The 55,952-nt window shown below is 40.2% G+C and carries 49 protein-coding genes, 3 tRNA genes and 1 pseudogene; 26 read left to right on the top strand and 27 right to left on the bottom strand.

The genetic code is table 11. The annotated features are described in order from the left end of the window. Positions 1-309 (top strand): annotated as a pseudogene (locus tag J500_RS13270) (IS5/IS1182 family transposase); the annotation flags it as partial. Between the two features lie 56 nt (positions 310-365). Here the strand turns inward: J500_RS13270 and glpD are convergent. Next, positions 366-1,886, bottom strand: a complete 1,521-nt coding sequence (gene glpD, locus J500_RS13265; protein ID WP_004990192.1) for a glycerol-3-phosphate dehydrogenase — start codon at positions 1,884-1,886, stop codon at positions 366-368. Positions 1,887-2,127: 241 nt separating this feature from the next. On the opposite strand from glpD, the gene J500_RS13260 reads away from it, so the two are divergent. Continuing rightward, complete coding sequence (locus J500_RS13260; RefSeq protein WP_004990195.1) at positions 2,128-2,556, top strand: hypothetical protein; 429 nt, start codon at positions 2,128-2,130, stop codon at positions 2,554-2,556. A gap of 41 nt (positions 2,557-2,597) precedes the next feature. Here the strand turns inward: J500_RS13260 and J500_RS13255 are convergent, their stop codons facing one another. Beyond that, on the bottom strand, positions 2,598-3,266 hold the full coding sequence (locus J500_RS13255; RefSeq protein ID WP_004990198.1) for a class I SAM-dependent methyltransferase: 669 nt from the start codon (positions 3,264-3,266) through the stop codon (positions 2,598-2,600). 1 nt (position 3,267) lies between these two features. After that, a complete protein-coding gene (gene folD / locus J500_RS13250) occupies positions 3,268-4,116 on the bottom strand; it encodes a bifunctional methylenetetrahydrofolate dehydrogenase/methenyltetrahydrofolate cyclohydrolase FolD (protein WP_004990201.1) in 849 nt (282 codons plus the stop codon). A gap of 153 nt (positions 4,117-4,269) precedes the next feature. On the opposite strand from folD, the gene J500_RS13245 reads away from it, so the two are divergent. Both J500_RS13245 and J500_RS13240 read left to right on the top strand, forming a co-directional pair. Continuing rightward, a tRNA-Cys gene (locus J500_RS13245) sits at positions 4,270-4,343 on the top strand. A 13-nt stretch (positions 4,344-4,356) separates the two neighbouring features. After that, a tRNA-Leu gene (locus J500_RS13240) sits at positions 4,357-4,442 on the top strand. 73 nt (positions 4,443-4,515) lie between these two features. Here J500_RS13240 and J500_RS13235 read toward each other — a convergent pair. Beyond that, positions 4,516-4,761, bottom strand: coding sequence for a hypothetical protein (locus J500_RS13235; protein ID WP_010588743.1), 246 nt, complete (start codon positions 4,759-4,761; stop codon positions 4,516-4,518). Between the two features lie 105 nt (positions 4,762-4,866). Between J500_RS13235 and J500_RS13230 the strand changes: the two genes are divergently transcribed. Both J500_RS13230 and J500_RS13225 read left to right on the top strand, forming a co-directional pair. Then, on the top strand, positions 4,867-6,030 hold the full coding sequence (locus J500_RS13230; protein WP_004996602.1) for a glycerate kinase: 1,164 nt from the start codon (positions 4,867-4,869) through the stop codon (positions 6,028-6,030). A gap of 73 nt (positions 6,031-6,103) precedes the next feature. Beyond that, a tRNA-Leu gene (locus J500_RS13225) sits at positions 6,104-6,189 on the top strand. Between the two features lie 472 nt (positions 6,190-6,661). Here J500_RS13225 and J500_RS13220 read toward each other — a convergent pair. From J500_RS13220 to rlmE, 5 genes are all read right to left on the bottom strand, one after another. Then, positions 6,662-6,976: a DUF5713 family protein gene (locus J500_RS13220; protein ID WP_004990204.1), complete on the bottom strand. Its 315-nt coding sequence runs from the start codon at positions 6,974-6,976 to the stop codon at positions 6,662-6,664. 72 nt (positions 6,977-7,048) lie between these two features. Beyond that, positions 7,049-7,243, bottom strand: a complete 195-nt coding sequence (locus tag J500_RS13215; protein WP_010588745.1) for a hypothetical protein — start codon at positions 7,241-7,243, stop codon at positions 7,049-7,051. Between the two features lie 126 nt (positions 7,244-7,369). Further along, the gene (gene folP, locus J500_RS13210; protein ID WP_004990207.1) at positions 7,370-8,221 is read right to left on the bottom strand and encodes a dihydropteroate synthase; all 852 of its coding nucleotides are present in this window, start codon (positions 8,219-8,221) and stop codon (positions 7,370-7,372) included. Between the two features lie 131 nt (positions 8,222-8,352). Then, positions 8,353-10,248, bottom strand: coding sequence for an ATP-dependent zinc metalloprotease FtsH (gene ftsH / locus J500_RS13205; protein ID WP_034699969.1), 1,896 nt, complete (start codon positions 10,246-10,248; stop codon positions 8,353-8,355). Positions 10,249-10,382: 134 nt separating this feature from the next. Next, a complete protein-coding gene (gene rlmE / locus J500_RS13200) occupies positions 10,383-11,033 on the bottom strand; it encodes a 23S rRNA (uridine(2552)-2'-O)-methyltransferase RlmE (RefSeq protein WP_004990210.1) in 651 nt (216 codons plus the stop codon). Positions 11,034-11,252: 219 nt separating this feature from the next. On the opposite strand from rlmE, the gene yhbY reads away from it, so the two are divergent. Both yhbY and J500_RS13190 read left to right on the top strand, forming a co-directional pair. Next, entirely contained in the window at positions 11,253-11,576 is a 324-nt protein-coding gene (yhbY, locus tag J500_RS13195) for a ribosome assembly RNA-binding protein YhbY (RefSeq protein WP_004990213.1), read from the top strand. A 13-nt stretch (positions 11,577-11,589) separates the two neighbouring features. Continuing rightward, entirely contained in the window at positions 11,590-12,126 is a 537-nt protein-coding gene (locus tag J500_RS13190; RefSeq protein WP_004990215.1) for a DOMON-like domain-containing protein, read from the top strand. 62 nt (positions 12,127-12,188) lie between these two features. On the opposite strand, the gene J500_RS13185 is transcribed toward J500_RS13190, so the two are convergent. Further along, positions 12,189-12,614, bottom strand: a complete 426-nt coding sequence (locus J500_RS13185) for a hypothetical protein (RefSeq protein ID WP_004990217.1) — start codon at positions 12,612-12,614, stop codon at positions 12,189-12,191. Positions 12,615-12,935: 321 nt separating this feature from the next. Here J500_RS13185 and carA point away from each other — a divergent pair, with 321 nt between their 5' ends. The 4 genes from carA to J500_RS13165 all read left to right on the top strand — a co-directional run bounded on the left by carA (position 12,936) and on the right by J500_RS13165 (position 18,521). Continuing rightward, entirely contained in the window at positions 12,936-14,075 is a 1,140-nt protein-coding gene (gene carA, locus J500_RS13180; protein WP_034699966.1) for a glutamine-hydrolyzing carbamoyl-phosphate synthase small subunit, read from the top strand. A gap of 14 nt (positions 14,076-14,089) precedes the next feature. Then, complete coding sequence (carB, locus tag J500_RS13175) at positions 14,090-17,323, top strand: carbamoyl-phosphate synthase large subunit (RefSeq protein WP_004996597.1); 3,234 nt, start codon at positions 14,090-14,092, stop codon at positions 17,321-17,323. Between the two features lie 89 nt (positions 17,324-17,412). Next, entirely contained in the window at positions 17,413-17,889 is a 477-nt protein-coding gene (greA, locus tag J500_RS13170; RefSeq protein ID WP_004990223.1) for a transcription elongation factor GreA, read from the top strand. A 194-nt stretch (positions 17,890-18,083) separates the two neighbouring features. After that, positions 18,084-18,521: a universal stress protein gene (locus J500_RS13165; RefSeq protein WP_004996590.1), complete on the top strand. Its 438-nt coding sequence runs from the start codon at positions 18,084-18,086 to the stop codon at positions 18,519-18,521. Between the two features lie 17 nt (positions 18,522-18,538). Here J500_RS13165 and J500_RS13160 read toward each other — a convergent pair whose 3' ends face one another. Continuing rightward, positions 18,539-18,847 (bottom strand): MGMT family protein, encoded by a 309-nt coding sequence (locus J500_RS13160; RefSeq protein WP_004996589.1) that lies wholly within the window; start codon positions 18,845-18,847, stop codon positions 18,539-18,541. Positions 18,848-19,098: 251 nt separating this feature from the next. On the opposite strand from J500_RS13160, the gene J500_RS13155 reads away from it, so the two are divergent. After that, positions 19,099-19,542, top strand: a complete 444-nt coding sequence (locus tag J500_RS13155) for a universal stress protein (protein WP_004990231.1) — start codon at positions 19,099-19,101, stop codon at positions 19,540-19,542. A gap of 61 nt (positions 19,543-19,603) precedes the next feature. Here J500_RS13155 and ppk1 read toward each other — a convergent pair whose 3' ends face one another. Next, positions 19,604-21,697, bottom strand: coding sequence for a polyphosphate kinase 1 (gene ppk1 / locus J500_RS13150; protein WP_004990233.1), 2,094 nt, complete (start codon positions 21,695-21,697; stop codon positions 19,604-19,606). Between the two features lie 138 nt (positions 21,698-21,835). Beyond that, positions 21,836-22,510: a monofunctional biosynthetic peptidoglycan transglycosylase gene (gene mtgA, locus J500_RS13145; RefSeq protein ID WP_004990234.1), complete on the bottom strand. Its 675-nt coding sequence runs from the start codon at positions 22,508-22,510 to the stop codon at positions 21,836-21,838. A gap of 80 nt (positions 22,511-22,590) precedes the next feature. Between mtgA and J500_RS13140 the strand changes: the two genes are divergently transcribed. Continuing rightward, a complete protein-coding gene (locus tag J500_RS13140; protein ID WP_004996587.1) occupies positions 22,591-23,421 on the top strand; it encodes a rhomboid family intramembrane serine protease in 831 nt (276 codons plus the stop codon). A gap of 32 nt (positions 23,422-23,453) precedes the next feature. Here the strand turns inward: J500_RS13140 and J500_RS13135 are convergent, their stop codons facing one another. Both J500_RS13135 and J500_RS13130 read right to left on the bottom strand, forming a co-directional pair. Beyond that, a complete protein-coding gene (locus J500_RS13135; protein ID WP_004990237.1) occupies positions 23,454-25,919 on the bottom strand; it encodes an ABC transporter permease in 2,466 nt (821 codons plus the stop codon). Beyond that, entirely contained in the window at positions 25,916-26,653 is a 738-nt protein-coding gene (locus tag J500_RS13130) for an ABC transporter ATP-binding protein (RefSeq protein ID WP_004996585.1), read from the bottom strand. The genes J500_RS13135 and J500_RS13130 overlap by 4 nt, the downstream gene beginning before the upstream one ends. Before the next feature lie 93 nt (positions 26,654-26,746). Between J500_RS13130 and J500_RS13125 the strand changes: the two genes are divergently transcribed. Next, entirely contained in the window at positions 26,747-27,334 is a 588-nt protein-coding gene (locus J500_RS13125; protein WP_004996583.1) for an arylesterase, read from the top strand. Between the two features lie 35 nt (positions 27,335-27,369). Here the strand turns inward: J500_RS13125 and J500_RS13120 are convergent, their stop codons facing one another. Beyond that, complete coding sequence (locus J500_RS13120) at positions 27,370-27,984, bottom strand: carbonic anhydrase (RefSeq protein WP_010588747.1); 615 nt, start codon at positions 27,982-27,984, stop codon at positions 27,370-27,372. A 320-nt stretch (positions 27,985-28,304) separates the two neighbouring features. Here J500_RS13120 and J500_RS13115 point away from each other — a divergent pair, with 320 nt between their 5' ends. Then, positions 28,305-29,354: an alpha/beta fold hydrolase gene (locus J500_RS13115; RefSeq protein ID WP_004996580.1), complete on the top strand. Its 1,050-nt coding sequence runs from the start codon at positions 28,305-28,307 to the stop codon at positions 29,352-29,354. A gap of 178 nt (positions 29,355-29,532) precedes the next feature. After that, positions 29,533-30,528 carry a hypothetical protein gene (locus J500_RS13110; protein ID WP_004996578.1) on the top strand — a complete coding sequence of 332 codons (996 nt, stop codon included), beginning with the start codon at positions 29,533-29,535 and terminating at the stop codon, positions 30,526-30,528. A gap of 67 nt (positions 30,529-30,595) precedes the next feature. Here the strand turns inward: J500_RS13110 and J500_RS13105 are convergent, their stop codons facing one another. The 3 genes from J500_RS13105 to nfuA form a co-directional block, all read right to left on the bottom strand. After that, positions 30,596-32,665 carry a TonB-dependent receptor domain-containing protein gene (locus J500_RS13105; RefSeq protein ID WP_004996575.1) on the bottom strand — a complete coding sequence of 690 codons (2,070 nt, stop codon included), beginning with the start codon at positions 32,663-32,665 and terminating at the stop codon, positions 30,596-30,598. A 203-nt stretch (positions 32,666-32,868) separates the two neighbouring features. Beyond that, a complete protein-coding gene (locus tag J500_RS13100; protein ID WP_004996574.1) occupies positions 32,869-35,073 on the bottom strand; it encodes a TonB-dependent siderophore receptor in 2,205 nt (734 codons plus the stop codon). Positions 35,074-35,260: 187 nt separating this feature from the next. Beyond that, positions 35,261-35,899 (bottom strand): Fe-S biogenesis protein NfuA, encoded by a 639-nt coding sequence (gene nfuA / locus J500_RS13095; protein WP_004996571.1) that lies wholly within the window; start codon positions 35,897-35,899, stop codon positions 35,261-35,263. A 161-nt stretch (positions 35,900-36,060) separates the two neighbouring features. Between nfuA and J500_RS13090 the strand changes: the two genes are divergently transcribed. From J500_RS13090 to J500_RS13070, 5 genes are all read left to right on the top strand, one after another. Then, positions 36,061-36,678 carry a rhomboid family intramembrane serine protease gene (locus J500_RS13090; RefSeq protein ID WP_034699962.1) on the top strand — a complete coding sequence of 206 codons (618 nt, stop codon included), beginning with the start codon at positions 36,061-36,063 and terminating at the stop codon, positions 36,676-36,678. Between the two features lie 186 nt (positions 36,679-36,864). Continuing rightward, positions 36,865-38,547 (top strand): arylsulfatase, encoded by a 1,683-nt coding sequence (locus J500_RS13085; protein WP_034699974.1) that lies wholly within the window; start codon positions 36,865-36,867, stop codon positions 38,545-38,547. Further along, positions 38,544-39,542, top strand: coding sequence for an SUMF1/EgtB/PvdO family nonheme iron enzyme (locus tag J500_RS13080; protein ID WP_004996564.1), 999 nt, complete (start codon positions 38,544-38,546; stop codon positions 39,540-39,542). The genes J500_RS13085 and J500_RS13080 overlap by 4 nt, the downstream gene beginning before the upstream one ends. A 149-nt stretch (positions 39,543-39,691) precedes the next feature. Beyond that, a complete protein-coding gene (locus J500_RS13075; RefSeq protein WP_004996562.1) occupies positions 39,692-41,224 on the top strand; it encodes a hypothetical protein in 1,533 nt (510 codons plus the stop codon). A 142-nt stretch (positions 41,225-41,366) separates the two neighbouring features. Continuing rightward, on the top strand, positions 41,367-41,735 hold the full coding sequence (locus J500_RS13070; RefSeq protein ID WP_004996560.1) for a DUF1090 family protein: 369 nt from the start codon (positions 41,367-41,369) through the stop codon (positions 41,733-41,735). Between the two features lie 73 nt (positions 41,736-41,808). Here the strand turns inward: J500_RS13070 and J500_RS13065 are convergent, their stop codons facing one another. Both J500_RS13065 and J500_RS13060 read right to left on the bottom strand, forming a co-directional pair. Continuing rightward, positions 41,809-43,146 (bottom strand): D-serine ammonia-lyase, encoded by a 1,338-nt coding sequence (locus J500_RS13065; protein WP_034699972.1) that lies wholly within the window; start codon positions 43,144-43,146, stop codon positions 41,809-41,811. Positions 43,147-43,294: 148 nt separating this feature from the next. Further along, positions 43,295-44,926, bottom strand: a complete 1,632-nt coding sequence (locus tag J500_RS13060) for an inorganic phosphate transporter (RefSeq protein ID WP_004996551.1) — start codon at positions 44,924-44,926, stop codon at positions 43,295-43,297. 437 nt (positions 44,927-45,363) lie between these two features. On the opposite strand from J500_RS13060, the gene metH reads away from it, so the two are divergent. Together metH and J500_RS13050 are read left to right on the top strand one after the other, a co-directional pair. Continuing rightward, positions 45,364-49,053: a methionine synthase gene (metH, locus tag J500_RS13055; protein WP_004996549.1), complete on the top strand. Its 3,690-nt coding sequence runs from the start codon at positions 45,364-45,366 to the stop codon at positions 49,051-49,053. Positions 49,054-49,067: 14 nt separating this feature from the next. Then, positions 49,068-50,009 (top strand): DUF5655 domain-containing protein, encoded by a 942-nt coding sequence (locus J500_RS13050; RefSeq protein ID WP_004996547.1) that lies wholly within the window; start codon positions 49,068-49,070, stop codon positions 50,007-50,009. Between the two features lie 12 nt (positions 50,010-50,021). On the opposite strand, the gene J500_RS13045 is transcribed toward J500_RS13050, so the two are convergent. From J500_RS13045 to J500_RS13035, 3 genes are all read right to left on the bottom strand, one after another. Continuing rightward, positions 50,022-50,594: a hypothetical protein gene (locus tag J500_RS13045; RefSeq protein ID WP_004996546.1), complete on the bottom strand. Its 573-nt coding sequence runs from the start codon at positions 50,592-50,594 to the stop codon at positions 50,022-50,024. Between the two features lie 68 nt (positions 50,595-50,662). Beyond that, positions 50,663-50,956, bottom strand: coding sequence for a cold shock domain-containing protein (locus J500_RS13040; protein WP_004996544.1), 294 nt, complete (start codon positions 50,954-50,956; stop codon positions 50,663-50,665). Positions 50,957-51,120: 164 nt separating this feature from the next. Then, the gene (locus tag J500_RS13035; RefSeq protein WP_004996541.1) at positions 51,121-52,344 is read right to left on the bottom strand and encodes an MFS transporter; all 1,224 of its coding nucleotides are present in this window, start codon (positions 52,342-52,344) and stop codon (positions 51,121-51,123) included. Between the two features lie 105 nt (positions 52,345-52,449). Between J500_RS13035 and J500_RS13030 the strand changes: the two genes are divergently transcribed. Then, complete coding sequence (locus J500_RS13030; protein ID WP_004996540.1) at positions 52,450-53,238, top strand: AraC family transcriptional regulator; 789 nt, start codon at positions 52,450-52,452, stop codon at positions 53,236-53,238. Here the strand turns inward: J500_RS13030 and J500_RS13025 are convergent. The 3 genes from J500_RS13025 to J500_RS13015 form a co-directional block, all read right to left on the bottom strand. Beyond that, a complete protein-coding gene (locus tag J500_RS13025) occupies positions 53,235-54,518 on the bottom strand; it encodes a glutaminase (RefSeq protein WP_004996536.1) in 1,284 nt (427 codons plus the stop codon). The two genes, J500_RS13030 and J500_RS13025, sit on opposite strands and share 4 nt — an antisense overlap. Positions 54,519-54,738: 220 nt before the next feature. Continuing rightward, entirely contained in the window at positions 54,739-55,221 is a 483-nt protein-coding gene (def, locus tag J500_RS13020) for a peptide deformylase (protein ID WP_004990282.1), read from the bottom strand. A gap of 155 nt (positions 55,222-55,376) precedes the next feature. After that, the gene (locus tag J500_RS13015; RefSeq protein WP_228130682.1) at positions 55,377-55,670 is read right to left on the bottom strand and encodes an HAD family hydrolase; all 294 of its coding nucleotides are present in this window, start codon (positions 55,668-55,670) and stop codon (positions 55,377-55,379) included. Positions 55,671-55,685: 15 nt separating this feature from the next. Here J500_RS13015 and J500_RS13010 point away from each other — a divergent pair. After that, positions 55,686-55,952, top strand: a 267-nt coding sequence (locus tag J500_RS13010) for an IS5/IS1182 family transposase (RefSeq protein WP_034699148.1), incomplete at its 3' end; no start/stop codon positions are given.

Genomic DNA, 55,952 nt, shown 5'->3' with positions numbered 1-55,952 from the left:
TTGAAACGGCAAGCAAATGTAATTATCCCTCCTCGTTCCAATGCTGCTTTATGGGCAGAAAATGAAATTGGTAAAGCAAGAAATCATGCAGTACAAGGCTGTTGGGACAAGGGTCAAAAGCAGTGGAAACGAGATATTGGTTATCATCGACGATCCCGAATAGAGGCTAAAATGTTTGCCTTGAAACGACTTGGACAAGGTGTATCTAGTCGATGCTTTAATCGTCAGGTGGTTGACTTGCAAATAAGAGTCGATATTTTGAATAAATTTACTCAACTTGGTACAGCTAAAACGGTGGCTGTTGCATAAATATCTGAAGATTAGAACAACTCTACCTTTCGTCTATTTGTGCAACAAAGCCGATATTAAGCAATCTTGCTGTGCTGATGACCTAGAACGCTTTGAAGATAATCATCCAATAATGTCATATCAGCTTTACCAAATTTTAATCCCAGTTTACTACGCCGCCATAGAATATCATCTACTGATTGTGCCCATTCCACTTTAGTCAGGTAATCGACTTCAAGTTGATAGAGCCCGTGCCCAAAATATATGCCAAAGTCCTCTAAAGTATAGACTTCTCTGAGCAACTGCCATACACGAGTGCCATAACTACTCGCCCAACGTGTCGCAATTTCGATTGGAATATGTTTAATTCTGAGCTGAATCCCTCGAATTAATCCATCTAAACTTTTAAAATACTCCCCTCCTGGTAATGGCTCATATTCAGTCCACGCAGTCTGTAACTCAGGGAAAAAAGGGGTTAATTCATCCAGTGCAGATTCAGCAAGTTTTCGATAAGTGGTTAACTTACCCCCAAATACCGATAGCAACGGCACCGTCTCATTCAGCATCGTCATTGCCAAAGTATAATCTCGGGTCACTGCTGAGGGTTGATCTGACTCATCATCACATAAGGGTCGAACCCCAGAATAAGTTTCGATAATATCTGCTTGAGTAATCGTGCGTTCAAAGTGCAAGTTTACCACTGTCAATAAATATTCAATTTCATCCTGTGTGATTGCGACCTGCTGCAAGTCTCCCTGATAAATCCGATCCGTCGTTCCGATCAATGTATATTCATCTAAATAAGGAATGGTAAATACGATACGTCGATCTTCATTTTGTAAAATATAGGCATAGTCTCCCTCATAAAGTTTGGGAATAATCAAATGACTACCCTGAATGTGGCGAATTTTATAAGGAGAATCCAGTTTAAGCGTATCTTTTAGAAAACGTTCAACCCACGGCCCCGCTGCATTGACCAAGGCTTTTGCACGAATTTGATACTGTGTTTGTTGCTGCTTCAAAGTTAATAACCATGTACCATCAATTACTTCTGCGGCAACACACTCAGTTCGAGTTACCAGTTCTGCCCCTTTTTCTCTAGCTTGCATCGCATTTAAAATCACTAAGCGCGCATCATCTACTGCACAATCTGAATATTCAAAGCCCAATACAATATCCTGTTTTAAAGGACTTCGTTGATCCAAGACCAAACGCTTAGATGCAGGTAATTTTTCTCGTTTTCCCAAATAATCATATAGAAATAAGCCAGAACGGATCAACCATGCTGATCGTAAATGTGGACGATGTGGCAAGACAAAACGTAAAGGACGGATAATATGCGGAGCTTTCGCCATAAGAACTTCGCGTTCAGCAAGTGCTTCACGCACCAGACGAAATTCAAAATGCTCTAAATAGCGCAAACCACCATGAATCAATTTACTACTGGCAGATGAGGTATGACTCGCAAAGTCATCTTTTTCACAAAGAAAAACGGAGAGTCCCCGTCCAGCAGCATCATTGGCGATCCCTACCCCATTAATACCACCACCGATCACCGCAATATCATAAAGAGGAAGATCATTAAAATGAGATAACATGTGTGATTCCCCCTTTTTATTATTATCAATCTTTAATCAAGATCATTTGAAATTAGCAAATTTAAACACAAAGTGAAAGCTTTCCCCGCCATATACGGTACGTATTTTATTTGCCAAGCTGAATGGTTTTAAAGTTAATACAATTTTATGGTTTGTTTAGGTCCGTAAATGCTTAAAATATAAAAAATACATCTGCATATTTTCAACTACTGACTTAAATACGATTAGAAGGAACAACCTCATGAAAAAAAGCTTATTATTTTTAATTACAGGGAGTGTCATTGTATTAACTGCGTGTCAGAGTACCCCACGTCAATACAACGGCAACACAGGCTATCAGGTTGAAAATAAAACGGCATCTTCTGCAACACTGGCTTATACACTTGCTGGACGCTCTAACCAACAACTTGATGAACGAAAATTACAACGCGCCTGCCAACAAGTTTTAGGCACCACACAAACTTATAAATTATCTATTTTAAGTATTAATGAAATCGCCAATCCTGCGGCAAATCAATCAAGTCAGGATGGATTACAAGTCGGCAACTCACGTATGTCTGTGGGATTAATGGACTCTCCTAGTCTCAACAACAGTGAAGGCTATGCGACACGTCAAGCGTTAGACACTAAACCCAGCACACTTAAAGTTGTACGCTATACCTGCTCATAAGCTTTACTTAATCGCCTCCAAATAAAAAAAACGCTGTAATCTTACAGCGTTTTATAAAAACTCACGTTGCGAAACTCTTTTGCTTCATCCAGATCAGGCCATGTTGTGGCACTACGTTCATCAATCTTCATATATTGAGGATGACTAAAATTTTTGACCCGGCTGTCTGCCACCCACACTTCTGGGGCAAATTTTAAAAATTCATCTAAAAAGAAACGATTAGATTGATCATATAGCACATCGGCAGCAAGTAACACATCCACTTGTTCTGCCTTGTATAAATCATCCAGATATTCAAGCTCAACATCATTAAGCAATGCATTCTCACGACAGGCAGCCAAACTTACTTGGTCGATATCACAACAAATGACTCGCTTAGCCCCTGCCATTTTCGCTGCAATAGCGACAACACCAGAACCTGCACCAAAGTCTAAAACCACTTTATCTTTGACATGCTGTGGCTCTGCCAGCAACCACTGCGCCATCGCCAATCCAGAAGCCCAACAAAAAATCCAGTAAGGTGTGTCATTCCAAATCCGTCGAATCACTTCATCATCCAAACGATCGGATGGAAAGACAGGTGGAATTAACCAAAGTGAAATTGGCGTTTCTGGTAATTGCTGTGGTGATAATTCACACTGAGGAATCACGTGATGAAGCGCCTCAAGCAAATGTTGAGGCGCTTTTGAACACTGAAATGTAGAGTTCATATTAAACTAAAGCTTTTTCAGCCGCTTCAACAGTTTGACGAATCAAAGTCGTAATCGTCATTGGCCCAACACCACCTGGTACAGGCGTATAAGCCGATGCAATATCTTCAATTCCTTGTAATTGGATATCACCTACACCGCCGCCATCACGCGGATGAAAACCCGCATCGACCACGACTGCATCTTGTTTAATCCAGTCTTTTTGGATGAGTTCTGCTTTACCCACAGCACCCACAATAATATCTGCTTGTTTTACGAATTCAGCTAAATTCTGTGTACGTGAATGGCAAATCGTCACAGTCGCATTCGCTTCAAGTAACATCGCCGCCATTGGCTTGCCTAAAATCGCAGAGCGCCCAACCACAACCGCATGTTTACCCGCAATTTCAATGTTGTTTTCTTTTAAAATCGTCATGATCCCAGCAGGTGTAGCTGAACCATAAGCCGCTTCGCCCATGGCCATACGACCATAACCCAAACAAGTCACGCCATCGACATCTTTATTCAAAGAAATCGCATCAAAACAGGCACGCTCATCAATTTGAGCAGGTACTGGATGTTGTAACAAAATCCCGTGTACATCTGGATTGGCATTTAATTTTTCGATTTCAGCCAGAAGTTGCTCAGTGGTGGTTTCCTGTGGCAATTCAATTTTAACTGAATCCATGCCTACACGTTTACAGGCATTACCTTTCATACGTACATAGGTTGCAGATGCACCATCATCTCCGACCAAAATGGTAGCCAAAATTGGGGTACGACCTGATTTTGCTTTTAACGCTTCTACACGTGTAAGCAAGTCAGCTTCAATTTGTTTTGCCAATGCACGACCATCAAGAACCAATGCCACAGCACATCTCCAAAGTAGATATGAATTCGATTTTGCAAATGATACATGATAATTGAGTCAATTTTATTTTAGATGTTGTTTTTCTGTGCATATTCGCTGAAATCACTATTGTTTTTTTTCTGAAGCTTGCTAATATGTGCATCACCAAATGATGGCGGGGTGGCAGAGTGGTCATGCAGCGGACTGCAACTCCGTGTACGCCGGTTCGATTCCGACCTCCGCCTCCAAATTTGGTAAAAAGCCCGGGTGGTGAAATAGGTAGACACAGGGGATTTAAAATCCCCCGCCCACAAAGCGTGCCGGTTCGAGTCCGGCCCCGGGCACCATTTTAAATCAGTTAAAATGGTGCCAATAAAGAATCCAGCATAAGCTGGTTTTTTTATGTCTAAATGATCCTTTTTACCAATATTTAAACCAAAGCCATAATCTATTCAAACACCGACTCGCAGTATCAGGTGCAAAAAACCCCATCAATGTACACGTCAAACTGATGACTAAAATAATCGTTGAAGAACTAAAGCCTGTATCTAAGTATTTCGCCATAGATAGTGCAATCAGAAACCCGAAAACCAAACCTAATAATCCATAACATCCTGCGAATACAAATCGATCCGTCAAAGTCCACTGCTCCATTCTTTTTTTCATTATTATCACCCAATTAAAATATTTCGTATTGTTTTAAAGCGATGTTATCTTAAATAGCATTTGATTTTAAATTAACAATTTACTCCAGAAAAGCTGCCGTCATCTATGCCTAAAACTTTTGTACTCGCCCCAGATTCGTTTAAAGAAAGTATGACTGCACTTGAAGCTTGTCAAGCGATGCAAAGTGGGCTGCAAAAGGTATTTCCTGATGCTTATTTTATTTTGTACCCTATGGCAGACGGTGGTGAAGGTACAGTCGATACCATAATTAATGCTCAGCATGGACAAAAAATTGATATTGAAGTGATGGGGCCTTTACTTTCACAGCGAATCTCAACTTATTTTGGCTTAATCAATCAAGGCAAAACAGCAATCATTGAGATGGCAAAAGCCAACGGTATTCACCTTCTCTCTTCCGAACAGCGTGACCCTTTACTTACCTCAACTTATGGAACGGGTGAAATGATTCGCTTAGCACTGGATCACGGTGTTTCTCAAATCATTATAGGTTTAGGTGGAAGTGTGACCAATGACGCAGGCATGGGAATGGCGACTGCTTTAGGAGTTAAATTTCTAGACCAAGAGAAACAACCCGTTAGGTTAGGTGGTGGTTATCTCAATGACATTCAGTTCATAGATATTTCTGAAATAGATCAACGCCTGAATAACGTTGAAATTATCATTGCTAGCGACGTGAATAACCCTCTATTAGGACCAAATGGTGCAAGTCATGTATTCGGCCCACAGAAAGGTGCAAGTCCTGAAATAGTTATACAACTTGAATCAAACCTCACTCACTTTGCCAATTTAATTGAAAAGCAGCTCAATATAACAGTTCAAGATATTGCAGGTTCTGGTGCAGCGGGTGGATTAGCTGCTGGGCTTTTGGTGTTTACACAAGCCAAAATCCAGTCTGGCGTAGAAACAGTGATTAATCTGTTAGATATGCAACACACCATACAACAGGCCGATTATGTGTTTACAGGCGAAGGAGGAATTGATTTTCAAACCAAATTTGGAAAAACGCCCATCGGAGTAGCACGTCTTGCGCACACATATGATAAACCCGTTTTTGTTTGTGCAGGCTATATGGGTGAAGGAATCGAAAGTCTGTATGAGGAAGGCATTACTGCAATATTCGGAATACTTGATCAAAGCAGTGATCTCAAAACAGCACTGCAAAATGGCCCCAAAAATCTAAGTCGATGCTGCGAAAATATTGCCAGATTAATTCGCAGCATTGACGCAAGCACATTTAAAAACGAGTAGTTGATTGAAAAAACTACAAATAATTTCAGATATTCTTGCCAATATTGGGCAGTTCATCTATCATTGCCGACATGCCCGGGTGGTGAAATAGGTAGACACAGGGGATTTAAAATCCCCCGCCCACAAAGCGTGCCGGTTCGAGTCCGGCCCCGGGCACCATTTTAAACTGTTGAAATGGTGTAAAATAAAATTTCCAGCATAATGCTGGTTTTTTTATATCTAGTAAGATAATAATCTGATGAAAAAAACTGAACTGTTACCTATTATATTTAGTATCAGCATTAAACATGACGCCCCGTCATGCTCAAGATATTTTTCGAACCAGTAAAAATAAAAAAAAACAGAAGCTCTATTTAAAAAATCGCGCAGTGGCGGCAAATGAATATCTTATTCAAAGTAAAAAAGTTGAAGTAATAAAATAACTCGAAAAGTTCAAGCAAAATTATTCTCAATTTTGGCTACGTCTTTTAGCAACCGCTAAATATAATCATTCACAATTAAAATTAAACGTTGAAGACATTACAGATGTACATCCGAATCAAAGTTGCGACATAAACCAAATGTTGCTAGATTTATTCTTAGCCGATTCCCACACAAGCCAACAGAAATAACCTCAGACTTACAAGAGAAATTACCACTCTCTACTCGCGACCAATTCCTCTAAATCAATCTCAAGGTATCCCGCATCCTGCACCACCATCATCATAGCTTCAGCGATATAATCCGTGGCAGTATCATCAAGGCTTGAATCCAAATCTTCAAAATCAGCTTTCATTTCATTGATTTTCAGTAAAGTTGAATCTGCTAATTGATAAATTTCAGATTCAGTTTTAGGATTAGCTTGAATTTTTCTTGAAAAATCAATTAGGTCTTGCTTTATTTCAGCCACCAAGATTTGAGGATAATAACCATCATCAAACATAGGGAGAAGTAGATCATTTAACATGGATAAAGGCTTAACAACATTAAAAATTCGGTGATGCTTATAACATACCTTCAAATTAAATTCGACTAGTCACTAATCCCAGAGTTCAAAATTTAGTCGATGTTCTTCAAAAATCAACCAACCTGCAAGCAACAATAAGATCGCCATAAAGGCAAATAAGGTATTTGCAGTAAAAATTGCAACAAATAAAAAAAGGATGTCTAAAAGGATAGAAGCAATAAACACCACAAAAATGAATGGATGAAGCTGCATGATCACTTTACTCATCGATAACAACCAATTTATAAATTAACATGCGCTTCACTTTCAGCCTTATCTTCACATACCCAAAACTTCATCTTCTCAAACAATTCAGCAATTGAAGGATCTTTAGGCAAAATAAGATTGACGCTTTTAAGCTTGATTCATTGCCTGCCAAATTCGAATTGCATCCACAGTTGCCTTAACATCGTGTGCGCGCACCAGTGAAGCCCCCTGCTGGATACTCAACAAATGCGCTGCCACACTACCCACCGCACGTTGTTGCGCATCAGCACCGCCCAATGCCTCGCCGATAAAACGTTTACGTGATAATGCCGATAAAATCGGATAACCCAATTCATTCAACTTCCAAAACTCTTGCAAGAGCTTTAAATTTTGTTGCGCATTTTTAGCAAATCCAAATCCCGGATCAATCATAATATTTTCTGCTTTCACACCCGCAGCCAATGCTTCATCAATCCGAATCTTCAACTCATCGATGACGTCTCGTGTTACATCGCCATATTGAGCCAACTGATTCATGGTCGTTGGCTCACCGCGCATATGCATGACAATCACGGGAACGTTCAGCTCAGCAGCAGTCTCTAGCGCTTGAGGGCGAGTTAATGCTCGAACATCATTCCAGATATGTGCGCCAGCCTCGACAGCAGCCCTAATCACATGAGGTTGACTGCTATCAATTGATAAAATCACGTCTTGCTTTGCCAATAGTTCAACAACGGGCACTACTCGTCGAATTTCTTCCTCAACCTCCACAGGTGATGCCCCCGGTCGTGTAGACTCCCCACCAATATCAATAATGGAAGCGCCATCTGCAATCATTTGCATGGCATGCTCATAAGCCTGCTGTTTTTGATGATATTGCCCGCCATCACTGAATGAGTCAGGCGTTACATTTAAAATACCCATCACCTGAGGTTGAGATAAATCGAGTAGGTGCTGACCACACTTGAGTTGTCGCTGAGGTAAAGGCATTAAACGCATGAATTGACTCCTGTTGTTGAGGCGTATTTTAACAGTATGTTTTCTAATGCTAGTTGATTTAATTTCACATCAAGCTGAATAATATGCAAATAAAAAGAGCTGCCGAAGCAGCTCTTGTAACACTTAAATCATTAACCCATTGAAGGCAACGGTGGTGGTGTAGAAGGACCACTACTTGGCGGATCCAAATCTACCACAGGATTTTCAGCCACATAGACTTTTGGTGGACGTGGTTCACGACCTTCCATAATGTCACGTACCTGCTCACGATCAATCGTTTCCCAGTCCAGAAGCGCCTTAACCATCACATGCGCTTTATCCTTGTTATTTTCAAGAATATCCCAAGCAACTTTATATTGTTCATCCAGAATGCGACGAACTTCCTGATCGACCTGCTGCTGTGTTGCTTCTGAAATGGTACGACTGCCTACATTTCCAAAGAAACCATTCTGGTTCTCATCTTCATAGACCATCACGCCTAACTTATCGGACATACCATATTTGGTCACCATCGCACGCGCCATTTTAGTTGCACGCTCAAAGTCATTGGATGCACCGGTGGATTGCTGATTGATAAAAATCTCTTCGGCAATACGGCCACCAAATAAAATCGAAATTTCATTCAGCATTTTGTCTTTATAATGACTAATCTGGTCTTGTTCAGGCAATTGCCAAGTGACACCCAAGGCCCAACCACGCGGCATAATCGTCACTTTATGTACAGGATCAGTACCCGGCAACATCTCAGCAACAATCGCATGTCCAGACTCATGGTAAGCCGTTGCACGACGCTCTTCTTCACGAAGAATCATCGATTTACGCTCAGGTCCCATATAGATCTTGTCTTTAGCATCTTCAAAATCATGCATATCCACCGTATTTTTATTACGACGAGCTGCAAACAAAGCTGCTTCATTTACAAGGTTAGCCAACTGTGCACCAGAAAAACCCGGTGTACCACGTGCCAAAACTTTTAGATCTACACCAGTAACTGAAGGAAGTTTCTTCAAATGAACATTCAGGATTTGCTCACGACCATTAATATCAGGCAAACCAACCATCACTTGGCGGTCAAAACGACCTGGACGCAACAAAGCTTTATCCAGAACATCTGCACGGTTAGTTGCAGCAATGACAATTACCCCTTCATTACCTTCAAAACCGTCCATTTCAACCAACATTTGGTTCAAAGTCTGTTCGCGCTCATCATGCCCACCACCTGTACCTGAACCACGGTGACGACCGACCGCATCAATCTCATCAATGAAGATAATACATGGTGCATGGCGTTTCGCTTGCTCAAACATGTCACGGACACGGGACGCACCCACACCGACAAACATTTCAACAAAGTCAGAACCAGAGATACTAAAGAACGGAACTTTGGCTTCACCCGCAATGGCTTTGGCTAATAAAGTCTTACCCGTACCCGGTGGACCCACCATAAGCACACCACGTGGAATGGTTGCACCCAAACGCTTAAACTTTGCAGGATCTTTTAAGAAATCAACGATTTCAACGACTTCCTGCTTCGCTTCATCACAGCCAGCGACATCTTTAAATGTCACTTTAATCTGGTCTTCTGAAAGCATCTTGGCCTTAGACTTACCAAAACTCATTGGTCCGTTTTTGCCACCAGCTCCCCCACCCATATTTCGCATAAAGAACATGAATAACAAAATGATGAGAAGTACAGGAAAACTAGCAATGAGAAGTTGCATCAACAAGCCCTGACGTTGTGGTGCAGTTCCTTCAACCACGACGTTATTTTTGTTTAGGCTTGGTAAAAGCTCGGTGTCTTCAACCTGCGGACGTACTGTCTCAAAATGAGAGCCGTTGGTTTTTTCACCACTAATATTTAAACCATCAATAGTGACTTGCTTAATTTGACCAGCATTCACCGCAGTAACGAATTCTGAATAATTCATTGCTGATGGCTTATTGCGGTCACTGATGTTACTGAAAATCAAAATCAGAACACCAAGTATTATTAGCCACAATACGGCATTCTTGAAGAGATCGCTCAAAGCTTTATTCCCATTATCAATCTAATTTGATCATGCCCATTACGGGGTAGACCCTAGTAAACAGCAAGTCTAATGCTTGCTACAAGTTGAAATTGTACAAAATGCACAATTTTTCTCGACTTGGCAAGTAAACTTTATCGCATTGCCTTTTTACGCCCCTGCCCGATCAAAAATACTTCTTTTGAACGCGCACGGGAAGCTTCAGGTTTTACAGTTTTCAACACATCAAAACTATCGACGACTTGCTTTCGAAACTCATCGAAACCAGCGCCCTGAAACACTTTTACCACAAATTGTCCATTGGGGCCGAGTACTTTCTGGGCAAAATCGAGAGCCAGTTCACATAAGTAAATCTGTCGAGGTTGATCGACAGCCCTATTACCTGATGTATTGGGGGCCATATCTGAAATTACAATATCTACAGTACGACCATTTAAAATATTTAACAATTTTTCGAAGACTTCCTCTTCGCGAAAGTCACCTTGTAGGAAGGTAACATCTGGAAGTGCATCCATAGCTAAAATATCAGATGCGATGACCAATCCTTTACTTCCCACCAGTTTTCCTGCAATTTGCGACCAACTGCCTGGGGCTGCACCTAGATCAACCACCGTCATACCCGGTTTGATCAGTTTGTATTTTTCCTGAATTTCAAGAAGTTTGTATGCAGCACGGGCACGGTAACCTTCTTTTTGTGCTCTTTTCACAAAAGGATCATCAAGGTGTTCCCGCATCCACGCACGACTACTCTTCGATAACTTCTGATTGGTAATGCGTGTCGCCATAACTCACTAAATTATAAAAAACTTCTGATCTGTTATTGTACGTGAAAAATACTGATTTTGCAGTATGCATATGTATCTAGAATTAACACTTTCATGATCTTTTTTTCAATGATCATGATCGAATATTTCGTATATTTATGCGTATTGGCTGCATGCTGAATCTATCTTAGATACGGGATGCAAGTTATACTAGGTCGTTTTTACATTCAGGTAGTTTTCATGGCGGCTTTATCTATTCAAGAGCGCAAACGTTTACGTCAGATCGGACATGCGCTAAATCCTGTGGTCATGATCGGTGGGCAAGGTTTAACTGAAAACGTGATCGAAGAAACCAACCGTGCTTTAAACGACCATGAACTGATTAAAGTAAAAGTTGCAGGTGAAGATCGCGAAGTTCGTGCACAAGTCATTGATGAGCTTGCTCAAGCCACAGGTGCAGAAGCAGTTCAGAAAATTGGCAAAATCGTATTACTCTACAAAAAAGCACCGAAACAAAATCCGAATTTATCCAATCTGGTTCGTCACGCTCATTTAGCCAAATAAATCGATTTTAATTATGGCAAGTTATGAATTGATGTCTTTCGATCGTTTTGAATCAATCTCATTGGTTGGAGCGATCGAACAACAATCTCCATTTACACTCAATGTTGGTTATTGGCTACGTGATCCTAATCATTTAATGCTTTGGCCAGAGCAAGTTGCAGCTCATCCACGCCGTGATTTTTTGTGGGAGCAAACCTGTTTTGAAATTTTCATTGGGGTGAAAAATCAGGATTTTTATCGCGAGATTAATTTATCCCCTTCTGAAGCATGGCAAGCCTATCAGTTTGAAGAGTATCGTTATCCTGAAAATATACCGCCAATCGCAGCTTACGACATTGAGTTAAATCAATTGAAACGAACCCATTATGGGATGAATGTAAGTGTGGACTTAACAGTGTTTATGCAAAAGCATCAACTGAAATGGTCTGATCTTTATGTAGGTTTAAGCGCCGTTTTAAACACATCACAAGGTATGCATTTTTATGCCATGCAACACAGCAGCCCATCAGCTGATTTTCATAATAAACGCGATTGGCTACATGAGTTTTAATACAATTATTTTGAGCTATTTAAACCAGTAAAAGTAGTTACTTTTACTGGTTTTTTTGTTTTTTAGTTCTCACGTACTTTATTCCATGCTTCAACAGCATGTTCTTTTGAGCGTTTGAGTACGTCAGTTAAAGTATCCTTGTGTTTTAAAGTAATTTGACCTAAATCATCTTTAATTTCACGACCGACTTTACCAAGATCTTCTACCAAAGTTCCAAACTCTTTTTTAATGACATCACCAAGTTCGGTTAAATCACCTTGAGAGTTATTAAATTGAGACTTAATAATGTCAACGCGCTGTAATACATCTTCTTTAAGATGCGAAAGTTGGGTTTGAATGGTTTGATTCAATTCTTTTGCTTCAGCTTCAATTTTTTCCTGTGTCTCAGTTAGAACATCTTTTACCTGAGCACTTGTTTCAGTATATAACTGTTCAACTTGTTGTTGGTGTTCTTCAACAACGGCCTTCAATGGTTTTTTTGCTGGCATGTGATGATCCTCTTTTTTTGAATTATGTCAGTTTTTATTTTAAATCGATCAACATTTACCCACCATACAAAATTGTTAGACAATACTTATTTTACAAACTGATCCCGATAAAAGGCCAACATCATTTGTATTACCTAAATAAGTCAGGATTTGCTTTAAAATGCGTAGACTTTCACAGACTTCATGCGTATAATGCGCTGTTAAGTTATAAGCGAGCAGACCAAGAAGGAGGGCGTGTTTTTTTAAGACAGCCGGCCTTTTTTTATGTCTACTCGCTTTTTTACAGCCCTATTTTTGTGGTTTTAATTCAGGAGCTTTGGTTTGAGCCCCCCCGCCATTTTAGCCCTTGCTGATGGAACGATCTTTAAAGGAACGTCTATTGGTGCAACGGGATCAACGACTGGTGAAGTCGTTTTTAACACAGCCATGACTGGCTATCAAGAAATTCTGACCGATCCAAGTTATGCACAACAACTGGTGACGTTAACTTATCCTCATATTGGTAACACTGGTTGCAATAGCGAAGATAATGAATCGGGTCGCATCCACAAAGTTTGGGCAAATGGCTTAATCATTCGTGATCTTCCATTACTGCATAGTAATTTCCGTGCAGAGCAATCCTTAGGCGACTACTTAGAACAAAATAATGTCGTAGCGATTGCCGATATTGACACCCGTAAATTGACACGTATTTTGCGTGATAAAGGTGCCCAAAATGGCTGTATCCTTGCGGGCGAAAATATTACAGAAGAAGAAGCACTTGCGAAAGCACGAGCATTTGGCGGCTTAAATGGTTTAGACCTTGCGAAAGAATGCTGTGACCCAGATGGCTTTGAATGGACTGAAGGTTCATGGGAGCTGGGTACAGGCTTTAGTCAACCTGAATTAAAATATCATGTGGTTGCATACGATTACGGTGTCAAAACCAACATCTTGCGTATGCTTGCAGACCGCGGCTGTAAATTGACTGTTGTTCCGGCTCAAACACCTGCTGAAAAAGTATTAGCGTTAAATCCAGATGGTGTGTTTTTATCTAATGGTCCAGGCGATCCAGCCGCGTGTGACTATGCCATTGAAGCGGTAAAAACGATTGTTGAAACCACGACGTTACCTGTATTTGGTATTTGTTTGGGACATCAAATTTTAGCACTTGCTTCAGGTGCCAAAACCATGAAAATGAATCATGGTCACCACGGTGCCAACCATCCTGTACAAAATCTTGAACAAGGTACAGTGATGATTACTTCTCAAAACCACGGCTTTGCTGTTGATGAACGTACCTTACCTACAAACTTAAAAGTGACACATCGCTCACTGTTTGATGGTACAAACCAAGGAATTCATCGTACTGACAAACCAGCATTTAGTTTTCAGGGTCATCCTGAAGCCAGCCCAGGTCCACATGACTGTGCCCCATTGTTCGATCATTTCATCGAACTTATTGAAGCCGCTAAGAAGTAATTAAGGAGCGAATAATGCCTAAACGTACGGACATAAAAAGCATCCTGATTATTGGTGCGGGTCCTATTGTGATTGGTCAGGCCTGTGAGTTTGACTATTCTGGTGCACAAGCCTGTAAAGCGCTTCGTGAAGAAGGTTATCGCGTGATTTTGGTGAACTCCAATCCTGCGACGATTATGACCGACCCTTCTATGGCGGATGCAACTTATATCGAGCCAATCACTTGGCAAACGGTTGCACAGATTATTGAAAAAGAACGTCCAGATGCGGTTCTCCCAACCATGGGTGGTCAAACGGCATTGAACTGTGCATTGGCACTGGATGAAAACGGCGTTTTAGAGAAATACAACGTTGAATTAATCGGTGCAAGCAAAGACGCAATTGAAAAAGCAGAAGATCGTAAACTGTTTGATATCGCAATGCGTAAAATCGGGTTGGAATGTCCAAAAGCCGCCATTGCAGAAAACATGCAGGAAGCTTTGGAAATTCAATCACGCTTTGGCTTCCCTGTCATTATTCGTCCATCGTTCACCATGGGTGGTTCAGGTGGCGGTATTGCATATAACCGCGAAGAATTCCTTGAAATCTGTGAACGTGGTTTCGATCTTTCTCCAACGCATCAGTTATTGATTGATGAATCATTGATAGGCTGGAAAGAGTACGAAATGGAAGTTGTTCGTGATAAAAACGACAACTGTATCATTGTCTGTGCCATCGAAAACTTTGACCCAATGGGTGTTCATACAGGTGACTCGATCACAGTTGCACCAGCCCAAACACTGACAGATAAAGAATATCAAATCATGCGTAATGCATCGATTGCCGTTCTTCGTGAAATTGGTGTTGAAACGGGTGGTTCTAACGTTCAGTTTGGTATCAATCCTCAAGACGGCCGTATGGTCGTGATCGAGATGAACCCACGTGTTTCTCGTTCATCTGCACTTGCCTCTAAAGCAACAGGCTTCCCGATTGCTAAAATTGCGGCAAAACTGGCAGTGGGTTATACCCTTGATGAGTTGAAAAATGACATTACAGGTGGAACCACACCTGCATCATTTGAACCATCGATCGACTATGTCGTAACCAAGATTCCTCGTTTTAACTTTGAGAAATTCCCACAAGCTGAACCTGTACTGACGACGCAGATGAAATCGGTCGGTGAAGTCATGGCGATTGGTCGTAACTTCCAGGAATCTGTACAAAAAGCACTTCGTGGCTTGGAAGTAGGTGTATCTGGTTTTGATGAAAAAATTGAAATTGGGACTGAAGGCGCACGCGAGAAAATCCAGCATGAACTGAATGTTCCTGGACCAGAGCGTATCTGGTATGTTGCAGATGCTTTCCGTCACGGTTTTAGCCTTGATGACGTATTCAATGCAACCAAGATTGATCGTTGGTTCCTGATCCAGATTCAAGACATCATCAAAACTGAAGAACAAGTGAAAACCTTGGGCTTTGGTGACTTGAATGCCGATAATATTCGTGCATTTAAACGTAAAGGTTTATCTGACCTGCGTATTGCTGACCTCATGGGTATTTCACAAAAACAATTCCGTAAACAACGCTGGAATTTAGGTGTCTATCCTGTTTACAAGCGCGTGGATACGTGTGCAGCCGAATTTGAATCTTCAACGGCTTACATGTACTCAACTTACGATGAAGAATGTGAAGCAAATCCATCAAACCGTGACAAAATCATGGTGATTGGTGGTGGTCCAAACCGTATTGGTCAAGGCATCGAGTTTGACTATTGCTGTGTACATGCGGCACTTGCAATGCGTGAAGATGGTTATGAAACCATCATGGTCAACTGTAACCCTGAAACAGTTTCAACCGACTACGATACTTCTGATCGTTTGTACTTTGAACCTGTTACCCTTGAAGATGTGCTTGAAATCGTACGTACCGAGAAGCCTAAAGGCGTAATCGTACAGTACGGTGGTCAAACACCTTTGAAATTGGCTCGTGCTTTAGAAGAAGCAGGTACGCCTATCATTGGTACATCTCCAGATGCCATTGACCGTGCAGAAGACCGTGAACGTTTCCAGCAAATGATTCAGCGCTTACAGCTTCGTCAACCGAACAACAGCATCGTCAAATCTGCTGAAGAAGGTATGGCAGAAGCATCTAAAGTAGGTTATCCGTTGGTCGTTCGTCCATCTTATGTATTGGGTGGTCGTGCCATGGAAATCGTCTACAATGATGAAGAACTGAAACGTTACTTACGTGATGCAGTTCAAGCATCCAATGAAGCACCTGTTTTGCTTGATCATTTCTTGGATGATGCGACTGAAGTTGATGTCGACTGCGTATCTGACGGTAAAGATGTGGTGATTGGCGGTATTATGCAACACATCGAACAAGCAGGGATTCACTCAGGTGACTCTGCATGTTCAATCCCACCTTATTCTCTTTCTGACACCATTCAGAATGAAATGCGTCGTCAAACTATCGCGATGGCAAAAGAACTGGGTGTAGTGGGCTTAATGAACGTTCAGTTTGCTGTAAAAGGTGATGACGTTTATGTGCTTGAAGTAAATCCACGTGCATCGCGTACGGTTCCATTCGTATCGAAATGTATTGGTGAATCTTTAGCTAAAGTTGCTGCACGTTGTATGGCAGGTCAAACGCTTGCTTCTCAGGGTTTTACTAAAGAAATCATTCCGACTCGCTTTGCTGTAAAAGAAGCAGTTTTCCCATTCGCGAAATTCCAAGGCGTTGATCCAATGCTTGGGCCTGAGATGAAATCGACAGGTGAAGTGATGGGTGTCGGTAAAACCTTTGGTGAAGCGTTCTATAAAGCAGTATTGGGTTCAAATGAACGCCTGCCTGGCTTACCGACTGAAGGTGAAATCAAGCATGCTTTCTTGTCTGTACGTGAGTCAGATAAAAAATATATTGCTGATATTGCTAAAAAACTCGTGGACTATGGTTTCAAACTGCTTGCTACAGGTGGAACTTATCAGGTACTTAAAGATGCAGGTTTGGCATGCGAACGTGTAAATAAAGTAACTGAAGGCCGTCCACATATTGTTGACCGCTTGAAAAATGGTGAAATACACCTTATTGTCAATACCACTGAAGGTAAACAAGCTCAGTATGACTCAGCCATGATTCGTCGTGCAGCCCTACAAGGCAAAGTGTATTATACGACGACTATTAATGGTGCTGAAGCAGTTTGCCAAGCTTTTGCAATTCAATTACCAATGGATGTATATCGCTTGCAAGATTTACAAACTGTAGGTTAATTCGTTACCGATAAGCCCGTCACTTTATCGGTGGCGGGTTTTTTGTTTTTTTAAAAAGGTCAACTCCCATTTCATTTAGAGGGACTAAAATGCAACGTTATCCAATGACTCCAGAGGGCAAAGAAGCTCTTGAGAAAGAATTACACCAGCTAAAGACTGTGGAACGTCCACGTATTACTCAGGCGATTGCTGAAGCACGTGAACACGGCGATTTGAAAGAAAATGCTGAATATCATGCTGCGCGTGAACAACAAGGCTTTTGTGAAGGTCGTATTCAGGACATCGAAGGCAAATTAGGTGCAGCTCAAGTCATTGATATTCATGAACTTGAAAAAAATGGTCGTGTGGTTTTTGGGGTAACGGTGACCATTGAAAATCTGGACACTGAAGAACGTAAGACCTATAAAATTGTAGGTGATGATGAAGCTGATTTCAAAATCAATAAAATCTCAGTGAACTCCCCTATTGCACGTGGCCTTTTGGGCAAAAATGAAGGCGATGAAGCCAAAATTGTCACCCCACAAGGTGAAGTCGAATATGAAGTGGTAAGTGTTGAGTATCTCTAAACATCTAGTTTAATGACTTAAAACCCACAAGACTCAAAAATTAATATCCAAATGCTACGCCTGCAAAGGTTTAGGTTTGGATATTTTTATTAGATTTAAATTGTTGGAATGTGCTATTTCTGCTAAAAATATCATTTAAGGTTTATTCTCTTTATCCACCTAATGCATACCTAAACTTAATATGAGACTATAAAATGAGCTATCAGCATATACTGGTTTGTGTAGATGATTCTGAACCTTCTATCAAGGCACTAGAACACGCCATACAATTAGCCAAGAGTTTAGGTAGTCAAGTGGCGGTCTTAGAGGTCTTGGAACTCGACCCGATGATTGCTGAGGACTATATAAATAAGGGGCAAAGTAACGTATTGATCGATCGAGCAAAGGATTATATCTTGGCTTCGCTAGAAAAGATTAAAGTCCAATATTCAGAAGATGGATTAAGCTTAAGCATTCAATATCGTGAAGGCCTCTCAATTGCCGAAACAATCATTCAGACCGCTATAGAGCTTGAAACTGATTTACTGGTGATGGGGTCACATGGTCGCACAGGTTTAAAGAAACTTGTATTAGGTAGTGTCGCTCAAACTGTATTGGCTCAAAGTCCAGTACCTGTTCTTATTGCTAAATAAATCTATTTTTCAAGAGATCAATTCCATTGGTATTTTTTTAGACTCACTTTCCCTGCAACTACCACAACATCTTCCTCAAGTAATTTCATTTGCTGGATATTTTCTCCACGTGCATTTAATCGACTGGTGCTGATTTTGCCTTGAGCATTAATCACACGATGCCACGGCAAATCACTTTCAGGATCAAGATGTTTTAAAACATATCCCACTAACCGCGCATGTTTAGGGAGCCCCGCCAATTGGGCAATTTGTCCATAACTGGCGACTTTGCCATAAGGAATCAGAGCCACTACTTCGAGTATCTGGATATAAAGTTCTTTGGTCATTTATATGCCACACATATCGTGATCGTCTTTGTTGAATAGGATTCTCAATCTGCTCGACTTTAGTGTAAGCATGATAAAGCTGCCGATTAATTATGCTATTTTATCACTGTATTGCATGTGATTAACTCAAAGTAATCCTCGAATATTCGTTCGGCTCAAACGACATATTTAAGGCACTATGATGATAACGTTGAAAATATATACACAATAACTTTTACAAACAATTTTTTATAATGAAAAGGAGTTTACCGATGTCATATCAACATATTTTAGTTCCTGTTGATGGTTCATCTACTGCCCTTGCTGCGGTTCATCAAGCGGCACAATTAGCAAAAACCTATAATAGTCAGGTGACCATTTTACTGGTCGTGACGATTGATCCTTTTATTGGGGTTGAATATGTCAATGCTGAAAGCCAAAAAGAAGATGCCATCAATCGTGGACGCGCCATGATCCAAGATATTTTGGAAGAAGCAAAACAAGTGTTTTCATCACAAGGCGTCGAAGCAAATACTAAAATAGTCGAAGGTCAGGAAATTTACAAAGAAATTGTGAATGCTGCAACAGAGGTAAATGCTGACCTTTTAGTGATGGGTTCACATGGCCGTACAGGGTTTAAAAAGTTAGTATTGGGTAGTGTGGCACAAAAAGTATTGGGAGAGATTTATATTCCAGTATTGATTGTTCGAAGTTAAGTATGAATGTTCAGACATAAAAAAAGAGAATCATTCGATTCTCTTTGGGTTCAGATTTAATTTACTTAAAAATTTCCAATAGAGTTTGCTGTGCATTATGAGGTTCCTCACCTTCAGCGAGTTGAGCACGCACCCATGTTCCATCCCCTTGCAGCAACCACGCTTGCTGGTTATCTTTTAAATAATTCACCAAACCTTGCTGATAAATTCGTTTCTTCAACACTGGATCTTCGATCGGGAAACACGCCTCAACACGATTGAATAGATTACGATCCATCCAGTCTGCGCTCGAACAATAAATCCGAGCATCGCCATTATTACTAAAATAATAAACGCGGGTATGTTCTAAAAAACGGCCGACAATGGATCGAACACGAATATTTTCAGATAGTCCAGGTAAACCAGGACGCAAACAGCAAATCGAACGAATGATCAAATCAATTTTAACGCCTGCCTGCGAAGCCTCATATAGTTTGTTAATCAACTGCATTTCAGTCAATGCATTGACCTTGACAATAATCTGGGCGGGCTTGCCTGCTTTGGCATTGGCAATTTCATCATCAATAAAATTAATCAATTGAGCGTGTAAGGTAAATGGTGCATGTAACAGCTTTTTCAGCTTTGCCATTTTACCCATTCCCGTCAATTCCTGAAAAATACGATGGACGTCATCGCATAATTCTTTCTCTGTGGTCAGCAAGCCGTAATCGGTATAAATACGGGCATTACCTGCATGGTAATTCCCTGTACCCAAATGTACATATCGAACCAATTTATTATTTTCACGGCGCACCACCATGATCATTTTGGCGTGAGTTTTATAACCCACAATACCATAGACCACGACTGCTCCCGCTTCTTGTAACAGGTTTGCCACTTCGATATTGGATTCTTCATCAAAACGTGCACGTAACTCAATAATAGCAGTCACTTCCTTACCATTACGCGCTGCTTCTGCTAAAACCTGAACAATCTCAGAATCCGCACCACTACGGTATAAGGTTTGCTTGATTGCAAGAACTTGTGGATCACGTGCTGCTTCACGCAGTAAATTGATGACAGGAGCAAAAGATTCAAACGGATGATGCAGTAAAATGTCCTGCTTCTGCATCGCTGCAAAAATATTTTCTGATTTTTTGAGTATTTTTGGAATGACAGGCGTATGCGAATCATAACGCAAATGCGGACGTTTAAAATTGGATAATAAACGTGCAAGATTGACGGGACCATCGACTTTATAAAGCTGTTCTTCGTCCAGATCGAACTCATCTAGTAAATATTCATAGATATGCTTTGGACAGTTTTCAGTAACTTCCAAACGCACTGCACGACCAAAACGGCGTGAACTTAATTCACCTTTTAAGGCTTTAGCCAAATCTTCAACGTCTTCATTTAAGGCCAAGTCTGCATTACGCGTCACACGGAACTGATAACAACCTGTCGCAGTCATTCCTGGGAACAGGTCAGAAATATGTTCATGAATAATCGCAGAAAGCATCACATGATGTTCTTTACCGCCAGTTAATTCATTGGGTAAACGTACTACACGTGGCAACGAACGTGGTGCAGGTACAACAGCCAAATCAATCTGACGACCAAAAGCATCTTTGCCTTCTAAAGTGACAATGAAGTTCAGGCTTTTATTGACCAAACGCGGAAATGGATGCGCAGGATCTAAACTAATCGGTGTTAATACAGGTGCAACTTGTTCCTGAAAATATTTTTTAATCCATGACGATTGGGCAGGTGTCAGCTCACCGCGACGTAAAAAGCAAATATCTTCTTCACGCAGCTTTGGCAAAATTTCTTCGTTTAATATCCGATATTGGCGTTCAATGGCGGCATGTGCGGTTTTAGAAATTTGATCTAGAACCTGTCGTGGGGTCAAACCATCTGGGCTACGACTTTCATTGCCCAAATACATTTGCTCCATGACACCAGCCACGCGGATTTCAAAAAACTCATCCAGATTACGCGAAAAAATCAGCAGGAAGTTCATCCGCTCTAACAGAGGATGTAATGGATCGACCGCTTGTTCCAAAACTCGCAAATGAAAATCGAGAATTGAAAGCTCGCGGTTAATATAGCGATCATTATAAGTATACTCTGCTTCTGTCGGCATAGTTTCAGACGGTGTTGTAATCGCGGTATTCATGCATTCAACCTGACATTATAAATTTTTGATGCCTAAACAAGGCTTTTAAATAGTATGCTGCAAAATTATGACAATTTCATAAAAAAAGCTCGTATTCACAAGCTTTTTTAAAAATTACCACATTCTAAAACCAGATATTTACGGAATCTGGCTATAGCGCATATATTTTAAGGTAAAACGCTGCTTAAACTTAAATTTTGGATCATTACGGTTGGCTTGATAACCTTTTGGATTTGGCAATAATGAAGCCAAAAATGCAGCTTGTTGATTGGTTAAGCTTCTCGCGCTTTTATGAAAATAATATTGAGAGGCGGCTTCCACGCCATAAATATTATCTCCGAGTTCAACCGAGTTCATATACACTTCCAAAATACGCTGCTTTGACCACATGCGTTCCATCATCCAAGTTGCAACAGCTTCCTGACCTTTGCGAATCAATGAGCGTTTATTATATAAAAATAAATTTTTTGCTAATTGTTGCGAAATAGTGGAACCACCATTGACGACTTCGCCTGATTTTTCATTTTTCTCAAGTGCATACTGAATACCATCCCAGTCAAAGCCATGATGTTGTAAAAACTTACCATCTTCTGCCGCGACAACTGCGCGTTTAAATGTATCGCTGATATGGTCATAGTCACGCCATTCATGATGCAACGGCTCAGAAGGATCTGACCAATAATCGATGCGCATAAACATCGTCGTTTCAACGGGATGCGTTCGCCACCAAGCCAAACTACAAAAAATCCATAACTGCACCAGAAGAATAAAACTGACAAGAATTAAAACAGCGCGAACAATAAATTTCTTCATGCCAGATGGGTTCTCCAGAAAATCACGTATTTCATGTTAAGCTTAAACTAAGCATTATTGATATATAACAAAAGCATATCATGTCTGAATATAGTCCTCCGCAAGTAAATCGTAAACTTGAAGTCAATCTGTGGTGGATCACCGCAGTTTTAATCGCCATGAATGTGGGTTTATATGGCTGGCAAGTGCTATCAGGTGTCGATGCCACCAGCCCGACAACAGCTGATGCCATCCGTTGGGGTGCAGACTTCTCGCCCCTGACTTTTCTGGAACAACCACAACGTTTATTTACCAGTATGTTCTTCCATTTTGGACTGGTACATCTGATGCTGAATATGTGGGCGCTGTATATTTTTGGCAGTATTGCAGAACAAATGCTCGGGCGTTTTTATTTTATCGGGTTGTATCTATTGGCAGGACTGATGGGTAGCTTGCTCAGCAGTTACGTCACTATTCGTGACAGCTATGCATTACTTGAGCATTTTGATCCTCTTGCGGGACTACAATCGTCCCTCATCCCTCATGTAGGCGCAGGTGCCTCTGGTGCGGTGATGGGACTTGGTGCAGCACTCACCATTTTGGCCTTGTTGCCTGCTTTACCCGATCAGCGTTTTATTTTAGATAAAAAATCTTTAGTGATGGTCATGGCAATTAACCTTGCCTTTGGTTTTATGGCAACAGGCATTAATAATGCGGCGCATATCGGTGGCATGATCATGGGCGCTTTATTGGCAATGACTTGGTATATCAGCCAAAAGATACATCAAGCAAATCTAGGCGCAGTAGTTGGATTGATCATCGGGGCAGTATTGTGTGCCTTATTTTATCAATACTGTGTCAGTCTGATTCCACCGATTGAGCCACTTTGGCAAGAAATTTTAGCGCAAATGAAAAGCCAGCTGGGTATATAGCTGGCTTTTTATAGTTTGATTTTACTTAAAGCTTAAGATTGGTTGATTTCTCTTAAACTTTGTAAAGGTGGAATATCACATAGATAACTGAGTCGATATCGTCCAATCAAGGCACAAATCAGCATCATGGCAACAGGTAAAATCAGCCAGATTTCAGGATGCCATTGTAGAGCAATGTTCATTTTATAGCTGGCAATGGCACTGATAATTTCAGCGAAGAAACAGGATACTACCCCTGCAATTAAACCGATAAATCCAATTTCCAAACTCAACATATGTTTAAGTTTTGACTTGGATAATCCAAAGGAACGCATCAATGCCACTTCTCGACGGCGTTCATCCATGAGTAGATTCAAACACGCCACTAAGACTAAAATTCCAGACAGCCCAACCAATATTGCCAATACCGTAATCACTTGAACCAATACGCTGACCAGTCTTTTAATTTCATCCAGTATCAAACTGACATCAATAAAGACAGTGTTAGAAAAACGTTGAATCACCTGAATCAATTGCGTCTTATCCTGTGGTGGAACATAAAAACTGCCTAAATAACTTCCTGCATTTTCATCCATGCTGTGCGGTGAAAAAATAAAGAAGAAATTCGGACTAAAGCTTTCCCACTCTACACTTCGTAAGTTGATGACCCGCGCAGATAACGTCCCTTCTGGCAAATTAAATGTCAGCTTGTCTCCGACTTGTATGCCTAATTCTTCAGCCAGTTTAGCCTCAACTGAGACTTGATTGACCTGATTAAATAAAGGTTGACCTTGTGTAATGACATTGTCCTTTGGCAAGGTTTCTGCCTGAGTCAGATTCAGCTCACGACGTAAAGAATTATTGTGTTGAATCAAGTCGGCTGCAAAGGGCTGATCATTTTTGGCAACTAACCTTCCTCGAATATTGGGATATAAAGGCGTACTATGCCAGCCATTTTTTTCAAGCTGTTGCTTAAACTCAGGCATATCAAAAGGCGGCAACCCATACACAAATTGATTTGGCGTTCCTTCTGGTAATTGTTGTTGCCAACGCTGCAATAGATCTGTGCGTAATACAGTTAATACAGTAATTAAACTCAAGCCCAAAGCCAGCGCCGTAATCTGTAAAGCCGTATGTGCAGGTGTCCGTATATATCCCGAAAACTGATTTTTGAGGCGCTTAAAGAATTTTAATAGGCTCCAGACAACCCCATATAGAATCGCGCTCAGTAAAAGTATCGCCGCCAGCATCAGACCACTCAGTTGAATATTTTCACTCAGCGCCATACTAAACACCGCTAAACTCAACACACCTGCTAAAAACATAAAAGCAAATGATCGTTTAGAACGTGTTTCCTGACGAATCACCCGAATTGGAGGCGTATTTAGTAACTCCCAGATACTCGGCAAGATAAATCCTGCCATCACTACGATACTGGTGAATATCGCAATCGGTAATGGGCCGAACAAAAATGCAATCACTGAGAAACTTAACTCGAGTTGCGGAATCAACTGCAACATCAGTTGTAATAAGCCATAGCCAAGTCCCACGCCTAATAATGAGCCAATCAAGATTGATATGAGACTGACTACAGCCAATAATCCAAGATATGCCCAGACGATCTGTACACGAGTCGCCCCGAGACAACGCATCAAGGCAATGTGATCCTGATTTTGTTGGACATAGCGCTGACTGGTTAAAGCAATGGCGATACCACACAGCAAAATCGTTAAAATATTGGCCAACTGTAAAAACGTATCCAGATTTTCAATTGGTTTCATCAAACGTGTATTGCCTTGCGCAGCATTACGCAGCCTTAAGCTCGATTCTGGATCAGCCTCTGTATCATCCTGAACATGATGTTGCGCTTTGAACTTTTTCTCAAAATTTTGAATATGTTCAGGCGTTCCAGCCATCAATAACCGATATTCAATCCGACTACCGACTTGAATCGCATTGGTTTTGGCAATATCTGATTGGTTAATCATGACAGTGGGAGAAAATCCAGAAAAGCCCAATTCCTGATTGGAATCATGCTTAATCACACCCGTAACTTTAAATGCACCATCTGCGATAAAGATCTGCTCACCCAACTTAACCTTAAGTAAATCCATCGCGCGTGGACTTAACCAGATTTCACCAGAGTTGATCTGCGTTGCTGGAGGTTCAATCTGTAATTTTCCACGTAACGGAAAGTGTGTATCAATTGCTTTAACATTGACCATGACAAATTGATCATTCGTTCGTGCCATTGAGCTAAAAACAGTGACATTAGATTGCTGAAAGTTTTCAGTAGTTGCTTGTTGCTTCCATGTATCTGCAATAGGTTCATTGTCAGAAAGCACTAAATCGGCTGCTAACATTTCAGCAGCTTGTAGAGTCACAGCATTTTGGATCTGATCATTACTAAATTTAAGGGCAGTGGTTGCACTGATGGCAAGTGACAAGGCAATGATGAGTAAATAAATACCGCCCGTCCGAAAGCTTTGGATAAATAAGGGTTTAAGCAATGCACTCATGTCCCATCCTCCATCTGATCAACTGGATGAGAGGATTCTTGGGCAGAGACTTGATCTTCAAATAATTTACCATCGATCAGTTGTAAGCGACGCTGACACATTGCTGCCAGCTTGGCATCATGCGTGACCAAAATCAGTGTCGTGCCTAATTCACGATTCAGTTCAAATAGCAGGCTCTCAATGTCTTGTGCAGTTTGACCATCCAGATTTCCTGTCGGTTCATCGGCAAAAATAATTTTGGGTGATGCAATCAAAGCACGTGCAATGGCTACACGTTGCTGCTCACCACCCGACAAAACTTTGGGGGTTTGCAATGCCTGACGTTCCAACCCGACTCGTTTTAACCAAGACAAGGCTTTTTCTTCAGCCTGCTGATAATCAAACTTTGGCTGCAAACGTAAAGGCAGCATCACATTTTCCAGCGCACTCAAATGTGGTAACAGTTGAAAAGACTGAAATACAAAACCGATATTTTCCAGGCGAACTTTTGCTCTTGCTTCTTCATTCAGTTGATGTACGGCTTGCTCACAAACCCATACCTCGCCTGAACTCGGCTGATCCAATGTGGCCAATATCCCTAAAAGAGTGGATTTTCCTGACCCCGAACGCCCAGTAATTGCAACTTGCTCACCTGCATAAATATCGAGATTGATATCATTTAAAATAGTTAATATTTTGTTATTAAATTGAATGGATTGTGTCAGTTGGTGGGCAGAAATAATCGGTTGTGGCATGATGGTCATTATCCTGTCTGATGCAATGATCGGTCATTTTTTAATATGCAAATTTTAAAACACTTGTTCAAACCCAAAACTGTAAAATACTACATGGTTGCTACGCTCAGTCTGATCCCTTTTGCCGTAGATGCAAAAACCATTCTGATTGTGGGAGATAGCATCAGTGCAGGTTATGGAATCAATCCTGAACAAGGCTGGGTTCAATTATTGCAAAAACGTCTTGCCCAACAGTATCCGAAACAGCATAAAGTGGTCAATGCAAGTGTGAGTGGTGAAACCACCAGCGGTGCGCTGGCCCGAATGCCAAAACTACTACAAAGCTATAAACCTGATGTGGTCGTCATCGAGTTGGGTGGTAATGATGCATTACGCGGCCAACCGCCTCAAATGATCCAAAAAAATTTGGGGCAACTGGTACAACAGAGTCAGCAAGCCAAAGCGAAAGTATTATTATTTGGTATGAAAATTCCGCCTAACTATGGAACGGCTTATAGCCAAGCCTTTGAAAATAACTATAAAGTGATCAGTCAACAATACAAAATCAAACTACTGCCTTTCTTTATGCAAGGCATCGCGGGACATAAAGATCTGATGCAAAATGACCAGATTCACCCGAATGCCAAAGCACAAAGTATTTTATTGAATAATGCCTACCCATATATTAAAGGCGCGTTATAACGCGCCTTTAACTCAATTAAACATCTATAGGATGCTTAAAAATCAAAAAAAGTCACTTCGCCCGTTTCCAGTGAATATTCAGCACCCACCACGATCATTTTGCCCTTTTCGATCAGGTGTTCAAGTACAGCAGAACCATGACGTAACTGATTCACCGAAGCAAATACATTGGAACGAACCGCATGCATACATAACTTTGCATGGTCATGTTTTAGATCAGTTTGCAGTAAAATTTCAACGGAAGGACGGACTCGATTGACAATTGACATCAAATTGTCAGACGGCGGATGATCTGGATTCATCAACGTATCGACTGTGGCCTGAATTGCCCCACAGTGACTATGACCCAACACCACAACCACGGCACAATCATAACGTTCAGCCGCAAACTCCACACTTCCCACTTGTGACGGTGCAACAATATTGCCTGCCACACGGATCACGAACAAATCACCTAGCCCTTGATCAAAGACAATTTCAGCAGGGACACGCGAATCAGAACATCCCAAAATAATGGCAAATGGATTTTGGTCTTGAGCCATATCGGTACGTTCTTGATGTGATAATAATTTGCGGTGAGTCACTTCACCTGTTGCAAATCTCTTATTACCCGCTTTAAGACGTTCAAGCGCTTCCTGAGCAGTGATCATTTGTTTTGCCATCAAATAATGAGTTCAAAATAGTGTAATAAGCTAAACTCTGAAAGTCACTGACAAAAACTAAACTATGACAATCTTTCTCCATTTTGATATTTTTTTAATCAATTTAAGATAATAACTTGTTGTCTATAAATTTATTTACATTTTATTTCGATAATAATACGACCTATTTAACATTTTTTGAGTCTAAGCAGTTGACCAAATTGACTATAATTCTCCTAGATTTTTTTTAGCAGCAAATGACGGATACAAAGCCTTTATTTCATAATATAAAGCCTCAAAACGTCAGCAACTTTCAAGGATGAAGTTAAATGACTTTCCGTATTCCTCACATTAACTTTTTCTATACATGGGCATTTGCTATGAGTATATGTATGGGACTATTTGTTGGGGGAAGTTTACAAAATGCTCAAGCCTCAGACTGTCATTTTAATTTACATGACGAACTGCAACAGCAACGTAACTGGGCTGGCTTAAAAACCAAAAGCTTAAAAGTAGATGATATTACTTGGGTCTATAGCGAAGGCGGTGCATCAAATAAACCAACGATTTTATTGATTCATGGTTTAGCAGGCAGCCGTGATAACTGGAATTCAATTGCCAAAGTATTAACCCCTTATTATCACGTGATCATTCCTGATCTGCCTATGGCGGGCGATACCATCGTTCCAAAGGATTTTGATTTATCTGTACCCAATGTCACTGAAAAACTTCGACGTTTTACCGAAGCTGCACATGTGTCCAATCAGATTAATATTGTCGGGCATTCGGTTGGCGGTTCAATTGCTTTGCTATATGCATCGCAATATGCGTTTGACACACAAAGTCTATTTCTCATCAGCAGTGCGGGCGTTTATCATTCCGCCAATACTATTTACCTGAAAGATCCAACTTATCTCAAACAATTGATTGTTTCCAAGAAAGGCGATCTGAATTATGTGCTGAATCAAGTCATGTATCATCAGCCATTTTTGTCCAATGATTATAAAAATGCGATGGAACAAAATTTAATCACCCATGCACAGGAAACCAGTAAAATTGTCGATCAACTGGTGGCGTTAAAACGACTTTACACTCCAGATACATTTTCAGTTTTAGCGCGCTCGATTGAAGCCCCTACCTTAATTTTATGGGGTGCAGACGATAAAATTGTTAATGTCGAAGCAGCGGGTGAATTAAAGAAAATGTTGAAACGTGCTGAAACGCCAATTATTTTAAATCATGTCGGACATATGCCAATACTGGAAGCGGATCAATTGGTTATTCAATACTACTTGCCTTTTTTGGAAAAAACCCAAAAACAAAAAAATCCACTAACCGACCCTTTGGTGTCCCTAGGTAGACATTCCGTTTCCGATTAAAATAACAGATGAATCACTAGACTTGTTTCATCATTGTTTAAACCCGCTTTATTTTTCTCCTACAGTGAGAAATAAAAGGGAGTTATGAAAAAAGTCTACTACACATTAAAAGTTAAACATGCAGAGATGATTTTTAAAGTAAAGTGTTTAAAACTCAGACATTTAATTTAGAGATATTATGAGCAACCCGATCATTGACCAATTAATAGAAGCACAGCTTGATTTTCTGGATCAGGAGTTTTCTCAAAAAACGACGATTCAATCTGAGTTTTCTGAATTTTATCATTGGTTTAGAAAGCAACAATTAAAAGATTTATGGTCATTTGAACAAATTTATCATTTGATTCAAACTCAAATTTTAGATACTGCTGCAAGTCCCTTTTTAATTGAGCAAATTACTGAGCATATTCGTTTTGCCTTGATCCATCCGAGCAATGATCAGACAACAATTGAAGATATTATCCCTGTGGTAACGATTGACCATATCGCCCAATATGTGGCAAGTAAAAGCGAACACCGTAAGGCACTGATTAAACGCATTACCAATAATCCTGCATTTTCAACCATGGTGACGCAGCTCATCCAACATTCTATTCAGGATTATCTGGATAATTCCCTCATGAATAAAAAAGTTCCTGGTGTTGGGCGTTTCATGAAAATGGGAAAATCTGTACTTGAATCTGTGACTGACTCCAATCTGGATGACACAGTCGCTAACTATTTACAAAAGAATATTATTAAGCTAAGTCAGCTGAGTGAAACAGTACTGAATCAGCATTTTAATGATGAAAAGCTTTATCAATTTCAGGCCAATTTATGGCATAAAATCAAAAAATTACCTGTAAATATTGTGCGTAATTATATTGAAGTCAATGACTTACCTAAAACCGTGGGAATGGGGCATGAAATCTGGGAACACATCCGCCAGACCGATTATTTAAAACAACAAGTGCATGATGGTGTCTATGCATGGTATGCACGCAATCAGGAACGTTCTTTTGATTTATTGTTACGCGATATAAATATCAATGAAGAACTGATTCAGAATCAACTCACCGAATTATTAACCCCCATTATTCAGGAAATGGTTCAATCCAAACATTTGCGTGAACGCGCACGACATTATTTGGAAAAGTTTTATTATTCTGAACAGGTTAAAAATATTCTTAAATGATTGATCTAAAAAGCCGCTGATGCGGCTTTTTAGATGGTAATGACAAGATTGGGTTGGGATGCAATGATTAGAAGTTGGCTACGAAACTAATGCCGTAACGACGACCATCAAGCAACTGGTCACCATCAGCATTTTCTGCTTTTTCATTTAACAGGTTATATACACCAAATTTACCTTTCAGATTTGAGGTAAATTGATAGTTAAAACCAACATCTAAAAACTCATAGCCAGGATTTGGATTAGACATTGATGTACGGCTTAAATATGCAGAAGTTTCGCCGCGATAATGCAAACGTGACCAGATATTTAAAGCATCATTAATGTCGTAATCAACCGTAATATTAAACATATGTTCAGGCATTTCGTTTAAAGGACGACCTTTAAATTCACCCGATTTAATTTCTGTATCTGTGAAAGTATAGTTTGCACTTACAGTCATATACTCGTTCACATCTGATTCTACAGTCGCTTCGATCCCTTTAAGTTCCGCTTTATCAACATTGATACGGTCACTAATAAAATAGAATGGTATCGCATTTTCGGCACATTTCCACGCAGCAACATTATTTCGGTTGGCTGTAGAGCCATCTGTATCTGTTTCACAAGTACGAACTTCGGTAATTTTATCTTTAAACTGAGTGATATACCCTGTTAGTGATGCTCGAAGATAATCATTTTTCCAGTTAAGTCCTAGCTCTGAAGATACACTACTTTCTGGATCAAGCTCTGGATTGGCACGAATGATACCGCGTCCTGTAGGTGTTGGAGAACCACCACCACCTGTGACGCTATAGAAACCTTCCGTTGCTGAACGAATGTCAGGTTGTTTATATCCCGTGGAAACGCCACCTTTTAATGTTAAGTTATCATTGAAGCTATACACACCATATAGGCGCGGCGAAAGATTTCCTTTGTAGTTTTCATCATAATCATAACGTAAACCACCTGTGAGATTAAAACGATCGGTCATACTCCAAGTATCTTCCAAAAATACAGCAGCAGACCAGCGTGTCAGTTCACTAAAAGTTGGAATGTTTGGATTACGGTTAGTCGCTTTGTCATTTAATGATTCATCTTTATAGTAAGCACCAAAAGATAAAACATGATCGGCTAAAGTCCAGTTCCATTGGTTATTGAACGTCCAAGTCTCTAGTTCTATACCTTTAGTGTCTAACGTAGTATTTTCACGGTCAGGGTTTTTAGAATTTTCGTATTGTAAATACGTCGTGCTATTCAGGCTGTCTGTGTAACGCCCATTATGTGTAATCGAATAAACATCGCGATAATTACGTGAAGATGAATCAGCTGCATTGGCTACAGCTTCCACTGTTTTTCCGACCGTCGATTTACTTTCTTGTTTAACAAAATTAGCATCTAAAGCAAGGTCATGATGATCATTTATCAAATAGGTTAAACGTGTATTTAAACTTTCTCGTTCATTACCACGAAAACCACCGACATATTGGTCTTCTTCACGCTCTTGTTTATTAACATTGAGTTGTAAACCTAATTTATTTGGAATAAGTGGTCCTGCAAGATAAACCGATCCATTCTTAATATCTCCAGCATCGCCTTGATCCTGAATGACCGTACCTAACTCAACTGTACCTGTCCACTCATCGCTTACTTTCTTAGTAATGATATTGATGACACCACCCATGGCATCCGTACCATACAACGTTGATGCAGGACCCCGAATAATTTCGATACGTTCAATTGCCGCTATTGGTGGCAAGATATTTTTTTCAAATCCATTATCATCCCCATTAGGGTTTACATCTTTAGAATATTGACGTTTACCATCGACCAAAAATAGCGTGTAGTTTGATGACATACCACGGATACTGACCGTCTGAGCAGAACCTGAACCTGAAATGACCACCCCTGGCGTATTTCTAAGCACATCAGTTATATCGTTATATTCACGTTTATCCAGCTCTTCACGGCTAATGACGGTCATAGATGCAGGTGCTTTAGAGACGTCCTGTTCGTAACCTGTAGCAGTAACAACGATGGTCTCAAGTTTTACCTGTTCCGTCGGTTTGTTACTGATCGCACCATCTTGATTAATTTCAGTATTTGCAATAGCAGACATACTTGACAAAATTGATGCCGCTAAAAGTGAACGCCGAATCATTTCCCACCCCTTATGATTTCTTAAAAACTTAAAATAAGCTTAAAACTCGCAGGCATTTTAGCAAACAAATTGTAAAATTCAATAAAAACGAGAATTATTATTATTCATATCTAAAATAAAAAAACTATTGTTCAGAATAAATTAACAATAAGAGTTGGTATAAAAAAAGACGCATTCAGCGTCTTTAATCAAACTTGAATCAATTAAAACGAATATTTTAATGAAGCATAATAAGCACGTCCTGGTTCGTTATAGGTCTGACTATCTGAGTTACTATCACGCAGAATCTGCTCATCAAAAATATTACTAATTCCCACTCGTGCTGAAATCGCTTTGGTGAATTTGTATCCCATATTGATACCTGCAATCCCGTAGCTACTTACCACTTCTGGATTAATACCTCCATTTAACTCAGTGTTACTTTTTGCAAATTTTCTAGGCTCTTGTCGGCCATATTGAGTATAAATAAAATTAACATCAAGTTGATCTGTAACGTCATAATCAAAGATTGAGTTAATGGTATATTTCGGAATAATAGATAAAGGATTACCTGTTGATTTATCTTTCGAATCAATCATATAGGTGAAATTATTTGTCCATGTAATATCACCATAGTTTAAACTAATACTTCCTTCCAACCCCTGTACCAAGGCTTCAGGAACATTTTGCCATTTGAGTACATTATAAGTCGTATTCCCCACTGTGATCTGACGAATTACATCTGTACCTGACGAAATTTTGTCTTTATAGTCATTACGGAACCAAGTTAAACTTGCGCTCACTTCATCTTTATCAAACTGAATTCCAAGTTCCTTATTTACAGAGGTTTCAGGTTTCAGGTCTTCATTTCCTTGTAAATAACAGTTACTTAAACGCGTACCATTGGCTTGAATTGGACAACCATTACCACGTGTATTTAGTAGGTATCCTTCAGCGTTTTGAAACATGTTTGGAGTCTTATAGGCTTTAGCAATCCCACCTTTCAAAGTAAAGTAATCACCAAGTTTCTGAGTAATATTTAATCCTGGACTCCAGTTACTACCAGACTTGTCATGATCATCGAAACGGACACTTAAAACCACATCGGTTTGATCCGTTATTTTAAGATTATCTTCAATATAAGCTGAATAAGTTCGGGAAGTCATTCGCGCTCGATTTCCTGAAGCCAGTTGCCCTGTTGAGTCAGTGTTACGCGTTGAAGCTGGGTCATTAAAACGATCCTCAACCCATTCTGTACCTAAAGTTAGATTCTGTGGTACACCAATTTCCAGAGGAATATTCACCTCCCCATTGAAACGAGTCGTTTTTAATTTAGAAGTCATTTTATCAGTAAGTGTGTTAATTGACCCTTCCCCACTTCCTGCTAACCCCTCAAGGAAACGTTTGTTCTTGGTTTGATCATATTGTGCAAGAAGCTTGGATTTTCCCCAGTCCCAGTTTCCTTCATGTGTTAAAGCATAACTATCTCGATACATGGTATTGGTTTCACTACCATAAAGTTGCGCTAAAATTGGGTTTGCAGACGCATCACTACTATATTGCGTATCGCCTGCAAAAATATTTCCTTGTCTTCCCACAGAAGTGTCTAGCATTAAAAGTTGATTATCTGTCATCTGCCACGCTAGTCGCCCAGAAATATCTTTATTTTTTACGCCTTCACGACCTGCTGCCGTACTTTCAATCGAGTTATTGATATCGATGGCATCTGCATCAGTTTTGTTATAGTTACCATATAAACGATAAGATAAAATATCTTTAATAATTGGACCGCTAACATTAAAACTAACTCGACTTGAGTCTCCTTCTTTATTATTTTCAGGCTGACTTGTGTAAGTCTCAATGGAACCATGTAATTCATTGGTCACTTTTTTAGTAATGATATTGACCACACCACCCGCAGCACCTGAACCATATCGCGCAGCTGCTGGTCCACGCAATACTTCAATTGATTCAATTGCATCAGCAGGAACCCAGTTTGAGTCACCTCGTGTATCTCGTTCACCACCCCAACCATATCGTACAGAATTACGCGAACTTACTGGTTTACCATCAATCAGAATAAGTGTATTTTCTGGCCCCATTCCACGGATATCAATCTGTCTATTATTCCCACGTACACCTGAAGCACTATTGCCTGTCAAGTTAACCCCTGGCATACGGCGAACATATTCAGAAATATCATTTCTTACTGGTGTTTTTTCTAGATCTTCTGCTGTAATGATTGATGCACCTAAAGATTGTTTAACTTGCTCCTCTGCGGTTAAAACAATTTTTTCTAACTTTGTTGAATCACTACGTGTTGTATTTTGTTCAGCATTTACAGTGTCATCTTCTGCTGCATGAACCATTGAAAAAAGTGTCGCTGCAATTGCAGCCGAGAGAACTGTACGTAATATAGGTTGAGACATTTTCATCCCCTATTTTAAGAAATATTAAAAGAAGCTTAAAAAAACGATTGCATTGTAACAATTCGTATATAAAAAACAATACTAATGATAATAATTATCATTATTTTAATCTGTTTTATTTATAAATCCGATTTTAGACCAAAAAAAACCTCTAACGAATTAGAGGTTTTCTACATATTTCAAAACATTATTTGAAATATGCGCCTTCCGACTGTGAATGGTCAGTTTGGTCTACGACACGCTGTAACTCAGGTATATGTTGACGTAAAGTAGTTTCAACACCTTGTTTAAGAGTCACATCAATTGCTGAACAGCCCTGACAACCGCCACCAAATTTAAGTACAGCAGTTAAACCTTTTTCAGGATCATTTTGTACTTCTACTAAAGCACAATTACCCCCATGTCCTTCCAAACCAGGATTAATCTCTGACTGAAGGATATAAGTAATACGCTCTTCAATCGATGCATCAGGCCCGACACGTGGCACTTTTGAGTTAGGCGCACGAAAAGTCAATTGACCACCAAAACGGTCTTTGTTGTAGTCAATCACAGCATCTAATAAATAAGGAATAGATGGCTGGTCAATATAAGCAGGAAATGCAGCATAATCTTGTTTGTAGTCAGTCGGCACCACTTCATCAGGCGCACTATATGCCATACAACATTCAGCACGTGGAGTACCTGGATGCTCAACAAAAATACGAACGCCAATCCCTGGAGTATTTTGTTTGTCCAACAAGTCACTTAAATACTCTTGTGCAGTTGGAGTAATCAAAAGGTTGGGAATTTCTTCTGCAACCACAGTGTTGGTGTTCTCAGTCGACATAATCATGATCCTCAAGCTGAAGCGCTTATTTTAACTGAAGATGCGGGAGAATTAAAAAAAATCAACCAAAATTGTCGGATTTATTCATAGGAAAATATGTGCTCTGTTGTTTTTTAATGGCATTATGGCAGTTAACGTTAATATTATTTATAAATTTCACTATGTTTCATTTGCCTTTTAATCATACGATTACGCTTATCGCGATTACCGTGATTATCTCCCTCATGGCCTTTTCCAACCAGAATATCATGAATCGTCTGATTTTCTGGCCGCCAGCCATGCAGCGTGGACAATATGACCGCTTTATTACCCATGGCTTTGTACATGCCGATGGCACGCATTTATTGTTTAATATGATTACCCTATTTTTCTTTGGCAGTGTGATTGAAAGTTTTTATCGTCAGTTTTTTTACGATCTTGGCTTTGTGCTGTTTTATCTGGGCGGTCTGATTTTTGCGATTTTGCCAAGTTATTTAAAACATAAAAATGATACTAATTGGGCAAGTTTAGGGGCATCTGGTGCGGTTTCAGCAGTACTTTTTGCCTATATCTTGTTTGAACCCTGGAAATTGATTTTGGTATTTTTCATTCCTGTGCCTGCGATTATTTTTGCAGTTTTATATGTGGGATATAGTGTCTGGTCAGGTAAACGCGGCAACAGTAATATCAATCACAGCGCGCATTTGTGGGGAGCGGCTTACGGTGTAGTGATGACCATCATCTTAGAACCTCGTCTGATTCAGCACTTCTTAAATAAGCTGACTCAATTGCCTTTTTGATTTGCTTTCTCTTTTTTTAATTTGATTTCTATCTTTTAAAGCCCTTCGGGGCTTTTTCACAATCAGGAATGTAGTTATATCAAAAAATGTTCAGCATTATTTATGCAGACGTTTCCCGAACTAATTATTTAAAAAATCAAAATGGTATGGTTAAGCTTAGTTGAATTTTACAATAACGCTTTAATCATGAAAAAACAACCACTTGTATTAAGCTTAAGTTTTATCTTTTTAAGTTTATCTTTGAGTGCGTGTCACGATAACAATGACACATCTGCGACATCTACGCCTGTGGTAGAAGCAAAAAAGCCAAACGTTTTGTTCATTATGGCAGATGATCTGGGTTATTCAGATATAGGGGCTTTTGGCGGAGAAATTCACACTCCGAATCTGGATGCCCTCGCCAATGAAGGCCGTTTATTGAGTGATTATCACACTGCTCCAACTTGTTCTCCAACTCGATCACAGCTAATTTCAGGCACAGATCACCATTTGGCAGGTATTGGAGCCATGGCCGAACTTACACCTAGTCATCTTAAAGGGCAGCCAGGTTATGAAGGTTACTTAAATGAACGTTCACTATCGATTGCCGAAGTACTACGAGACAATGGTTATCGAACATATATCAGTGGAAAGTGGCATTTGGGGTTAACGCCTGAAACCAATGCACAAGCGCGCGGTTTTGATCACTCATTTACCTTGTTACAAGGTTTTGACTTGCACTTTAAGCGTACCCCAACAGGCTATAATCGCAATGCAACCTACACCGAAGATGGTCAAGTCATACCATTGTCTTCTTTACCAGATAATTTCTTTTCAACCAACTATTACACTGACAAACTCATTGAATACTTAGACTCAGGCAAAAACTCTGGTAAACCATTTTTTGCCTATGCAGCATATACAGCACCTCACTGGCCGATCCAAGCGCCAGCAGAATATCGTAATAAATATAAAGGGGTCTATGATGTAGGTTATGACGCCATTCGCAATGCACGCATCGCAAAACAAAAACAGTTAGGCATCATTCCAGCCAATTTTGTTCCCGCCGAGCCTATTGCAACAGCAAATGCGCCTGCACAGTCTGGTCGATGGAATGAACTCAGCCCAGAACGTAAGGCGCTTGAAGCGCGTAATATGGAAATCTATGCAGGCATGGTCGAAAATCTGGATGCAAATATTGGACGCCTGATTCAATATTTAAAAGCCAATGGTTTATACGACAATACCTTGATTTTCTTTGTGTCTGATAATGGTGCAGAAGGATCAACAGGTAGCGCAAATGCAGGCGCTCTGGTAGATAATTCATTGACTGGTTTGGGTACAGATAATTCTTATACCTTTATTGGTCCTCGCTGGGCTGAAGTCAGTGCTGCCCCGTTTCATCTTTGGAAAAATACCGCAGGTGAAGGTGCAACCACCGCTCCTGCTATCGTAAAACTTCCGCACCAAAATAAGGTACAACCGATTCATAACAGCTTTGCATCGGTCTTGGATGTATTCCCGACTGTTCTGGATTATGCCAATATCAATATTCCACAAGGTCAATATAAAGGTCGTAATATCAATACGCCAAGCGGACGTTCGTGGAAAGCGGTTCTGGAAAATAAAGCAACAACGATTCGCCCTGAAGGATTCAGCTTTGCAGATGAACTACATGGTAATAAATATGCGAAACAAGGAGACTGGAAAATCGCATTACAAGGCAAAGTCAATCTTGGTACTGGAACATGGGAACTATATAACCTGAAACAGGATCGTGGTGAGAATCAAAATCTGGCAAATACCTATCCAGATAAAGTTCAGGAATTGATTAAAGTCTATCAACAATACACGCAACAAAATGGTGTAAAGGAATACTTTGTTCAATGAAAGCGGTATTCCTTTCAATTTTAGGCTACAGCTTGTTACTGGCTGGCTGTAGCCAAACATCTCAACCTGTATTTCCTAATAAAAAAGATGACCCTACACCAGCCTTATTAGCACTTGGCTCACTCTCAACCTGCAAAAATTATTCAGGATTGCCAGATCAATGGCGAAAGAATAATCATGCAGGTATGGTTTGGGTCGACTCGGGTACAGTCAATCTGGGTTCGAATCTGGCTTATCCCGATGAAATTAATTTTGGAGAAAAACAGCGGCAAGTGGCTGGCTTCTGGATCGATCAGACTGAAGTCACAGTGGCACAGTTCGCAAGCTTTGTTCAAGCAACAGGCTATATCACTGATGCTGAACGACAAAAACAAGCCGCAGTATTTTTACCTGATGCTGATCATCCACAACAATGGTGGCAGCTTAAATCTGGCTACACTTGGCAAAGGCCAAATGGACCACAAGCAGAAAAAGCATTACCCAACGAACCTGTCCGTTTTGTCACGAAAAATGATGCCGAACATTATGCTGTCTGGCTAGGTCGAGATTTACCTTCTGAAATAGAGTGGGAATATGCCGCCAAAGCAGGACAAACTCAAGATACCCCCTTGCACCAAGCCCCCATGGATCATCATCAACATCCCCAAGCCAATTATTGGCAGGGTGAGTTCCCATTTCACAATACAAAGCAAGATCAATTTGAGGATGTCGCACCCGTTGGATGCTTTGCAGCAAATGCTTTTCAACTCTATGACACGATCGGCAATGTATGGGAATGGACATCTTCAGTTTATCAAGGCGCACACGATGAACATATGGGGGATTATCAACATCTGCGCCAAACCAATATACCTAGCCAGAACTTCGTGATTAAAGGCGGCTCATATTTATGTGCAGATAAGTATTGCGCACGTTTTCGTAATAGTAGTCGCCATCCTCAAGAGTTTGATTTAGCCACCAGTCATGTCGGATTTCGTACCATCATGAGAGAATAATACAAAACCTCAGTATCTTAATTTACGAGTAGACACCAGATTTAACGCTTTCTTGCAATTTTGGTAGTTAATGCCAACCCTGAAAGTAAGTTGGCATAGATAATGTTTACATCTGTATATTAATGCCATTTAAAGTGAGTTTTTTTTGCATGTCCAGTCCAATTGAAGGTTTGCAGTTCCCAGTCAATCCTGCAACTCAGAAGCCAAGTACTTCACAAACAGGCAAGGCAATTATCTCGGAAGCATTGTCTTTAGTGGATCATAAAATTTCTCAACAGGCTGCAAAAGAAAAAGACTGGCGTAAAAATTATCCGACCTATTTTAATGCTTTGGTCAAGCTGGGTATCGAAAAAACAGTCAACCCAATTACCATTGCAAAACAAGGCTTGCATAAAGCACATCATAGTTTTGAATTTTATCGAAATGGTGAGCAATACTTACTCAAAGATGTACCACGGATACCTGATATTGCAGAATTTAATACAGTGATCATTAAAGGTGAAAGTCAGGAAAAACCTGAATGGTATGTGCCTTATCATGGTCAAAAACTACAAGGACAAGCACTGCTTGATCAAATTTCAAATTGGGAACAGCGTGGAATCATTGAACCGAGTCATGCCACAGCATTAAGAGAAGTTCATGCACATCCTGAATGGTTCGATTTGTCTGATCGTACTATGGTACTTTTTGGGGCGGCATCTGAAGCGGGCCCACTAACATGGCTTGCCAAATGGAAAGCGAATATTGTCGCGGTTGATTTACCCAATGCCAAAGTTTGGGAAAAAATATTAACCACCATCCAAAAAGGCAATGCCACTCTCATTGCACCAAGTCTGAACCCTATCCATGATACAACCCCGTCTTATGACCTTAAGGACAAACTGGGTGCAAACCTACTGACGCAATTACCTGAAATTGCTGAATGGCTAATCAAATTTGAACAAAGTCTGGATTTAGCGGCCATTGCCTATCTGGATGGTGAAAAACATGTCCGTGTTTCGATAGCAATGGATACGATTATGAGCTTAGTGAGTGAACGCAAAGCCAACACCAGTCTGATGTTTATGTGCACACCGACTGATGTCTATGCGGTACCTAAAGAGGTTGTTGCGGCAGCACAGCAAAAATCTCTGGATCGCTCTAGCCTGCAAAAGTTACTGACCAAAGGGATTTCGACACTTTCACTCAAACATTTCTTTAAAACCAACGATTCAAGTCTGATCGCTTCTGATAATGGGAAAAAATATGGAATTGCAGATTGTTTAGTGCTTGAACAAGGACCAAACTATGCCTTGGCAAAGCGGATCCAGCAATGGCGAGCAACATTGGCGCGCCACCAAGGACAACGCGTGAGCATCAATATTGCACCCTCTACTACCACCCATTCAGTTACCAAGAATCCGTTGTTAAAAGCTGCATTTAATGGCGCTGATTTGTTTGATGTCGAAGCCTTTAGTCCAGAAACCACCAATGCAATTATGGCTGCACTTTGGGTTCACGACTTAAGAAATGATCAGGCTTTTGCCAACCCAGAAACACCACTTGAGCATCCTCTAGAGTTGATGATGCAAGGTGCTAATCATGGTGGATTGTGGCGCGTGGCTTATCTGGCAAGAACCGCTCTACCTTTTGCTGTAATTTATGGTTTTGTCAGTGATAAAATCCCTTTGAAAAAAGGATAAACAACACTGTTTTAAATGCCAATATTTATCGGATCAGACTTGATAAATTAGGCTTTAAGCATGGCAAATATGATTATTCCTAAACGTAAGTTTAATCAATTGCCATGTTTAAAGTTGATTTTATTTATACGGTTTTAGTCTGATGAATCATGTCCAAAAAGTAGTCGTTATTTTGGCGACAATTATGATCGGTATCTCCCCTACTTTTGCTGCACAAAATTGTGAAATTAAAAAACAAGAACTCAGCAATCAACTTCGTTATGCTGAAAAATATGCGAGTAGCTATCGGGTTGCAGGCTTAAAACGAGCCATTCAAAATGTTGATCGTTATTGCCAAGACGACACTCCTACTCAAATTAAAAAGCAGCTACAAACTGAGTATAAAATTGAAAAACTAAAGGCCGAACTTTATAAAGCCCAACAAAATCAGGATACCCAGAAAGCATTAAAGAAACAACAAGAGTTAAATCAAGCGCTGTTTGAACTTGAGCAAATACAAACCACCAGTTAATACGGTGATTTGACTGCTTGATTTGAATAAATCCGAGCTTAATACCTCGTCAATGAAGACATCCGTGTACGTACTAAGTTAGCAGGCTTTGACTCTGAAGCAGATATCTTTGCATTTCATCGGGTGGCACCATCCCTCCACCTGTTGCCCAAATGATATGCGTGGCATTGGCTAATTGAGATGGCGTAAACTGATGTAATTGCTGATAAGATGTTTGGACAGTTGTGTGATAGCCACCCATGAATCCTGCCGCAGCAGAGAGTTCAAGTTGAATCTGTTCTGATTGATTAAGTTGCCCAATCAACGCATATAAACTTTGATCAGAAAGAGTGTAATAACCATCAATCAGTCCTTGCATGGCACGGCCAACAAAACCAGAAGCGCGTCCAACGGCAAGACCATCTGCGGCGGTCTGATTATCCAGCCCAATATCATTGACACTAATTCGATCGTGTAAACCCGTATAAACACCAAGTAGCATGCATGGCGAATGGGTGGGTTCTGCAAAGATACAATGTACGTGCTCACCAAAAGCCTGTTTAAGACCAAAGCTGACTCCCCCAGGCCCACCACCCACGCCACAAGGCAAATACACAAATAATGGATGTGCGGCATCGACCACTTGATGACGCTCAAATAATTGCTGTTTGAGTCTTAACCCTGCTACTGCATAACCTAGAAATAAAGTTTTGGAATTTTCATCATCGATAAAAAAGCAGTTTGGATCAGCCTCAGCAGCTTTACGCCCCTGTTCAACGGCGACACCATAATCACTGGCATATTCAACGACATTAACCCCTAAAGAGCGCAGTTTATCTTTTTTCCATTGTCTTGCATCAGCAGACATATGCACCGAAACCCGAAAACCCAGTTTGGCACTCATGATCCCAATTGAAAGTCCCAGATTTCCTGTCGAGCCAACAGCGATCTGATAATTGTGAAAAAAGGCTCTAAACTCATCCGAATCAAATTTTCGATAATTATCTTCTAAAGAAATTAGCCCAGCAGCCAAAGCTAACTTTTCAGCATGAGCAAGCACTTCATAAATACCTCCACGCGCTTTAATCGAACCAGATATAGGTAAATGACTATCTTGTTTCAGCCACCATTGTCCCTGTAATGGAATTTTCCATTGTTCTGAAAGCAGCTGTTGCATCTGTGCAATACGAACCAAATCGGATTCAATGATACCTTGCTGTTTTTGAGTTTCAGGAAAAACTTGAGCAATAAATGGAGCAAAACGTTGTAAGCGAGCTTCTGCATCCTCAATATCGGCTCGGGTTAGACCCACATGCTGTAGCGCTTGTTTTAATGGTATCGTTTCAGGTGGAAACCAAAACACAGGTTGGTATTGCTGTAAAATCTGAATCAATGGGTCTTGTTGTAATTGATCTAAATTTAAAGCAGTCATTTTGATGGGTTTCAACATGGGTTTTCATCACAAAGTAGCAAACATTCGCTAAAAAGAAAGCGATCTTCACATAAAAATTTTAGAGAATAAAAAAGGTCACTGATGTGACCTTTTCAACTCTATAAATTCGATTGTACAAACTCGGGATTTATCCAACAAATTGTAGGAACAACCAGTACAGACCACCCGATAAACAAATGGTTGCAGGTAAGGTAAAGACCCAAGCCGATAAAATGGTTTTCACCGTATTAAAGTTTAAGCCAGATTTATTGGCAACCATTGTCCCTGCCACTGCACTATTCAGTACATGCGTAGTAGAGACAGGCATACCAAGACCATCCGCTGCTGCAATGGTACTCATCGCCACCAACTCAGCAGACATGCCTTGACCATAAGTCATATGGTGTTTACCAATACGCTCACCAACAGTCACCACAATTCGTTTCCAACCCACCATGGTTCCCAGACCCAGTGCCAATGCCACAGCAACTTTGACCCAAGTTGGAATATATTGTAGGAAAGAGTCCAGACTATCGCGGTACTGTTTCACTACTTTTTGCTGATCGGCTGTCATTGCAGGAAGTGCTTCAGCTTTATCCAGACGCTTAAATGTAGTGGTACTTAAGTACATGTCATTACGGATATTACCAATCGCATCTTCAGGAATATCTTTCAAACTTCCATAACTACCGACACGTTGACCCAAATGATCGGTCAAACTGGCTAATGCAGGAACCACATCAGGAGTTTGCTGTTTGGTTTGAATATACTTGGTCAAAATGACACGTGCTTTTTCATCTTGCATATCTGTATGCTGAGTATAAAGAACAGAAGAAGTCTGACCAGATAATTGTTCAAAGGTTTGCAATTGCTGTGCATCTAGACTCTTATTTAATGAATAAGCCATCGGCACCAAGCCAATCAACACCAGCATGATTAAGCCCATTCCTTTTTGACCATCATTAGAACCATGCGCAAAGCTCACGCCTGTACAGGTAAAAATCAAAATGGCACGAATGATAGGTGGTGGTGGCTTATTGCCTTCAGGTGGCTGAAACAGTTCAAGTTGGCGTTTAAATACTTTTTTCACCAGTAGGAATAAAATAGCAGCAAAAGCAAAACCGATTAGTGGCGAAAATAGTAAAGCTTTACCCACTTTAATCACCTGATCCATATCGATGCCACTGGTACTACCCGTTGCAGCATTAATCAGATGGTTCATAATGCCCACACCCAAAATCGAACCGATCAAGGTATGTGAACTTGATGCAGGAATCCCTAAAAACCAGGTTCCCAAATTCCAGATAATCGCAGCAATCAGCAAAGCAAAAACCATGGCAAAGCCAGCACCACTGCTGACATTCATAATTAATTCAACAGGTAATAATGCAATAATACCGTAGGCCACTGCCCCGCTTGCGACCATAACACCCAGAAAATTACAAAAACCTGCCCACATTACGGCGACAGGTGCAGGCAATGCGTTAGTGTAAATGACCGTTGCCACAGCATTGGCTGTGTCATGAAAACCGTTTACAAACTCAAATCCCAAAGCAATAAAAAGTGCTGTTGCCAGCAAGATCACGGAATATAAACTAAGTGCAGGCACATGCGCCAAATCAGCATTCACCTGTACAGCGATGTAAATCAGGGTTGCAATAATAACCGTAAAAAACACCGGCATAAAAAACTTCGGTGTGGGTACATGTACATTCGTCGATTGAACATGTCCAGCTTCGACATGATTTGAATCCGAAACGGGAGGAAGATTTGAATTCATGTAGACGGTTCAAGAGGATCGTTAAAATCCCCATATTCTTAAATTAAATTATGACAATTATATGACAAATAGGGGTCTAATGAAGTCATTTTTTAAACACTTGACCTCATAAAAGGCATTTTTTAGTTTAATTTTATGCCAACACAATCAATAAAAACAAATAAATACAAAAACTTAAAACACAAAAACCATCATGACATTCAATTGTTGTATTTTGAAGCAAATATGATGAAATTATGACAGCTGGTCACATTTCCGATGTTACATTTCATACAAAGCTATTTTGAAACAGGAATATTGCATTTTGATGAAATCGTCACCATCTCAATTCTGAATGTTATGAATCTGTGTTTGACCGTCTCGGCGATCAATCAAAGCCACTTATTGTGAGGGATTCTGTTACAATAACGCGCCTTTTAAATCTATCTGGGGTTCTTATGTCCACGCTTGCCACCCTGAAATCACTTCTTGCCCAACGTATCCTGATTATTGATGGTGCGATGGGAACGATGATTCAACGCCATAAACTCGAAGAAGAAGATTATCGTGGGGAACGTTTTGCAGACTGGGCATCTGACCTTAAAGGCAATAACGATTTACTGGTACTCACTCAGCCGCACATTATTCAGGGCATACATGAAGCCTATCTGGATGCAGGCGCAGACATAATTGAAACCAATAGCTTTAATGGCACTCGTGTTTCCATGTCGGATTATCACATGGAAGATCTGGTTCCAGAGATTAACCGTGAAGCAGCGCGTTTGGCACGTGCAGCCTGTGACAAATACTCCACCCCAGAAAAACCGCGTTTTGTGGCGGGTGTACTTGGACCAACATCTCGTACCTGTTCAATTTCGCCGAATGTCAACGATCCTGCATTTCGTAACATCACTTTTGATGAACTGAAAGAAAATTATATTGAAGCGACGCATGCACTCATCGAAGGTGGTGCAGATATTCTTTTGATCGAAACGGTGTTCGATACCTTAAACTGTAAAGCTGCGATTTTTGCGGTCAAAGAAGTGTTTAAGCAGATTGGCCGTGAATTACCCTTGATGATTTCAGGCACCATTACCGATGCATCAGGTCGTACTTTAACTGGTCAAACAGCCGAAGCCTTTTGGAACTCGGTGCGTCATGGTGACCTACTCTCAATTGGTTTTAACTGTGCCTTGGGTGCAGATGCAATGCGTCCACACGTCAAAACCATTAGTGATGTGGCAGATACTTTTGTTTCAGCGCATCCAAATGCGGGCTTACCCAATGCCTTTGGTGAATATGATGAAACGCCAGAGCAAACTGCAGCATTTTTAAAAGAATTTGCTGAAAGTGGTCTGATCAATATTACAGGTGGTTGTTGTGGTACTACCCCCGATCATATCCGTGCGATTGCCAATGCGGTTAAAGATATTCCACCACGTCAAATTCCTGAAACAAGACCTGCTTGCCGCTTAAGTGGTTTAGAACCCTTTAACATTTATGATGATTCACTATTCGTCAATGTCGGTGAACGTACCAACGTCACAGGCTCAAAAAAATTCCTGCGCTTAATCCGTGAAGAAAACTTTGCCGAAGCTTTGGAAGTCGCTCAACAACAAGTCGAAGCTGGCGCGCAGATCATTGACATCAACATGGATGAAGGGATGCTCGATTCGCAAAATGCGATGGTGCATTTTTTGAATCTGGTGGCGTCTGAACCTGATATTTCTCGCGTACCGATCATGATTGACTCATCGAAATGGGACATCATTGAAGCGGGCTTGAAATGCGTACAGGGTAAACCTGTGGTCAATTCGATTTCCCTAAAAGAAGGTTATGACGAGTTTGTCGAAAAAGCACGTTTATGCCGCCAGTATGGTGCTGCAATTATTGTCATGGCTTTTGATGAAACAGGTCAGGCCGATACCGCTGCACGTAAACGTGAAATTTGTAAACGTTCTTATGACATTTTGGTCAATGAAGTGGGCTACCCTGCTGAAGATATTATTTTTGATCCGAACGTATTTGCGGTGGCAACAGGGATCGAAGAACATAATAACTACGGCGTAGACTTTATTGAAGCGACGGGCTGGATCAAACAGAACTTGCCGCATGCCATGATTTCGGGCGGTGTCTCTAACGTATCGTTCTCGTTCCGTGGTAATGAACCTGTGCGTGAAGCGATCCACTCGGTATTCCTTTATCATGCCATCAAACAAGGCATGACTATGGGGATCGTCAATGCGGGTCAAATGGCGATTTATGATGATATTCCCAAAGAACTGAAAGAAGCGGTTGAAGATGTTGTTCTGAATCAGAACCAAGGTGAGTCTGGTCAAAACGCCACAGAGAAACTGCTTGAAGTGGCAGAGAAGTTCCGTGGTCATAGTGGCGCACAACGCGAAGCTGAAAACCTTGAATGGCGCAATGAATCGGTTGAAAAACGTCTTGAATATGCGTTGGTAAAAGGAATCACCACATATATTGATGAAGATACTGAAGAAGCACGTTTAAAAGCTAAACGCCCACTCGATGTGATTGAAGGTGCGTTGATGGATGGCATGAACGTGGTGGGTGACTTGTTTGGTTCAGGAAAAATGTTCCTGCCGCAAGTGGTCAAATCTGCACGTGTCATGAAACAAGCGGTAGCTTGGTTGAACCCATACATCGAAGCTGAAAAAGGTAATGCACAGTCTAAAGGTCGTGTTTTAATGGCGACTGTAAAAGGTGACGTACATGATATTGGTAAAAATATCGTAGGCGTGGTTTTAGGCTGTAATGGTTATGATATTGTCGATTTGGGCGTGATGGTGCCTGCGGAAAAAATCTTGCAAACTGCAATTGATGAAAAATGTGACATTATCGGTTTGTCAGGTTTGATTACACCAAGTCTGGATGAAATGGTATTTGTTGCTAAAGAAATGCAGCGTAAAGGCTTTACCATTCCATTATTGATTGGCGGTGCAACCACATCTAAAGCGCATACCGCAGTGAAGATTGATCCACAATATTCAAATGATGCCGTGATTTATGTGGCTGATGCCTCTCGTGCGGTCGGTGTTGCAACCACCCTATTATCAAAAGAAATGCGTGGCGACTTTATTACTGAACATCGTGCTGAATATGCCAAGATTCGTGAGCGTCTTGCCAATAAGCAACCGAAAGCAGCCAAGCTTTCTTATGCCGAATCGGTTGAGAATGGCTTTAAAATTGATGATCACTATGTGCCACCAAAGCCAAATGCTTTAGGTACGCAAGTCATTAAAAATTATCCACTTGAAACTTTAGTTCCTTATTTTGACTGGACACCGTTCTTTATCTCTTGGAGCTTGGCGGGTAAATTCCCGAAAATCTTAGAAGATGAAGTGGTCGGCGAAGCCGCAACGGATTTGTATAACCAAGCGCAAGCGATGCTGAAAGATATTATCGAGAATCATCGTTTTGATGCTCGTGCGGTGTTTGGTTTATACCCTGCACAACGTACAGCTGCGGATACGGTGAGTGTGTTTGATGAAAATGGTCAAAGTGTCACTCATACTTTCGAGCATGTTCGTCAGCAATCTGACAAAGTCACAGGTAAACCGAATTTATCTTTAGCCGACTTTATTAGCACCTCAAAAGACAATACCGATTATCTCGGTGGTTTTACCGTGTCGATCTTTGGTGCGGAAGAACTCGCCAATGAATACAAAGCCAAAGGCGATGATTACTCAGCGATCTTAGTTCAGTCTTTGGCTGATCGATTTGCCGAAGCCTTTGCCGAGCATTTGCATGAACGTATTCGTAAAGAGTTCTGGGGCTATGTCGCCGATGAGACTTTGGACAATGAAGCACTAATTAAAGAAAAGTATGTCGGTATTCGTCCTGCGCCTGGCTATCCTGCTTGCCCAGAACATTCTGAAAAAGCAGTGTTGTTTGATTGGTTAGGTTCTGAAGAGAAAATTGGTACTAAGTTGACTGAACACTTTGCGATGATGCCGCCATCTTCTGTGAGTGGTTTCTATTATTCGCATCCTGAAACTGAGTACTTTAATGTCGGCAAGATTGCTCAGGATCAGCTTGAGGATTATGCCAAGCGTAAAGGTTGGACACTGGATGAAGCGAAACGTTGGTTAGCACCGAATTTAGATGATTCGATTAATACTTAAAGGATTAAGAAATTATGCCAATCTTTGATATTAAAGATACGAATTTAACTGCTGTTGAACAGATTAACTTTGCTTTAGAAAAAGATTTACAAACTTTGGTTGAAAAAAATCTGGAAACTGTCTTTAATTGCAGGTTTATAGCGAGTGAATTTTCTACTGGTTCATATCATGCAGGTAGAATAGATACTCTTGCTCTATCGGAAGATAATAATCCTGTAATTATTGAGTATAAGAAAGTTGAGTCTTCTGAGCTAATCAATCAAAGTCTTTTTTATCTCTATTGGATACAAGACCATAAAGGTGACTTTGAAATTGCTGTACAAAATAAATTAGGTAAGTCTATTTCTATTGATTGGTCAGATATTCGTGTCATCTGTATCGCACCTAATTATAAAAAATATGACTTACATGCAGCACAAGTCATGGGTGCAAATATTGAACTATGGAAGTATCATTTATATTCAAACAATACGTTCTACCTAGAACGTGTTTTAAATACAAATAAAACGATACAATCTTTAACTGATACAAATCAAAAACTTAAAAATCCTATTATGGTAGAAGCTGGTAAAAAAGCTGCCATAGCTAGACAAAATAATACATATACATTTGATGAGCGACTTCATGGAAAAAGTCAAAGTATTATTAATCTTGCTGAAAATATTAGAGAATTTATATTAAGTATTGATGATATCATTGAAGAAATCCCAAAAAAATATTATATAGCTTATAAAGTATCACAAAATATTGTTTGTATGGAAGTTCAAGCAAAATTAATCAAATTATTCTTAAAACTTAGTCCAAGCGATATTGCTGAAAATATTCCTTATTATCGAAATGTTAGTCAAATTGGTCATTACGGTACGGGAAATGTTGAGATGACATTATCAAGCCAACAAGACTTTGAGCATATAAAAAAATATATTGAACTAGCATACAATAAAGTTGGGGGTTAGTTTTAGGCGTAATTACACAAATGTCCGTTTATATTTTTCATGATTTTCGATATTGGTGAGTTCATCTTTTTCATCCCAAACTTGTAACTCCCACGGGAAATAAAAATTTGATTTATTCTTAAAATAGATGTGTATCCCTCGATAACCATCTTTATCTCGAAAATACCAGTTTTTTAAACCAAATTTTTCCTGCCATCCATCTAGCAATTCACTAATTTCTTCAACTTCTTGCGTATTTAAAATAATTCTTGCGCCAAAAATATCATTTAACCAATTATTGACTGGATATTGGTCACTATGACTTGAGAATCTTGAAATTTTATCATCAATACTTTCTAAAGTTTTGACACGATAATAATACTGTAATAAAAAACCTTTTTTATTCTTAATTAAATAGTCATTAATGCTTTCATGTAAATTTAACCGATATTTTGCAATATGTTGATAAGGTACACGGGAAATCGTTTTAGACAGATTGAACTTTTCAATGCGCCCAGTTTCAAAATAATCCTGAGAAAAATCAGCATGAATTTTGTTAATCGTTTCAATCATTAATTCAACTTTATCCAAAACATCTTTGCTCATATTTTTCTCAATATCTAAACGATTTCAAAATTATCAAGTTACCTCACTTTTTTGTAGATTTAGTCCATCTACTTCCTAAAACTATCCAACAAGGCATTGGTAATTGACTTGTTATTTTCCACAGCTCTTGTTTTTTTAGCTTTGGCAGATTGGTCGATGACTCTTTCAATTTTTACCGCTTTATATTTACCGTTATTTTCAACAACCATAAATTTCACGCGTTCATTGCGTTTAGGCTCGCCACCTTCAAGCGGGAAATCCGAAATATGAAAGAAAATATCCTGCTCTAAACCACCAATAAATCCAAAACCTTTTGATGCATCGTATTGTTTGATTTTTCCCTGATAAATTTCAGATTTCATGATTTAACCTATAATGTTACGCAATCATCAAATTATACATGAATCTGCTGAAACCAAGAAAAATCTAGGAACATAGAATGATTCTAAATGAGTCGTGACATATTTTTCTAATTTTACAGAATTAAATTATCCCCTTTTGCAGAGGATAATTTGAAAAATGACTTCTATTTCACATGGGTTTTAGGTAAAAAGAACGTTGCCAAACCCAGTAATGGCAAATATGAACATAGTTTAAACACCCATTCGATTCCATTAAGATCGGCCAAATGTCCAAGTCCTGCTGCGGCAATCCCACTGACACCAAACATTAAACCAAACATCAGTCCTGAGATCATGCCTACTCGTCCTGGAACAGCTTCTTGAGCATAAACCACCATAGCAGCAAAAGCCGAAGACAACACCAAACCTGCAATTACGGAAAGAATCGTTGTCCAGAATAAATCTGCATACGGCATCATTAAAGCAAATGGCGCCATGCCAACAAAAGACACCCAAATCACCGCTTTACGTCCAATCTTGTCACCAATTGGTCCACCTGCAAATGTTCCCACGGCAACCGCAGCCAAGAAAGCAAATAGATGCAGTTGTGCAGTGGCTAAACTGACATGAAATTTATGAATCAAGTAAAAAGTAAAATAGTTGCTAATACTGGCGATATAAGTAAATTTAGCAAACATCAACACGCAAATCGTGCCAATTGCCAAGGTTAATTGGCGACCATACAATTTACTACTGGCATTGACAATACGTGAAACCGCCTGCGTTTTGGCATGACGAATCGTCCATTGACTGACGCGAGTTAATATCCAGATGGCTAATAATGCAAAAACCACTAAGCAAGCAACTGCATGTTGTCCAAATGGCACAATAATCAATGCCGCCAATAGAGGGCCAATTGCCGTTCCCGTATTCCCACCCACCTGAAAAGTAGATTGTGCTGTACCAAACCGCCCGCCTGATGCCATACGTGCAACACGTGAAGCCTCTGGGTGGAAGGTCGATGAACCTACACCAATCAAAGCTGAAGCAATTAATAACACGGTAAAAGTAGGCGAAAATGCAAGCAGTAAAATCCCCAAAAAGGTTACACACATGCCCAGCGGCAATAAATATGGTTGGGGGTGTTTATCGGTATACAGCCCAATCCACGGTTGCAATAAGGATGCAGTCACCTGATAGACCAATGAAATCAATCCGACCTGCGTAAAACTTAAGGCAAAGTTGGCTTTGAGCATGGGATAAATGGCAGGCAGTACCGCCTGAATCAAATCGTTGAGTAGATGTGCAATCGCGACAGCACCGACCACTTTAACGATCATCACTTGTGGCTGTGCATTAATATTTGTATTTTCCATGATATTTTCTTTCAACGGTATTGAAGACGTCATCCCAAGAAACTCCAATCATTGTTTAACTGAGCTTGCTATTGTAATCTGTCGTTTACACAGCTATCTTCCAATAATCATTGTATAAGTGACAATTTCAGTCTCATCATGACGCCATCTCATCCACAACCTGAATTAATGATCGGTCTTTCCTCTGAGCATCGTTATCGAGAAGTGACCTATGCCCATGCACACGTGCAGGCACAATTGCTGTATGCATCTAAAGGAACTATTCAGGTTTTAACCCATGATCAAGTCTGGATTATGCCACCCATGTGTGCATTATGGATTCCTCCACGGGTTGAACACAGTGTGATTTCTTTAAGTCATGTACAGTTAAACACTGCCTTGGTGGAACAAAATGCCGCTCAAACAATGGGTCAAACTTGTTTTTTGATTCGGGTCAGTAATTTATTACATGAATTACTCATTCGTTTTAATGAACTAGATCAGCTTAGAAAAAATGATTCTGCTAGCTTTCAAGCGCTTTCCCAAGCCTTGCAACTTATCATTTTTGATGAAATCCAGAGAGCCCATTCTTTAGCAGTACAAATTCCGTGGCCAAATGACAAACGCCTGATCAAGATTTGCGAGAGTTTGCTGCAATCACCCGATCAATTAAAAGATTTAAATACTTGGGCAGATGAAATTGGCACCAGTTCCCGCACACTCATGCGAATGTTCCAAAAAGAAACAGGACTTTCATATCGGGCATGGATTCAACAAATGCACATTGCTTTAGCTTTAAGTAAAATTGCAGATGGCTTATCCATAAGCCAGATTTCAGAATCTTTGGGATATACCAATGCCAGTGCATTTAGCGCGATGTTCAAGCGGCATTTAGGCAAAACACCGCAACACTTTAAAACTGAAACGATATCAAGTTCATTGATTTAATTGTGAAGACCTTTTTTTTGTTCAAGTAAATCATCTAAATCCTGATACACATGTAATACCCGATCCTTATGTGTGCGGGCGTGATCCAAGCGTTGTTCAGGGTCGACCAAAAGCAAGCTATGACCATCATCAATCAAACGATCAACGCCTTCTAAAAACATACGTTTACCGACATCATGGATCAATGAAATCTGGGTTAAATCGATAATAATCGTACTTTGATCAACAGGTTCACGCTGAAAAATACGCAATAACATTTCAGCTTCAGTAAACTTCAAGACTCCGCGTAATACATAAACACTCAGTGATGCATCTTGTCCAGTCCGATAATGACTCTGGACAATGGTTTGCGCTGAAGGTGTCCCTTCCATCAGGTGCAGCCCCATATCACGGCTCAACCTTTCCATCATATCAATCCCACGGACACTATTACCATGTTCATCCAGTTTGGGTGAAAAGGCTGCAATACTCACCTGACCGGGCAATACACCTAAAATTCCCCCTGCCACGCCACTTTTAGCAGGAATACCAACTGTTGTCAGCCAGTCACCTGCGGCATCATACATACCACAACTCATCATCACACTAAGAACTTGGCGCACCACTGAACGGTTCAATAACCGTTTTCCAGTCTGAGCATCCACGCCACCATTGGCGAGTACGCTGCCCATGCGCACCAAATCTTTTACCGTCACTAAGATTGAACATTGGCGAATATAACCATTCACAATATCCACAGGATCTGTTTCCAGAATTCCAACGGTTCTAAGCATATAACCAATCGAAAGATTACGATAAGCCGTTTTAATTTCTGAATGATATACGGAATCATCAAAACATAATTCACGTCCTGCCAGTTCGCTCATAAACTGGCGTAAAATTTCTGCACTAGATATATTGTCTTTAATTGGAATCAGAGAGTGCGTAGTGATTGCACCCGAATTAATCATTGGATTTTTAGGACGGCCATCTTTTCCCAGTGAAATTTCATTAAAAGCCTCTCCAGAGGGTTCAACACCGACTTTTTCTAATACCTCATCAATACCCAGTTGTTGTAATACATAAGCATAAGTAAAAGGTTTAGACATCGACTGGATGGTAAACTCAACGTCATCATCACCGACTGAATAAATCTCACCATCGACGGTCGACATGGCTAAGGCCAAACGATGTGGACTGGCATTCGCCAACTCTGGAATATAATCAGCCAGATGTCCACTATCATCACCATCACATTCATCAAGTACATGTTCCAGATAATCTGGTAAAGGAGTTTTCATACAAACAACCTATTCTATTCATTATTTTGCATTTAATTTTGATGGTACAGGGTATTGATAATCTTAAATTTATATCTTTTGTAATGATTTTTAGTTCTATCCTATTTATTCGATTCACTGTGTAATGTAGTGGTAAATCATTCCACTATCTAAATATCATCATAACGCTCAATGTCAGTGATATTTTAAAATGAATCAAATCAACAATGCGTACACCAGATCAGTTTAAGCGTTCCACAAATAAGACCCCATTTAAATGATCTACTTCGTGTTGCACAATGCGAGCAGGAAAACCTTCAAAAGCGGTTTCGATGACTTCACCATACAACGACTGATAACGCACTCGAATAGAATAAGCTCGTTCGACCTCACCTCGTTCATTTGGCACACTTAAACAGCCTTCTTCACCTAAACACGTATTTGGGGATAATTCCAAAATTTCAGGATTCACCATGACCACAGCATCCATTTCAGGTGCATCGGGATAACGTGGGTTCGGACGCGAAGCCACAATAATAATTCGTTTGGAAATATATACCTGTGGTGCTGCAATACCTACACCATGGCGCTCAAGCATGGTCGTCTGCATGGCAGCAGCTAATTGTAATAGCCACTCACTATTAAACTCGGATTGGGCCACAGGTGCAGCCTGAAGTTTCAAGATTGCTTCACCGCGCTGGGCAATAGGTAAAACGGTAGCCATTTAAATAGACCTATGATCATGTCATGTTTATTTTGCGTTTGAAATTTCGTTGTGACAAGTCAAATGATCACCTCAATCAGTCCATGCTTTGTCTGACATGTTTTTTCAATCCATCTTTAAATCAGTTGAGACTTAAATTCAGCCAATGGATCATTTCAAAATGATGAGCCATTCTTTTGCAAAAATTGTTCAGTTTTTTTGTAGCGCTGCAATGATGAGTTTTGTAGTACAGCATCAATGACTTCTAATACACCTTGCTGTTCGTTACTTGGGGCAAAATATTGTGCAGTTTGTTTGAGTTCTGGTACAGCATTCGCCATAGCAAAACCATATCCCGCCATTTCAATCATTTCTTGATCATTGTAATTATCCCCTATTGCCAAAACCTCCTGATGATCAATGCCCCATTTTTGTTGTAAAAACGGCTTTGTTGCATAAATAAATTTCATCCCCATACATGTTAGATGAATACAGAATCAAAAAGCCGATACAAAACAACGAACTGGTCTGAGTACAATCAGGCTTTACGTCAACGGGGTGCTTTCACCATTTGGTTTGATCCCCAAATGCAATGGTCTGCAACACCTACTGGAAAAAAAGGACGTCAACCTACCTACACTGATATAGCAATTCAATTTGCCCTGACGATACGAAACCTGTTCCAACTGGCTTTACGCCAAACACAAGGTTTCATTCAAAGCCTTTTTCAAATGGCTCACCTCGACTGGAAT

It is taken from the genome of Acinetobacter sp. 479375 (assembly GCF_000581715.1).
Taxonomy (GTDB): domain Bacteria; phylum Pseudomonadota; class Gammaproteobacteria; order Pseudomonadales; family Moraxellaceae; genus Acinetobacter; species Acinetobacter ursingii.
The sequence above is the reverse complement of the archived record's forward strand: the minus strand, read 5'-3'. Positions and strand labels throughout refer to the sequence as shown.

Excerpts from the sequence above, each read along its gene's own strand:
- J500_RS13160 (WP_004996589.1), bottom strand. The coding sequence starts at position 18,847 with ATGACCAAAGAACTTTATATCCAGATACTCGAAGTAGTGGCTCTGATT.
- J500_RS13045 (WP_004996546.1), bottom strand. The coding sequence starts at position 50,594 with ATGAGCAAAGATGTTTTGGATAAAGTTGAATTAATGATTGAAACGATT.
- J500_RS13060 (WP_004996551.1), bottom strand. The coding sequence starts at position 44,926 with ATGAATTCAAATCTTCCTCCCGTTTCGGATTCAAATCATGTCGAAGCT.
- folP (WP_004990207.1), bottom strand. The coding sequence starts at position 8,221 with ATGCGTTTAATGCCTTTACCTCAGCGACAACTCAAGTGTGGTCAGCAC.
- metH (WP_004996549.1), top strand. The coding sequence starts at position 45,364 with ATGTCCACGCTTGCCACCCTGAAATCACTTCTTGCCCAACGTATCCTG.
- J500_RS13030 (WP_004996540.1), top strand. The coding sequence starts at position 52,450 with ATGACGCCATCTCATCCACAACCTGAATTAATGATCGGTCTTTCCTCT.
- J500_RS13065 (WP_034699972.1), bottom strand. The coding sequence starts at position 43,146 with ATGACTGCTTTAAATTTAGATCAATTACAACAAGACCCATTGATTCAG.
- J500_RS13185 (WP_004990217.1), bottom strand. The coding sequence starts at position 12,614 with ATGCCAGCAAAAAAACCATTGAAGGCCGTTGTTGAAGAACACCAACAA.
- J500_RS13075 (WP_004996562.1), top strand. The coding sequence starts at position 39,692 with ATGTCCAGTCCAATTGAAGGTTTGCAGTTCCCAGTCAATCCTGCAACT.
- J500_RS13155 (WP_004990231.1), top strand. The coding sequence starts at position 19,099 with ATGTCATATCAACATATTTTAGTTCCTGTTGATGGTTCATCTACTGCC.
- yhbY (WP_004990213.1), top strand. The coding sequence starts at position 11,253 with ATGGCGGCTTTATCTATTCAAGAGCGCAAACGTTTACGTCAGATCGGA.
- rlmE (WP_004990210.1), bottom strand. The coding sequence starts at position 11,033 with ATGGCGACACGCATTACCAATCAGAAGTTATCGAAGAGTAGTCGTGCG.
- J500_RS13035 (WP_004996541.1), bottom strand. The coding sequence starts at position 52,344 with ATGACGTCTTCAATACCGTTGAAAGAAAATATCATGGAAAATACAAAT.
- def (WP_004990282.1), bottom strand. The coding sequence starts at position 55,221 with ATGGCTACCGTTTTACCTATTGCCCAGCGCGGTGAAGCAATCTTGAAA.
- J500_RS13025 (WP_004996536.1), bottom strand. The coding sequence starts at position 54,518 with ATGAAAACTCCTTTACCAGATTATCTGGAACATGTACTTGATGAATGT.
- J500_RS13080 (WP_004996564.1), top strand. The coding sequence starts at position 38,544 with ATGAAAGCGGTATTCCTTTCAATTTTAGGCTACAGCTTGTTACTGGCT.
- ppk1 (WP_004990233.1), bottom strand. The coding sequence starts at position 21,697 with ATGAATACCGCGATTACAACACCGTCTGAAACTATGCCGACAGAAGCA.
- J500_RS13040 (WP_004996544.1), bottom strand. The coding sequence starts at position 50,956 with ATGAAATCTGAAATTTATCAGGGAAAAATCAAACAATACGATGCATCA.
- J500_RS13070 (WP_004996560.1), top strand. The coding sequence starts at position 41,367 with ATGAATCATGTCCAAAAAGTAGTCGTTATTTTGGCGACAATTATGATC.
- J500_RS13050 (WP_004996547.1), top strand. The coding sequence starts at position 49,068 with ATGCCAATCTTTGATATTAAAGATACGAATTTAACTGCTGTTGAACAG.
- J500_RS13255 (WP_004990198.1), bottom strand. The coding sequence starts at position 3,266 with ATGAACTCTACATTTCAGTGTTCAAAAGCGCCTCAACATTTGCTTGAG.
- J500_RS13085 (WP_034699974.1), top strand. The coding sequence starts at position 36,865 with ATGAAAAAACAACCACTTGTATTAAGCTTAAGTTTTATCTTTTTAAGT.
- J500_RS13015 (WP_228130682.1), bottom strand. The coding sequence starts at position 55,670 with ATGAAATTTATTTATGCAACAAAGCCGTTTTTACAACAAAAATGGGGC.
- J500_RS13140 (WP_004996587.1), top strand. The coding sequence starts at position 22,591 with ATGTCTGAATATAGTCCTCCGCAAGTAAATCGTAAACTTGAAGTCAAT.
- J500_RS13260 (WP_004990195.1), top strand. The coding sequence starts at position 2,128 with ATGAAAAAAAGCTTATTATTTTTAATTACAGGGAGTGTCATTGTATTA.
- J500_RS13230 (WP_004996602.1), top strand. The coding sequence starts at position 4,867 with ATGCCTAAAACTTTTGTACTCGCCCCAGATTCGTTTAAAGAAAGTATG.
- J500_RS13235 (WP_010588743.1), bottom strand. The coding sequence starts at position 4,761 with ATGAAAAAAAGAATGGAGCAGTGGACTTTGACGGATCGATTTGTATTC.
- J500_RS13100 (WP_004996574.1), bottom strand. The coding sequence starts at position 35,073 with ATGTCTCAACCTATATTACGTACAGTTCTCTCGGCTGCAATTGCAGCG.
- nfuA (WP_004996571.1), bottom strand. The coding sequence starts at position 35,899 with ATGTCGACTGAGAACACCAACACTGTGGTTGCAGAAGAAATTCCCAAC.
- J500_RS13115 (WP_004996580.1), top strand. The coding sequence starts at position 28,305 with ATGACTTTCCGTATTCCTCACATTAACTTTTTCTATACATGGGCATTT.
- J500_RS13125 (WP_004996583.1), top strand. The coding sequence starts at position 26,747 with ATGGTTGCTACGCTCAGTCTGATCCCTTTTGCCGTAGATGCAAAAACC.
- J500_RS13105 (WP_004996575.1), bottom strand. The coding sequence starts at position 32,665 with ATGATTCGGCGTTCACTTTTAGCGGCATCAATTTTGTCAAGTATGTCT.
- J500_RS13220 (WP_004990204.1), bottom strand. The coding sequence starts at position 6,976 with ATGTTAAATGATCTACTTCTCCCTATGTTTGATGATGGTTATTATCCT.
- J500_RS13135 (WP_004990237.1), bottom strand. The coding sequence starts at position 25,919 with ATGAGTGCATTGCTTAAACCCTTATTTATCCAAAGCTTTCGGACGGGC.
- J500_RS13215 (WP_010588745.1), bottom strand. The coding sequence starts at position 7,243 with ATGAGTAAAGTGATCATGCAGCTTCATCCATTCATTTTTGTGGTGTTT.
- J500_RS13130 (WP_004996585.1), bottom strand. The coding sequence starts at position 26,653 with ATGCCACAACCGATTATTTCTGCCCACCAACTGACACAATCCATTCAA.
- J500_RS13190 (WP_004990215.1), top strand. The coding sequence starts at position 11,590 with ATGGCAAGTTATGAATTGATGTCTTTCGATCGTTTTGAATCAATCTCA.
- carB (WP_004996597.1), top strand. The coding sequence starts at position 14,090 with ATGCCTAAACGTACGGACATAAAAAGCATCCTGATTATTGGTGCGGGT.
- greA (WP_004990223.1), top strand. The coding sequence starts at position 17,413 with ATGCAACGTTATCCAATGACTCCAGAGGGCAAAGAAGCTCTTGAGAAA.
- J500_RS13110 (WP_004996578.1), top strand. The coding sequence starts at position 29,533 with ATGAGCAACCCGATCATTGACCAATTAATAGAAGCACAGCTTGATTTT.
- mtgA (WP_004990234.1), bottom strand. The coding sequence starts at position 22,510 with ATGAAGAAATTTATTGTTCGCGCTGTTTTAATTCTTGTCAGTTTTATT.
- glpD (WP_004990192.1), bottom strand. The coding sequence starts at position 1,886 with ATGTTATCTCATTTTAATGATCTTCCTCTTTATGATATTGCGGTGATC.
- J500_RS13090 (WP_034699962.1), top strand. The coding sequence starts at position 36,061 with ATGTTTCATTTGCCTTTTAATCATACGATTACGCTTATCGCGATTACC.
- J500_RS13165 (WP_004996590.1), top strand. The coding sequence starts at position 18,084 with ATGAGCTATCAGCATATACTGGTTTGTGTAGATGATTCTGAACCTTCT.
- J500_RS13120 (WP_010588747.1), bottom strand. The coding sequence starts at position 27,984 with ATGATCACTGCTCAGGAAGCGCTTGAACGTCTTAAAGCGGGTAATAAG.